Origin of the sequence: Candidatus Venteria ishoeyi (genome assembly GCF_030378065.1) — a bacterium.
GTDB lineage: Bacteria > Pseudomonadota > Gammaproteobacteria > Beggiatoales > Beggiatoaceae > Venteria > Venteria ishoeyi.
Map to the genome: position 1 here is coordinate 1 of NZ_JAUCGJ010000003.1, position 57,671 is coordinate 57,671.

General features: G+C 44.6%; 46 protein-coding genes, 1 tRNA gene and 1 pseudogene (1 of these 48 running past the window's edge). 17 read left to right on the forward strand and 31 right to left on the reverse strand.

Annotation, left to right across the window (positions count from 1 at the left end):
• Nucleotides 1-195 precede the first annotated feature (195 nt).
• The 7 genes from QUF61_RS01335 to QUF61_RS01365 all read right to left on the reverse strand — a co-directional run bounded on the left by QUF61_RS01335 (nucleotide 196) and on the right by QUF61_RS01365 (nucleotide 8,917).
• Nucleotides 196-882, reverse strand: coding sequence for a YARHG domain-containing protein (locus QUF61_RS01335; RefSeq protein ID WP_289680086.1), 687 nt, complete (start codon nucleotides 880-882; stop codon nucleotides 196-198).
• A 190-nt stretch (nucleotides 883-1,072) separates the two neighbouring features.
• The gene (ccoG, locus tag QUF61_RS01340; protein ID WP_289680087.1) at nucleotides 1,073-2,485 is read right to left on the reverse strand and encodes a cytochrome c oxidase accessory protein CcoG; all 1,413 of its coding nucleotides are present in this window, start codon (nucleotides 2,483-2,485) and stop codon (nucleotides 1,073-1,075) included.
• Between the two features lie 401 nt (nucleotides 2,486-2,886).
• A complete protein-coding gene (ccoP, locus tag QUF61_RS01345; protein WP_289680089.1) occupies nucleotides 2,887-3,801 on the reverse strand; it encodes a cytochrome-c oxidase, cbb3-type subunit III in 915 nt (304 codons plus the stop codon).
• Nucleotides 3,794-3,982, reverse strand: coding sequence for a cbb3-type cytochrome oxidase subunit 3 (locus QUF61_RS01350; protein ID WP_289680091.1), 189 nt, complete (start codon nucleotides 3,980-3,982; stop codon nucleotides 3,794-3,796). The genes ccoP and QUF61_RS01350 overlap by 8 nt, the downstream gene beginning before the upstream one ends.
• 2 nt (nucleotides 3,983-3,984) lie before the next feature.
• A complete protein-coding gene (ccoO, locus tag QUF61_RS01355; protein ID WP_289680092.1) occupies nucleotides 3,985-4,602 on the reverse strand; it encodes a cytochrome-c oxidase, cbb3-type subunit II in 618 nt (205 codons plus the stop codon).
• Nucleotides 4,603-4,636: 34 nt separating this feature from the next.
• Nucleotides 4,637-6,058, reverse strand: a complete 1,422-nt coding sequence (gene ccoN / locus QUF61_RS01360) for a cytochrome-c oxidase, cbb3-type subunit I (RefSeq protein ID WP_289680093.1) — start codon at nucleotides 6,056-6,058, stop codon at nucleotides 4,637-4,639.
• Nucleotides 6,059-6,424: 366 nt separating this feature from the next.
• A complete protein-coding gene (locus QUF61_RS01365; protein ID WP_289680095.1) occupies nucleotides 6,425-8,917 on the reverse strand; it encodes a glycogen/starch/alpha-glucan phosphorylase in 2,493 nt (830 codons plus the stop codon).
• A 172-nt stretch (nucleotides 8,918-9,089) separates the two neighbouring features.
• Between QUF61_RS01365 and QUF61_RS01370 the strand changes: the two genes are divergently transcribed.
• The 6 genes from QUF61_RS01370 to eno all read left to right on the forward strand — a co-directional run bounded on the left by QUF61_RS01370 (nucleotide 9,090) and on the right by eno (nucleotide 14,870).
• Nucleotides 9,090-10,721, forward strand: a complete 1,632-nt coding sequence (locus QUF61_RS01370; protein ID WP_289680096.1) for a CTP synthase — start codon at nucleotides 9,090-9,092, stop codon at nucleotides 10,719-10,721.
• Between the two features lie 182 nt (nucleotides 10,722-10,903).
• Nucleotides 10,904-11,290, forward strand: coding sequence for a hypothetical protein (locus QUF61_RS01375; RefSeq protein WP_289680098.1), 387 nt, complete (start codon nucleotides 10,904-10,906; stop codon nucleotides 11,288-11,290).
• 106 nt (nucleotides 11,291-11,396) lie between these two features.
• Nucleotides 11,397-11,729 (forward strand): type II toxin-antitoxin system Phd/YefM family antitoxin, encoded by a 333-nt coding sequence (locus tag QUF61_RS01380; protein WP_289680101.1) that lies wholly within the window; start codon nucleotides 11,397-11,399, stop codon nucleotides 11,727-11,729.
• A 52-nt stretch (nucleotides 11,730-11,781) separates the two neighbouring features.
• Nucleotides 11,782-12,591: a 3-deoxy-8-phosphooctulonate synthase gene (kdsA, locus tag QUF61_RS01385; RefSeq protein WP_289680103.1), complete on the forward strand. Its 810-nt coding sequence runs from the start codon at nucleotides 11,782-11,784 to the stop codon at nucleotides 12,589-12,591.
• Nucleotides 12,592-12,608: 17 nt separating this feature from the next.
• On the forward strand, nucleotides 12,609-13,514 hold the full coding sequence (locus QUF61_RS01390; protein ID WP_289680104.1) for an Rpn family recombination-promoting nuclease/putative transposase: 906 nt from the start codon (nucleotides 12,609-12,611) through the stop codon (nucleotides 13,512-13,514).
• A gap of 69 nt (nucleotides 13,515-13,583) precedes the next feature.
• Entirely contained in the window at nucleotides 13,584-14,870 is a 1,287-nt protein-coding gene (eno, locus tag QUF61_RS01395) for a phosphopyruvate hydratase (RefSeq protein WP_289680106.1), read from the forward strand.
• A gap of 104 nt (nucleotides 14,871-14,974) precedes the next feature.
• Here eno and QUF61_RS01400 read toward each other — a convergent pair whose 3' ends face one another.
• From QUF61_RS01400 to QUF61_RS01480, 18 genes and pseudogenes are all read right to left on the reverse strand, one after another.
• Entirely contained in the window at nucleotides 14,975-15,829 is an 855-nt protein-coding gene (locus QUF61_RS01400; RefSeq protein ID WP_289680108.1) for an FAD-binding oxidoreductase, read from the reverse strand.
• 336 nt (nucleotides 15,830-16,165) lie between these two features.
• The gene (locus QUF61_RS01405) at nucleotides 16,166-17,518 is read right to left on the reverse strand and encodes a UDP-glucose dehydrogenase family protein (protein WP_289680109.1); all 1,353 of its coding nucleotides are present in this window, start codon (nucleotides 17,516-17,518) and stop codon (nucleotides 16,166-16,168) included.
• A 128-nt stretch (nucleotides 17,519-17,646) separates the two neighbouring features.
• Nucleotides 17,647-18,138 (reverse strand): pilin, encoded by a 492-nt coding sequence (locus QUF61_RS01410; protein ID WP_289680110.1) that lies wholly within the window; start codon nucleotides 18,136-18,138, stop codon nucleotides 17,647-17,649.
• A 17-nt stretch (nucleotides 18,139-18,155) separates the two neighbouring features.
• Nucleotides 18,156-18,530 (reverse strand): pilin, encoded by a 375-nt coding sequence (locus QUF61_RS01415; protein WP_407080041.1) that lies wholly within the window; start codon nucleotides 18,528-18,530, stop codon nucleotides 18,156-18,158.
• Between the two features lie 35 nt (nucleotides 18,531-18,565).
• Nucleotides 18,566-18,686: pseudogene (locus QUF61_RS18160) on the reverse strand (pilin); the annotation flags it as partial.
• A 1-nt stretch (nucleotide 18,687) separates the two neighbouring features.
• Complete coding sequence (locus QUF61_RS01420) at nucleotides 18,688-19,746, reverse strand: type II secretion system F family protein (RefSeq protein ID WP_289680112.1); 1,059 nt, start codon at nucleotides 19,744-19,746, stop codon at nucleotides 18,688-18,690.
• 1 nt (nucleotide 19,747) lies between these two features.
• Entirely contained in the window at nucleotides 19,748-20,233 is a 486-nt protein-coding gene (locus QUF61_RS01425) for a type IV pilin protein (protein WP_289680113.1), read from the reverse strand.
• Between the two features lie 68 nt (nucleotides 20,234-20,301).
• Nucleotides 20,302-21,018 carry a type II secretion system protein gene (locus QUF61_RS01430; protein ID WP_289680114.1) on the reverse strand — a complete coding sequence of 239 codons (717 nt, stop codon included), beginning with the start codon at nucleotides 21,016-21,018 and terminating at the stop codon, nucleotides 20,302-20,304.
• Nucleotides 21,018-22,460, reverse strand: coding sequence for a hypothetical protein (locus QUF61_RS01435; RefSeq protein WP_289680115.1), 1,443 nt, complete (start codon nucleotides 22,458-22,460; stop codon nucleotides 21,018-21,020). The genes QUF61_RS01430 and QUF61_RS01435 overlap by 1 nt, the downstream gene beginning before the upstream one ends.
• Nucleotides 22,457-23,026, reverse strand: a complete 570-nt coding sequence (locus QUF61_RS01440) for an HPr kinase/phosphorylase (RefSeq protein WP_103920406.1) — start codon at nucleotides 23,024-23,026, stop codon at nucleotides 22,457-22,459. Before QUF61_RS01440 ends, QUF61_RS01435 begins: the two co-directional genes overlap by 4 nt.
• Before the next feature lie 9 nt (nucleotides 23,027-23,035).
• Nucleotides 23,036-25,828: a protein-disulfide reductase DsbD gene (gene dsbD, locus QUF61_RS01445; RefSeq protein ID WP_289680116.1), complete on the reverse strand. Its 2,793-nt coding sequence runs from the start codon at nucleotides 25,826-25,828 to the stop codon at nucleotides 23,036-23,038.
• 150 nt (nucleotides 25,829-25,978) lie between these two features.
• Entirely contained in the window at nucleotides 25,979-27,412 is a 1,434-nt protein-coding gene (locus QUF61_RS01450; RefSeq protein ID WP_103920408.1) for a sodium-dependent transporter, read from the reverse strand.
• A gap of 3 nt (nucleotides 27,413-27,415) precedes the next feature.
• Nucleotides 27,416-27,826, reverse strand: a complete 411-nt coding sequence (locus QUF61_RS01455) for an RNA-binding S4 domain-containing protein (protein WP_289680117.1) — start codon at nucleotides 27,824-27,826, stop codon at nucleotides 27,416-27,418.
• A 118-nt stretch (nucleotides 27,827-27,944) separates the two neighbouring features.
• The gene (locus tag QUF61_RS01460; RefSeq protein WP_103920410.1) at nucleotides 27,945-28,616 is read right to left on the reverse strand and encodes a DUF6901 family protein; all 672 of its coding nucleotides are present in this window, start codon (nucleotides 28,614-28,616) and stop codon (nucleotides 27,945-27,947) included.
• A 133-nt stretch (nucleotides 28,617-28,749) separates the two neighbouring features.
• Nucleotides 28,750-29,220: a hypothetical protein gene (locus QUF61_RS01465; protein ID WP_103920411.1), complete on the reverse strand. Its 471-nt coding sequence runs from the start codon at nucleotides 29,218-29,220 to the stop codon at nucleotides 28,750-28,752.
• 53 nt (nucleotides 29,221-29,273) lie between these two features.
• Nucleotides 29,274-30,614: a DUF58 domain-containing protein gene (locus tag QUF61_RS01470; RefSeq protein WP_103920412.1), complete on the reverse strand. Its 1,341-nt coding sequence runs from the start codon at nucleotides 30,612-30,614 to the stop codon at nucleotides 29,274-29,276.
• Between the two features lie 2 nt (nucleotides 30,615-30,616).
• Nucleotides 30,617-31,198 (reverse strand): response regulator transcription factor, encoded by a 582-nt coding sequence (locus tag QUF61_RS01475; protein ID WP_103920413.1) that lies wholly within the window; start codon nucleotides 31,196-31,198, stop codon nucleotides 30,617-30,619.
• Nucleotides 31,191-33,677 carry an ATP-binding protein gene (locus QUF61_RS01480; RefSeq protein WP_289680119.1) on the reverse strand — a complete coding sequence of 829 codons (2,487 nt, stop codon included), beginning with the start codon at nucleotides 33,675-33,677 and terminating at the stop codon, nucleotides 31,191-31,193. Before QUF61_RS01480 ends, QUF61_RS01475 begins: the two co-directional genes overlap by 8 nt.
• 561 nt (nucleotides 33,678-34,238) lie before the next feature.
• Between QUF61_RS01480 and QUF61_RS01485 the strand changes: the two genes are divergently transcribed.
• The 7 genes from QUF61_RS01485 (at nucleotide 34,239) to QUF61_RS01515 (ending at nucleotide 42,185) form a co-directional block, all read left to right on the forward strand.
• Nucleotides 34,239-34,943 (forward strand): TorF family putative porin, encoded by a 705-nt coding sequence (locus QUF61_RS01485; RefSeq protein WP_103920415.1) that lies wholly within the window; start codon nucleotides 34,239-34,241, stop codon nucleotides 34,941-34,943.
• Between the two features lie 25 nt (nucleotides 34,944-34,968).
• Nucleotides 34,969-35,307, forward strand: coding sequence for a P-II family nitrogen regulator (gene glnK / locus QUF61_RS01490; protein WP_103920416.1), 339 nt, complete (start codon nucleotides 34,969-34,971; stop codon nucleotides 35,305-35,307).
• 16 nt (nucleotides 35,308-35,323) lie between these two features.
• A complete protein-coding gene (locus tag QUF61_RS01495; RefSeq protein WP_289680123.1) occupies nucleotides 35,324-36,631 on the forward strand; it encodes an ammonium transporter in 1,308 nt (435 codons plus the stop codon).
• 267 nt (nucleotides 36,632-36,898) lie between these two features.
• Complete coding sequence (locus QUF61_RS01500) at nucleotides 36,899-37,669, forward strand: response regulator transcription factor (RefSeq protein WP_289680124.1); 771 nt, start codon at nucleotides 36,899-36,901, stop codon at nucleotides 37,667-37,669.
• A 12-nt stretch (nucleotides 37,670-37,681) separates the two neighbouring features.
• Nucleotides 37,682-38,977, forward strand: coding sequence for a phosphoribosylamine--glycine ligase (gene purD / locus QUF61_RS01505; RefSeq protein WP_289680126.1), 1,296 nt, complete (start codon nucleotides 37,682-37,684; stop codon nucleotides 38,975-38,977).
• 67 nt (nucleotides 38,978-39,044) lie between these two features.
• On the forward strand, nucleotides 39,045-40,460 hold the full coding sequence (gene hldE / locus QUF61_RS01510) for a bifunctional D-glycero-beta-D-manno-heptose-7-phosphate kinase/D-glycero-beta-D-manno-heptose 1-phosphate adenylyltransferase HldE (RefSeq protein ID WP_289680127.1): 1,416 nt from the start codon (nucleotides 39,045-39,047) through the stop codon (nucleotides 40,458-40,460).
• A 36-nt stretch (nucleotides 40,461-40,496) separates the two neighbouring features.
• Nucleotides 40,497-42,185 carry a glycosyltransferase family 39 protein gene (locus QUF61_RS01515; RefSeq protein ID WP_289680128.1) on the forward strand — a complete coding sequence of 563 codons (1,689 nt, stop codon included), beginning with the start codon at nucleotides 40,497-40,499 and terminating at the stop codon, nucleotides 42,183-42,185.
• A gap of 37 nt (nucleotides 42,186-42,222) precedes the next feature.
• Here the strand turns inward: QUF61_RS01515 and QUF61_RS01520 are convergent, their stop codons facing one another.
• The 3 genes from QUF61_RS01520 to QUF61_RS01530 all read right to left on the reverse strand — a co-directional run bounded on the left by QUF61_RS01520 (nucleotide 42,223) and on the right by QUF61_RS01530 (nucleotide 47,786).
• The gene (locus QUF61_RS01520; RefSeq protein WP_103920422.1) at nucleotides 42,223-43,071 is read right to left on the reverse strand and encodes a Stp1/IreP family PP2C-type Ser/Thr phosphatase; all 849 of its coding nucleotides are present in this window, start codon (nucleotides 43,069-43,071) and stop codon (nucleotides 42,223-42,225) included.
• Entirely contained in the window at nucleotides 43,068-45,662 is a 2,595-nt protein-coding gene (locus QUF61_RS01525; protein WP_103920423.1) for a CHASE2 domain-containing serine/threonine-protein kinase, read from the reverse strand. Before QUF61_RS01525 ends, QUF61_RS01520 begins: the two co-directional genes overlap by 4 nt.
• Nucleotides 45,663-45,809: 147 nt before the next feature.
• Entirely contained in the window at nucleotides 45,810-47,786 is a 1,977-nt protein-coding gene (locus QUF61_RS01530) for a CHASE2 domain-containing protein (RefSeq protein WP_289680129.1), read from the reverse strand.
• Between the two features lie 397 nt (nucleotides 47,787-48,183).
• Between QUF61_RS01530 and QUF61_RS01535 the strand changes: the two genes are divergently transcribed.
• The 3 genes from QUF61_RS01535 to htpG all read left to right on the forward strand — a co-directional run bounded on the left by QUF61_RS01535 (nucleotide 48,184) and on the right by htpG (nucleotide 54,719).
• The gene (locus tag QUF61_RS01535; RefSeq protein WP_289680130.1) at nucleotides 48,184-49,167 is read left to right on the forward strand and encodes an ABC transporter substrate-binding protein; all 984 of its coding nucleotides are present in this window, start codon (nucleotides 48,184-48,186) and stop codon (nucleotides 49,165-49,167) included.
• A gap of 2 nt (nucleotides 49,168-49,169) precedes the next feature.
• Nucleotides 49,170-52,622 (forward strand): ATP-binding protein, encoded by a 3,453-nt coding sequence (locus QUF61_RS01540; RefSeq protein ID WP_289680131.1) that lies wholly within the window; start codon nucleotides 49,170-49,172, stop codon nucleotides 52,620-52,622.
• Between the two features lie 198 nt (nucleotides 52,623-52,820).
• Nucleotides 52,821-54,719: a molecular chaperone HtpG gene (gene htpG, locus QUF61_RS01545; protein ID WP_289680132.1), complete on the forward strand. Its 1,899-nt coding sequence runs from the start codon at nucleotides 52,821-52,823 to the stop codon at nucleotides 54,717-54,719.
• A gap of 60 nt (nucleotides 54,720-54,779) precedes the next feature.
• On the opposite strand, the gene QUF61_RS01550 is transcribed toward htpG, so the two are convergent.
• Entirely contained in the window at nucleotides 54,780-55,523 is a 744-nt protein-coding gene (locus tag QUF61_RS01550) for an RNA methyltransferase (RefSeq protein WP_103920433.1), read from the reverse strand.
• Between the two features lie 70 nt (nucleotides 55,524-55,593).
• On the opposite strand from QUF61_RS01550, the gene QUF61_RS01555 reads away from it, so the two are divergent.
• Nucleotides 55,594-55,670 (forward strand) — tRNA-Pro (locus QUF61_RS01555).
• 189 nt (nucleotides 55,671-55,859) lie between these two features.
• Here the strand turns inward: QUF61_RS01555 and QUF61_RS01560 are convergent.
• Together QUF61_RS01560 and QUF61_RS01565 are read right to left on the reverse strand one after the other, a co-directional pair.
• Nucleotides 55,860-57,032 (reverse strand): glycosyltransferase, encoded by a 1,173-nt coding sequence (locus tag QUF61_RS01560; protein ID WP_289680134.1) that lies wholly within the window; start codon nucleotides 57,030-57,032, stop codon nucleotides 55,860-55,862.
• A gap of 23 nt (nucleotides 57,033-57,055) precedes the next feature.
• Nucleotides 57,056-57,671, reverse strand: partial view of an endonuclease/exonuclease/phosphatase family protein gene (locus tag QUF61_RS01565; protein ID WP_289680136.1) — the 3' portion only. The gene runs 278 nt beyond the window's last position; 616 of the gene's 894 nt are visible here — the last part of the coding sequence; its start codon lies beyond the right edge, outside the window — the gene reads right to left on this strand; its stop codon occupies nucleotides 57,056-57,058.

Here is a 57,671-nt window from a genome sequence, read left to right on the forward strand (position 1 = left end):
ACATGAATTTTAGTGCTTAATATTAAAAACATGCCATTTCAAGTTATAAATTTGAGCATTCAGTAGCTATTTTTGGCTACTTCATACGGTATAAAATACAATTTTACATCGAAAAAAATCAGCACCCTTTTCACTTCCTTCATTTCCCAGTAAACAGTGGATGGAATTAGTCCATCCTGATTGATTTCCTATATTTTAAGGCTTTCTACTTTCAAAACTTTTTATAAGTTTTATATTTTTCTTTTCTATCGTAGTTAAAAATGCAGATACATCTTTATGTTGAGGTCGATACCATCCTTGTTTTTTAAAGTACTTATCCATTTTCCCGTTAAGTTTAAATATGTAACCATACCTTGCAAAAATTTCATTTCTCATAATTTTTAATTCAAAGTATGTCATATCCTTTAATGTGTATTTACTTAATAGTGTTAATGAAGCATGAGGATATTTCCCTGGAAAATAGTCTACAAGACTTTCATGAAAAACACCTATTTCATAATCACCAATACCTCCATTTATTTTTATACCCTTTTTTCCTTGGTAAATTATAAATTTACCATTATACTTATTTGATAAAAATTTATTCCCTTTTACCTTTACATTTTCCAGATTTTGATATTTAAAAATTGGGAAACCATTATCACCCCACTCCTGAAAGGATATCTGCCCATGATACTGTCCATTGGCAAAAAATAATGCCATATCATATGAACCCTCAGAAAACCCCAGACTATACACACCCTGATATTCTGTGCTTGTCAGCCCTATCCAGGGTTTTACATCTGATTTAATGACTTCCTCATCAGCAATGTATCCTACTTCTTGGCTATAAGAAAAAATTGGAATAAGTAACAAGATTAAAATATTTAATATTGTTTTCATAAATATAAAAGTTTCCTTTTAAACTGAACTGTAACAAATAAATTAAATTTGGAAAAATTGCTAATTTTGCTATTCTCGAACAGCTTCCCAAATTAAATCACTTAAACTGGATATGTTTTGTCAAAAACCAGCGTGAGATTTTGGCTTCTTTCAGCGCGATAAGCGCTGAAAGAAGCCGAAATCGAACACATTATATATTCAATGGCCCCAGAAAACGTGCCTGTTCTTCCACTGTGATTTCAGGATGCTCCACTGACTGAATTTTGAAATAGACCTTACTGCTACGCTCCGTTAAGATATCTGGATCAGCTTGCAGACGCACGATAACCTCTGTGACAATACCTGATTTTACTTTCACTTCAGGTTCTGGCATTTCCAGTTTCAAACCTTCAATGCCTTGCGCGCTAAACTTATAGGTTTGTGCATTTTCAGTCATATTCATGACTTTTAAGACATACACATTTTCCACCCAGCCATCATTGGTTTCCCGGTACAGCATATTACGATCCCGAATCACATCCAGGCCCACTTTGTCACGCTGACTGATGGAATATCCCATGCCTATAAACAGGGTTAATAATAAGGTACCATAAATCAAAATACGTGGTCGGAAAATTTTAGTTTTTTTACCTTCCAGACTATGTTCAGTGGTGTAACTTACCAAATTTTTGGGGTATGCCATTTTTTCCATGACTTCATTACAGGCGTCAATACAGAGTGAGCAACTGATACACTGGTATTGGTTACCATCACGAATATCGATACCCACAGGGCAAACCTGTACGCACAAACCACAATCGACACAATCACCTAAATCCTGTGCCTTATAATCGGCTTTTTTATTACGCCGACCACGGTTTTCTCCCCGCTTTTCATCATAGGCTACAATCAGTGTATTTTTATCAAACATGGCGCTCTGGAAACGTGCATAAGGGCACATGTAGATACAAACCTGCTCACGCATCCAGCCGGCATTGCCATAGGTGGCAAAACCATAAAAGAATATCCAGAAGGTTTCCGTGGGGCTGGTTGACAAGGTGAAAACAGCATCGGTTAATTCCCGAACAGGCGTGAAATAGCCGACGAAAGTAAAACCGGTAAACAAGCCAAAAGTGACCCATAAGAATTGCTTAGTGGCTTTAATACGGAATTTACGTGGCGACATCGGGGCTTTGTCGAGCTTCATCTGCTGTTGGCGGGAGCCTTCAACCAAACGCTCCATCCAGATATAAACATCGGTCCAGATGGTTTGCGGGCAGGCAAAGCCACACCAGAGTCGTCCGGCCAGTGTGGTGAAGAAAAATAAGGCAAGTCCGGCAACAATGAGTAAAAAAGCCAGATAAATAGCATCCTGGGGCCAGAACGTCAGTCCAAAAATATAAAATTTACGTGCAGGCAAATCAAACAAGACAATTTGCCGCTCATCCCAGTTAATCCAGGGCAGAATATAATAAAGACCCAGCAATATAATACCGCTCAGTGCTTTGAGATTGGTAAACAAACCTTTAGATTGCCTAGGATAAAGCTTTTGGTGTTCAGCATACATACCCGTTTTTACGGATTCCACCGGAATTTTTATTTCTTTTTTGGATGGCTCAGGCATATAGATACTCCTTTTAAAAATAAAATAAGGTGATTGTTATCCAATAAAGTATCATTTAACTGAGCTTTATTTTCATCAGTCGCCTAAGATAAAAAACGGGTGGCTTGCCTTTGGGTCTTACTAAGTTTATTAATATATTCTTATATGAAATTTGCCATTCTACAATAAAAAATGGGCTAAACACAAGTGTTTAGCCCATTTTTTATATTTCATTTAAAACCAGTCAAGTGTTATGCAAGGATGATTATTTTACCTTCAAAACAATTATTTTAAGTAAAAAAACCACCCTGGCACAACAGTACATTTAGTGACTGATGTTATGCAATTCCAGTTGTTTTTAGCGAGACCTCATATTTTTTTGGTTCAGCTAAAAATCAGCCTGAAGCTTACATAATTTCAGTTTATTTGTTAGACAGACTATAAATATAAGCTGTCAGTAAATGTACCTTGGCTTCTCCCAGAAACTCACCATGTGCTGGCATTTTTCCGGAACGACCTTCAGTAATGGTTTTATGAACCGCTTTTTCAGAACCACCATAAAGCCAGATGTTGTCAGTCAAGTTAGCACCACCTAAAGCCTGGTTGCCTTTACCATCGGGTAAGTGACAAGCCATGCACACGGTGTCAAAAGTGGTTTTACCTTTGGCTGCATCACCGGCTTTTGCGTCACGACCGCTGAGGCTGAATACATAAGCCGCAACATCTTGCACATCAGCCTCGGTCATATCTGTTTTACCGCCCTTAGGTGGCATCATACCCATACGACCATTAGTGATACCTGCCTTAATCTGCTCTGGCGTACCGCCCCACAGCCAATCTTCATCACGCAGATTAGGATAGCCTGGGCCACCACCTGCATCAGAGCCATGACAAACAGTACAATAATTCAGATACAGACGCTCACCCATTTTTAGCGCATCAGCATCTTTGACTAATGCTGCAACCGGTACTTTCAGGTGCTTTTCATATAAAGGACCATATTGCGCGTCTGCGGCTTTGACTTCAGTGTCATATTGATTTGCCTGCGTCCAACCAAGAACCCCTTGAAAGGAACCCATGCCGGGATACAGAATCAGATAAACAATGCCAAATACCAGGGTGATATAAAACATATTCAACCACCATTTGGGCAGCGGATTATTATATTCCGCCAAGTCTTCATCCCAAACGTGTCCCATGGTGACAGTTTCACCATTTTCACCCTTAGGTCCGGAGTCTTTTCCCAACCAGATATTGAGGATAAACATCGCAATGATACCGCCTCCGGTACCCGCTATAATAAACCAGCTCCAAAATGGGCTGACAAAATCAAACATGATTATTCTCCTTTACAGAGGCTTTTGCCTTGAATTCATCTTCATCATCAAAAGGTAGATGCGCGGCTTCGTCAAATGCTTTTTTATTAGAGCCACTCCAGGCCCAAGCAATGATACCGAGAAACATCACCATTACTAATACAGTCCAAATGGACTGGAAGACTGCATAGAACTGCTCCATGACTACCTCCGGGCTTTACCGCCAGCAAGTCCTAAGTTTTGCAGGTATGCAACCAAGGCCTGTGCTTCGGTTTTGCCTTTGATGGCTTCAGGCGCTTTCGCGATTTCTTCATCCGTATAAGGTGCGCCAAGCATTCTCAGCACTTCCATTTTCTTTTGAATCAAATCGGTACTCAGCTCAGTCTCTGCAAGGAATGGATAGCCTGGCATAATAGATTCTGGCACCACATCACGCGGATTAATTAAATGCGCATAATGCCAGGCATCACTATAACGACCGCCTACACGGTGCAAATCAGGGCCTGTACGTTTAGAACCCCACTGGAATGGATGATCATAAACAAACTCACCGGCAACGGAGTAAGGACCATAACGCTCAGTTTCTGCGCGGAACGGACGAATCATCTGTGAATGACACAGATAACAGCCTTCACGTACATAAATATCACGGCCTTCCACCTGCAATGCCGTATAAGGTTTTAAACCTTCAACGGGTTCAGTGGTATGTTTCATAAAAAACAAGGGTACGATCTGAACCAAACCCCCAATACTGATTGTGATGATGATTAAAATTATCATCAAACCAATATTTTTTTCGATTTTCTCATGTCCTGCTGCCATTATTTGTTCTCCTTAATATTTCGGACTGGTTCAATTAATGAGCCAGGACAGGTTCGGGAATTTTAGCTTCCTGGGGTTCACTACCAGCAACTGTGCGCCAGACATTTAATGCCATAATGCACATACCCGCCAGGAACAACAGACCACCAAGCATACGAATCACATAGAATGGGTGCATGGCTTCTACAGATTCAATGAAGCTGTAAGTCAAGGTGCCGTCAGCATTCACTGCGCGCCACATCAGACCTTGCATAATACCGGATACCCACATAGAGGAGATATACAGCAACACGCCAATGGTTGCGAGCCAGAAATGAATCTCAATCAGTTTCATGCTGTACATTTCTTTATTAAACAGACGTGGAATCATGTAGTACAAACTACCCATGCTCACCATAGCAACCCAGCCTAATGCGCCAGAATGGACGTGACCTACGGTCCAGTCGGTATAGTGGGATAAAGCGTTAACGGTTTTAATTGCCATCATCGGGCCTTCAAAGGTAGACATGCCGTAGAAGGAAAGTGAAACAATCATGAAACGGATAACCGGGTCACTGCGCAGTTTTTCCCAAGCGCCGGACAAAGTCATAATACCGTTAATCATACCGCCCCAGGAAGGTGCCAGCAGAATCAGCGACATGACCATACCCAGAGACTGGGTCCAGTCAGGCAGTGCGGTATAATGCAGATGGTGAGGGCCAGCCCAGATATAGGTGAAGACTAAAGCCCAGAAATGCACAATAGACAGACGATAGGAATAAACCGGACGCCCAGCCTGTTTGGGTACAAAGTAGTACATCATACCCAGGAAACCTGCGGTGAGGAAGAAACCTACTGCATTGTGACCATACCACCACTGTACCATCGCATCCTGAACCCCGGCATAGACTGAATAGGATTTGGTCAGGGAAACCGGAATTTCCAGGTTATTGAAGATATGCAATACGGCGATAGTAATAATAAATGCACCATAAAACCAGTTGGCAACGTAAATATGTGGTGTTTTACGTTTCATGATAGTGCCGAAGAAGACAACGGCATAAACCACCCAGATCACAGTGATCAGAATATCAATCGGCCATTCCAGCTCTGCATATTCTTTACTGCTGGTAATCCCCAGAGGAAAACTGAGTGCTGCCAGTACAATAACCAGTTGCCAGCCCCAGAAGGTAAATGCAGCCAAGCCACCGCCAAACAAGCGAGTATGACAAGTGCGTTGTACAACATAATAGGAGGTTGCAAATAACACGCTACCGCCAAATGCAAAAATCACTGCATTGGTATGTAATGGGCGTAAACGGCCAAAGGAAAGGTAAGGGATATCGAAATTTAGAAAAGGCCAGGCCAGTTCTGCGGCGATATAGACCCCAACGGTCATACCGACAATGCCCCAGACAATCGCCATAATGGAGAATTGTCTGACGACTTTGTAATTGTAGGTGGCTTGATCTGCCATACTACCTCCTATTAAATTGGGAAATAACAAACGGGTCAAAAAAAGATTTCCAAATGGTAATACCCCACTTGGAAGCCGGGAGTTATACCTAATTTTGGCGAAAATCGCAACTTTAATGCTTTAAATCAAGGAGTTTTACTATTTTTACCAAAAACTCTGAAAAAGCCCATAAGTCATTGATTTTAGGTGGTGTACATCTGTATAAGCTATTGATTTTATTAGAGGCAAAAAAGTTCTTCAGCGTTTTCAGTATTTTTAATAAACCCTGAAGCAGAATAGTGCCAAATACCCATAAAAAACATAGGTATATCTATAATCATCAAATATCCCATAAATAAATATTTAGTATTAATATATTTTTTCAGGCTATTTCAACGGTTCAACTTTCCAGATTTCTTTTGCATACTCAGCAATAGTGCGATCTGAAGAAAATTTTCCCATATTAGCGACGTTGATAATGGCTTTACGGGTCCATTCTTCAGGTTGTTGATAAAGTGCGTCCACTCGCTCCTGACAGGCGATATAATCGGCATAATCCGCCAGTAATAAATAATAATCACCACCATCTAGCAGGCTGTGAACCAATGGACGAAAACGATCTGGCTGCTCGGGGGAAAAATGTCCTTCGGCAATCATATCCAAAGCCTGCTTTAACTCATAGTTTTTCTGGTAGTAATCTCTGGGGTTATAACCTTGCTGACATAGCTGATGCACACCTTCGGTGGTCAGACCAAAAATAAAAATATTATCTGCACCTACCTCATCATGAATTTCAATATTGGCACCATCCAATGTGCCAATCGTCAACGCACCATTCAGTGCTAGTTTCATATTTCCCGTACCAGAGGCCTCGGTACCCGCAGTGGATATTTGCTCGGATAAGTCAGCTGCCGGGATAATGCGCTGGGCATTGGAAACATCGTAATTGGGGATAAATACCACTTTCAGTTTATCGCCAACTTGTTGATCATGATTGATAATAGCCGCCACATCGTTAATCAGCTTAATAATTAACTTGGCCTGCGCGTAACCTGGTGCGGCCTTACCGCCAAAAATGACCACCCGCGGTATAATATTCTGTTTCACGCCTGTTGTACGAATACGGTTGTAGCGGGTAATAATATGCAGCACATTCAGCAATTGGCGTTTGTATTCATGAATCCGTTTAATCTGCACATCAAACAAGGCATCCTCGCGTAAGCTAATATTCAATTTTTTTTGTATAAAATCAATCAGGCGCTGTTTATTTTGTTGTTTAACCGCCTGAAAAGCCGTTCTGAAATCTGCGTTATCAGCCAGTGGTTCTAGCTGTTTTAATTGCTCCAGATGACGCAGCCAGTCTTTACCAATATGTTCATTGATTAAGTGGGTTAACGCCGGGTTTGCTTCATTGAGCCAGCGGCGTGGTGTAATACCATTGGTTTTATTGACTAATTTACCTGGATAAAAGCGTTCAAAATCGGCAAACAAGGTGGTTTTTAACAGCTCTGTATGCAAGGCTGCAACACCATTGACTTTATGACAGCCCACCACCGCTAAATGCGCCATACGCACCCGCCGTTCACCGTCTTCATCAATCAGTGACATGCGTTGTGCCAAGCCACTGTCACCGGGATATTGCCGTTGTATATCCTGCAACAAGCGCCAGTTGATTTCATAAATAATCTGTAAATGCCGGGGCAGTAAGGATTCAAACAGGCTGACAGGCCAGGTTTCCAAAGCTTCAGGTAATAAGGTGTGATTGGTATAAGCACAGGTACGGGTGGTTATACTCCAGGCTTCATCCCATTCAAATTGATGTAAATCCATTAATAAACGCATCAGTTCCGGTACCACTAATGCCGGATGGGTATCATTCAGTTGTATCGCTACTTTTTCAGGTAATTTGCTTAAATCATCATGCACGCTTAAATAACGCCGCAAAATATCCTTCACGGTAGCGGCAACAAAAAAATACTCCTGACGCAAACGCAGGGTGCGCCCAATATCCGTACTATCATCAGGGTATAAAACCTTGGATAAATTTTCTGAATTGGTTTTATCTTCAACGGCTTTCAGGTATTCGCCCTGGTTGAACGATTGCAGATTAAAATCACGGGAAGATTTTGCCGACCACAAACGCAAGGTATTAACCGACTCCCCGCCATAACCTGCCACTGGAGTATCATAAGCCATTGCCATGACTGGCTCGGTATCTATCCATTTATAACGCAAATGTTGTTGCGCATCATAATGTTTTTCAACCCGCCCGCCAAAATGTACCGTATAAAGAATTTCAGCACGCGGGAATTCCCAGGGGTTGGCATAACGCAGCCAGTTATCTGGTTGCTCAACTTGTTGACCCTTTTCAAGGCGCTGATAAAACATACCGTATTCATAACGGATCCCATAGCCATATCCCGGCAGATTCAAAGTCGCCATGGAATCCAAAAAACAGGCTGCTAAACGCCCCAGTCCGCCATTACCCAGCGCAGGATCAGATTCCATTTCCTCAATATCAGCCAGTAAGGTTTCCGGCAGGTTCAGCGCACCTAAAGCTTCACGACAAAGATCATACACATCCATGTTTAACATATTATTAACTAATGCACGCCCCATCAGAAATTCCATAGACAGGTAATAAATACGTCGACTGTCTTCCTGATACATCTGGCGTGTGGTTTTCATCCATTGTTTAGTGAGAAAATCACGTACGGTATAAGCAATAATATTAAACCAGTCACGCGGCGTTACCGTGTGTGGATCCTTGGCAATGGTATAAGAAAGATGGTGGATAATCCCTTCTTGCAGGGCAATGCGGGTTTGCGCCATGTTGGGCGCGGCTAAGCTGCTGGCAATGGATGATTGATGTTCGGTCATGGGAGGTCTCCTTGGATAATGGATAATACCTATCTTCGGGTAATAGACATGGATCGTCAATATCGGAAATTGAGAAACAAAGGTAAATCTGTTATTTTATAACGCTAATTTTCGCAAGATTATATTCTTTGTATCCACCCTCCTATTTGCCCTATTTTAAATAATCCATTTTATGAGTCAGTTTATTTTTATCACCGGTGGTGTTGTTTCTTCTTTAGGTAAAGGTATTGCTGCGGCATCCCTGGCCTCCATTCTTGAAGCACACGGCCTTAAAGTCACATTGATTAAGCTCGATCCCTATATCAATGTTGATCCCGGCACCATGAGTCCGTTTCAACACGGCGAGGTTTTTGTCACCGATGACGGTGCGGAAACGGATCTGGATTTAGGCCATTATGAGCGCTTTATCCGCGTGCGTATGAATCAGCTTAATAATTGCACCACCGGGCGCATTTATGCTGATGTCATTCGTAAGGAACGGCGCGGGGATTATCTGGGGGCGACGGTTCAGGTTATTCCGCATATTACCAATGCCATTAAAGATCATATTCAGCGCGCCGCAGAATCGGATAATTATGATGTGGTGTTGATTGAAATTGGCGGCACGGTTGGTGATATTGAGTCCTTACCCTTTCTGGAGGCCATACGCCAGATGGGATTTGAGCAGGGCCATCAAAATGCCTTGTTTATTCATCTGACCCTAGTGCCCTATTTGCAAGTCAGTGGTGAATTAAAAACCAAACCCACGCAGCACTCTGTCAAAGAGTTGCGCTCTATCGGCATTCAGCCTGATATTTTATTGTGCCGCTCAGAAGCACCGCTGCCAGACAGTGAACGCAGTAAAGTAGCGCTGTTTACCAATGTCGCTGAAGAAGCCGTGATTTCGGTTACTGATGCCGATACTATTTATCGTATCCCCCGTATGCTTAATGCAGAAGGCCTGGATCGCATTGTCTGTGAAAAACTGGGGCTTGCTACAGCACCCGCAGATTTAAGTGAATGGGATGCAGTGGTTGACGCGCTGGAAAATCCTGATAGCGAAGTGACTGTTGCCATGGTTGGCAAATACATGGAACTGACCGAAGCTTATAAGTCACTGACTGAATCGCTGATTCACGCAGGCATCCAGACCCGCACTAAAGTTAATATAGCCTATATTGACTCTGAAAATCTGGAAGCTGAAGATTTCAGTGGTCTGGAACAGGCCGATGCCATCCTGGTACCCGGTGGTTTTGGTGAACGTGGCATTGAAGGCAAAATTGCCACTGCCCAATATGCGCGAGAGCACAAAATTCCTTATCTTGGCATTTGCCTGGGAATGCAAGTGGCGGTGATTGATTTTGCCCGTCATCAAGCGGGATTGAAAAAAGCGCACAGTACCGAATTTGCACCGTATACCGATCACCCGGTTATCGCTTTAATTACAGAATGGCAAACCAGTGACGGGGGTGTTGAGCGGCGCAATCATAGTTCCGATCTTGGCGGTACCATGCGCCTGGGTGCGCAGGAATGTCATTTATTACCCGGTACACTCAGCCAGCGGGTTTATGGTCAGGATGTGATTACTGAACGTCACCGCCATCGTTATGAATTTAATAACCGCTACATCACACCCTTGCGCGATGCCGGTCTGGTATTTTCCGGCATGTCCGCAGATGGTAAGTTGGTTGAAGTGATAGAGCTACCTGATCACCCCTGGTTTGTCGCCTGTCAGTTTCACCCGGAATTTACTTCTACACCGCGTGATGGGCATCCGTTGTTTACCGGCTTTATCAAGGCAGCACGGGGATATCAGGAAGCATAGACATGGCTAAATGTCCAATATGTAATGCCCGAAAAGGCAAAAGAAAATGCAAACTTCACGATGATTTTATTTGCAGCCTTTGTTGCAATGAGGTAAGAACAGAAGCAGACTGCTCAGGATGCAGCTTTTATCAGAAACCCAAACGAAAATATCATGAAGTTCCCGCCTATACGCCTAAGGATATGCAAAATGATACATTGCTGGAATCCTATAGCCATACCATAGAAGGTGCATTATGCGCTTACGATGTGCAAGTAGGTAACACCCTGAAAGATGCCCAGGCAATCCATATTTTAGAATGCCTGCTGGATATTTATCATTTTGGCGACACGGTTTCAAACCCTGGCGATCCTGTTGTCGCCGATGGCGTACAATATGTTGATAAGGCTATCAAAGCCGATGCACCTGACATTGATATTAAAATCCTGGTGAAGATTTTAGCTGTACTACGGTTTGTCGCCCATAGAAGAGCCAAAAATGCCGACACAAGCAGAGAATATATGACGATTATTCATCAGTATACGGGGGTGAGGGTCGGTTCTGGTATGCGAGCCATTCCAAATATTTAGATAAACCATATCGTTTTTCATAAAACATGGTTATTACGGATAACATTATTTCTGGCGCAACTATGGATATGGGTGCTTATGAACGGCAATAAGCGATAGTATTTTTATGGATACCTCCCTTAAAGGGGGCTATCCATTCGATGAAAATAACCATGCAAATGATGCCGAGGTGAACATGACACAACCTGTACCCATTGCGGAAGCGCAACAGCATTTTACAGAAATACTCAATCGAGTATGGAAATACCAGGAAGAGATTATTATTGAGCAAGCAGGAAAACAAGTTGTCCGCTTATCTCCTATCAATGAAAAAAAACAGCAGGCATCAGGAAAACTGGATTTTCGCAAGGCCGCAGGACTAGGGGCAGAAATCTGGCAGGATATTGATGTAGAAAATTATGTAAAAAATGAGCGTATGGATCAGCATATTATTAGATGATTTATAAGCTGGATACAACTACTTGTAACTTATAGGATTCCCTACAAACCCCATGAAACTCTGTCATTTTGAAGTTGGCCCTAACCACCCCCTATTCCTCATTGCTGGCCCCTGCGTGATTGAATCCGAACAACTGGCTTTAGACACGGCAGGTTTTTTAAAGGAAATCACAGGTACATTAAACATCCCGTTTATTTATAAGTCTTCTTTTGACAAGGCTAATCGCTCATCACATCAAAGCTTTCGCGGCCCAGGGCTGGAAGCTGGGCTGCAAATACTGGAAAAGGTCAAACAACAGATTCAGGTACCGCTATTAACCGATGTGCATGAAGACACACCACTGGCTGAAGTTGCTTCTGTGGTGGATGTGTTGCAAACCCCGGCTTTTTTATGCCGCCAGACCAATTTTATCCAGAATGTCGCCAATCAGGGCTTGCCGGTGAATATCAAAAAAGGCCAGTTTCTGGCACCCTGGGATATGCGACATGTGACTGATAAAGCGCTGGCAACCGGTAATCAACAGATTATGGTGTGTGAGCGCGGGGTTTCTTTTGGCTATAATAATCTGGTCTCGGATATGCGTTCACTGATGGTGATGCGTGATACCGGCTGCCCGGTGGTGTTTGACGCTACCCACTCGGTGCAGTTACCTGGCGGTCAAGGCAGCAGCAGTGGTGGGCAACGTGAGTTTGTGCCAGCCTTAGCACGCGCAGCGGTGGCGGTAGGGATTGCCGGATTGTTCATGGAAACCCACCCCGATCCCGATAAAGCGCTCAGTGATGGCCCTAACGCCATGCCGCTGGCAGAAATGAAAGCCTTGCTGGAAATGCTGAAAACACTGGATACAGCAGTAAAACCTTGAGGTTTTAGAGTACTAAAATGGTAAGAAAACTGATAAGTTTTGATTGGGCAATTAAAAAAATACTCAGAAGTAAGGCGCACTTTGGTATTCTTGAAGGATTTTTGTCCGAACTGCTGTTTACTGATATTCGCATTCTGGAGATACTGGAAAGCGAAGGTAATCAGGAAACACAGGATAATAAATTCAACCGCGTGGATATTAAGGTCACGGATAGTAATGAACGCATCATTATTATCGAAGTACAATACTCGCGGGAATTGGATTATTTACAGCGGATTTTATACGCAAGTGCCAAAGTTATTGTCGAACACCTGTCAAAAAGTGCCGCTTATGCAGATGTCAGCAAGGTTATTTCAGTCAATATATTACATTTTGATCTGGGCAGAGGGGATGATTATATCTATCACGGTACCACGCGATTTATTGGCCTGCATAACCAAACCGAGCTGGAACTCAGCCAGGAACAGAAAAACCTCTATACAACGGAAACCATCGCTGACCTTTATCCTGAATACTATCTAATTGAGCTAAGGAACTTTAACGACATCGCCAGAGACACCCTGGATGAATGGATTTACTTTCTGAAAAATGAAGAAATAAAAACTGATTTTAGTGCCAAAGGTTTAGAAGAAGCCAAAGAAACGCTGGATGTACTCAAAATGAACCCGGAAGAACGCCTGGCTTATGAACGCCATCAGGAACAACTTCATTATGAAGCAAGTATGTATGAGTCAACTTATGTTTTAGGCAAAATGGAAGGTAGAGAGGAAGGCAGGGAGGAAGGTGTATATGAAAACAAACGCCAAACCGTTTTGCTTGCGCATCAACAAGGCATGGCGATTGATATGATTGCAAGCATTGTCCAATTATCCCAACATGAGATTAAAAACATTTTGCATGAAGAAGGGATTACCGGCTTATAAATGAACAACATCAAATTTTTCATTAAAACTCATGCCAAATTCAGATTGCATATTTAAGGAGCTAATAACATGGCAAAAATTGCCGATATTCAAGGACGCGAGATTCTTGACTCGCGGGGCAATCCCACAATTGAAGTAGACATCATTACCGATAGCGGTGAACGAGGGCGCGCTGCCGTGCCTTCCGGTGCTTCCACCGGCTCACGCGAAGCCTTAGAGCTGCGTGATGGCGATAACAGCCGCTATCTTGGCAAGGGCGTTAGTAAAGCAGTCAGCCATATTAACGACATTTATCGTCCGGCATTAATTGGCATGGCTGTGGATGATCAGGCGGCAATTGATCATAAAATGCTGGAAATGGATGGCACGGATAATAAAAGTCAATATGGTGCCAATGCCTTGCTGGGTATTTCTTTAGCCAGCGCGCACACTGCGGCTATTGCTGCAAAAATTCCGCTGTATCAGCATATTGCGCAACTTTCTGGCAGTAAGCTGCAAATGCCCGTGCCGATGATGAATATTATCAACGGTGGCGCGCACGCGGATAACAATGTGGATTTGCAGGAATTTATGATTATTCCCGCAGGTGCGCCCAGCCTGCGCGAAGCCGTGCGTTATGGCGCTGAAGTGTTTCATGCCTTAAAAGCTGTCTTAAAAGGCAAAGGCATGAATACTGCCGTTGGTGATGAAGGTGGTTTTGCGCCAAACCTGTCTTCCAACGAGGAAGCCATTGAGGTTATTTTAGACGCCATTGCTAAAGCTGGCTACGAAGTGGGTAAGGATATTTATTTAGGGATTGATGCTGCCAGCAGTGAGTTTTATGAAAATGGTCTGTATAACCTGGCCTCAGAAAATAAAAAACTCAATGCCGCAGAATTTACTGATTATCTCGCCAACTGGGTAAATAAATACCCGATTCTGTCGATTGAAGACGGTCTGGATGAAGGTGACTGGGAAGGCTGGAAACAGCACACACAAGTGTTAGGCGATAAGATTCAACTGGTGGGTGATGACTTATTTGTCACCAATACTAAAATCCTGAAACAGGGTATAGACCAGAATATCGCCAATTCTATCCTGATTAAAGTCAACCAGATTGGTACCTTAACCGAAACCCTGGAAGCCATACAAATGGCAAAAGAGGCGGGTTATTCTGCGGTCATTTCTCATCGTAGTGGAGAAACGGAAGATACCACTATTGCTGATCTCGCAGTCGGCACCGGTACTGGTCAAATCAAAACCGGATCTTTATCCCGTTCGGATCGCGTTGCCAAATACAATCAGTTGATTCGGATTGAGCAAAACTTGGGAGATGCTGCAATCTATCCAGGATTAAGCGCTTTTCCGGGCAAGTAATCTGAACTCGGTGTAAGCTTATTTTAGTGCCTACTTAAAATAAGCTTACACTTCACACTAAGTTATTATCAGTGCCTTAAGGGATTCGATGGAAATTGAAGGCATTAATCATAAAGCAGTTTTGATAGTCTCTTTTCATCTTTTAGTTTTTGCTTTAACGCTTCCCAGTTCTGTTCAGAACCTGCTGCCTGAGTCATAACCGTATCTAAAGAGGATGAAATTTTTGCAAGGCCTGCAATAAAGACATAAGTATCAGGTAAGTTGATTAAATCCCAAACTTCTTGCTGATTGTTTTTTAATGACTTTTCCAAACCTACTTCCTCACCTGACAAGGGTTTATCCGCTAATGCACTGTATGCATTAAAGGTGTCCTGGTGATAATAATTAGTCAAATCATTGTTTTTATCATTCATATACAACAAATCAAGTCCGGTTTTTACGCCGTAGAATAACCTTACTTTTCCATTCCATTCACCTTCTTGTTTATATATAGCTTCAATAAAGGAACGGAATGGCGCGATTCCAGTACCTGTTCCAATCATAAGAATATTGGCATTTTTATCAGTAGGTATATTAAATACACTACGGTAGGGACCCGTCACAGAAACGGTATCACCAACTTTAGCATCACAGAGATAATTTGATGCTTTTCCAGGGTACTGTTCACCGCTCACATCATCGATATAAAAACAGCGTCTCACTAATAATGTCAGCTCAACGCCTTGTTCAGATTCAGGATGATTGCCTTTGGCTATGGTATATCTGCGGATATGCTTGCCACTTCCAAACTCCCCCTTACCTGGCACAATAACATCAATACTTTGCCCTACACGATAACGAAAAGATGGCTCATCAATATATATGACCAGCTCTCTTACTTCATCTGTTGAGTCATCGGTAATTCGCGATGATGCTCTTACTACAGCTGATAGTGACTGCTCTATTTGTTTTTCACTCATTATGACTTCCTGATTTAATGGCCAATGTCAATTGCTAATGGATGATTTTACTTAAGTTAATCAATACTTATTATTTATAAAATAAATACTTATTAATCATATTATTAATAATATGCATAATACGTTAATAATTCAACATATAATACAGAATATGAAAAAAGGGTAGGGAGGAAGGGGGAATCAGACTTGGCTTAGGAACGCGTATGCAACAACTTAGACATCTGCACGATATTGTTGAACTTATTTTGTATACGTTCCTTAGCATACGCTGTGAAGCCGACAGAGTATCAGCACTCCCAGCAAATAAATGTATTTACCTTGTTGTTTAGGCTAAGTTTAAGATGCTCCTGATTCACGTTGAATAGAAGCGCCACGTCCTATGCCATAATAAATAAAGCCATCCTGTGCAAGCGCCTTGGGATCATAAATATTACGCCCATCAAAAATCAGTGCCTGCTTAAGCTGATTTTTGAGCACTGCAAAATCCGGGTTTTTAAATTCGGCCCACTCTGTTTGTACAATCAGCGCATCTACGCCATTGATAGCACTTTCTTTATTGTCGCATAACAATAAATCATCACGCTCACCATAAATGCGGCGGGTCTCGATCATTGCCGCCGGATCGTAAGCACGCACCTTCGCGCCCGCTGTCCACAAGGCTTCCAGTAGAATCCGGCTGGGTGCTTCGCGCATATCATCAGTTTCCGGCTTAAATGCCAGTCCCCATAAAGCAAAAACCTTATTTTTAAGATCGCCTTTAAAATAACGATTAATTTTTTGAAATAAAATACGTTTTTGTGCTTTATTCACTGCTTCAACGGCGTGTAGCATCCAGCCATCTTCTTCCTGATTTTGCGCAATACGCTCTAAAGCCTTCACATCCTTGGGAAAACAAGAACCGCCATAACCAGAGCCAGGATATAAAAAATGCTTGCCTATACGCGCATCCAGACTGATGCCGTGACGGACTTCTTCAATATCCACCCCCACCTTTTCAGCCATATTTGCCATTTCATTCATAAAGCTGATTTTAGTTGCCAGCATGGCATTAGCTGCGTATTTGGTAAATTCCGCAGAGCGCACTGCCATAATGAGTAAACGATTGTGCTCCTGATTAAACGGTGCGTAAAGCTCGGTCATTAAATCTGTAGCATGGGACATTTCAACACCCACTACAATCCGGTCAGGTTTCATGAAATCATCAATGGCCGAACCTTCTTTAAGAAATTCAGGGTTGGAAACCACATCAAAATCAATTTCTTTTCCCGCTTCCTCCAGTTTTTGGCTTAAAGCTGCACGTACTTTATCGGCAGTACCCACGGGCACTGTGGACTTATTAATAATAACCTTATAATCCTGCATATGCTCACCGATGCTTTTGGCAACGGCTAATACATATTGTAAATCTGCGCTGCCATCTTCATCAGGCGGGGTACCGACAGCAATAAACTGTAATAAACCATGCTCAACACCTGTGGCGATATCGGTGGTGAATAGCAGACGGCCTGTCTGGCTGTTGTTTTGTACCATTTCATCCAGGCCCGGCTCATAAATTGGAATTTGTCCCTGCTTAAGTTGATTGATTTTATGCTCATCAATATCAACACAAATAACCTCATGTCCCACTTCAGCCAGACATGCGCCGGTGACTAAACCCACATAACCGCTGCCAAAAACGGTGACTTTCATAGTGTTTCCTTGTTTGCTATAAAGTTTTTAACCTGCCAAAATCTGGCAGATTTTAAAAAAAAGAATCCGCAGAGCGGATAGTGTTTTTATTACCATGCAGAGCATGGTAACAAGGTGGAAAAAATGATTTATTTTTTCCAGGAGCGGCAAGCGGGTGAAAGCTGTTGCGGTTTCAGGCTGGTTTGATTTTGACCTGCTGCGCTCATCCCATCAACCACTTCGGCATAACCACAAACCCAGGAAATCGGATTTTCAGGATGACTGCTGACTGTCGCTGGGCGCAAGCTCAGTACCTTGCCTTTTGCCAGGGCGTTGATGCGATTACCCAGATGAATATGAATCGCACCATCTTCAACGCTGATCGCAGTGACAAAGTTACCCATAAAATGTTGGCTGTCTGCCAGGCCCAGCGTTTGGTTATTGGTGGGGAAATGCTTACGCATCTGGTAATATTCAGTCACAGCGGCTTTAATGGATGCCGATAAATTTAAGGCTTCACTGACCTGAGTGCGAATGACGCTATTTTGATAAGTCGGCACCGCCATGGTTGATAATATACCGATAATGGCAACCACTATCATCAGTTCAATCAGGGTAAACCCGCTGTTTTGCTGTTTCATTATTGTCTCCCCATTCCCTATCTGCAAGCACTGGGTTGATAAGTCTCTGCTAAGGTTGTTTTATTTTCACCTGCCAGCATTTTATCCTGCATCGCTGTTTTAGTTAATGTCGCATTACCACAAACCCAGGAAATCGCAAAGCTTTCAGTTTCTTGTGGTTGGCGTGAAATAACCGGGCGCAGACTCAGTACCAACTTATCCGCTTGTTGCCCCTCTTCCAGCCAGCTGGACATTAATTCATCTCGATAAACAATATGCACCGCGCCTTGCTCGACTTCAATACGCTGTACGTAATTACCTGCGATATGCTCAGCTTTGGCAAGTCCTGCCGCAAGGTTATTTGCAGGTAAGTATCCATGCCAGGCATAATATTCAGTAATGCTTTTGGTCACAGGTTTCGCCAGTATCAAACCTTCAACCGCTTTGCTGCGCTTAAGATAATTGGTATAAGCAGGAATTGCAATGGCTGCCAATACACCGATAATCGCAATCACCACCATCAGTTCGATTAAAGTAAAACCTTGTTTTTTTAGCTGTGGAAGTCTCATTTTACAACACCGTTCCGACATGAAAGATAGGCAAATACATGGCAATGACCAAGGTGCCAACGATCAACCAGAGTATCAATATCATAAACAGGTTAAAAATCTGAGAAGCAGGTTTTATCATCAAATTAAGTTTCTGCATATAAAAATCTGCCAGTGTTGATAATAATACCTGTTTTTGAGTTTTTTCCACTATCGTTAAAATGTGCTGTAATTTAGCGGGGAAATAACGTCCAACTTCAGAAATTGCCTGGGGTAAACTCGAACCCTGCTCGACCTGTTTATTTACCTGTGCCAGCAAATGCGCATAAAATGGATTATTACTGGCTTCCACAGCGGCTTTAGTCGATTGTGCCAGGGATTGCTGTTGTTCCTGCATAAACACCCAGGTGCGCAGTGCAGTGATGGTTTCCATGTATTGGGTCATACGCCCGAATCCTGGTGTTGCCAGCAGCGCCCAGTGAATATATCGTGAAAAGGCCCCCTGCCTTTTTACATCAAAGACATAATAAAAAATTAAAGCAATCAATATAAGCGCAATAATCGGCCCGTATTGCAGCAAAAACCCTGAGAAAGCAAGCACACCGGCTGTAAGTTGCGGCAAGGCTGCGCCAAAACTTTGAAACATCTCATCAAACACCGGTACGACAAAAATCATTAAAAAAAGACTAATGGCAAGCACGGCAATGAATAGCAACGCTGGATAAATCAGTGCATTACGCAGACGCGCTTTGAGATTAATCTCTGCAAAAGCGATAGACTCACGATAAGCCAGCAAGGTTTTCAGCGTGGGTATCAAATCTGCTGGTTTGCTCTGGCGTAATACATCCAACTGAAACGCTGGGAAAAAAGCAGGGTGTTGGGACAAGGCGTCAGTAAGTGTTTCGCCATTTTTGACCACCTGGCAAACACGGCTTACAAAACGTCGCATAGCACGGTTTTCCTGACCATTTTGCAACACTTCCAACATGTCATTGGTTTCCATTCCCGCTTCAGATAATAAAACCCATTCATGTAGAAACTCGTTAATATCCGTATCAATGAGCCTGTTTTTTTCAGACATCCTATTTACTCCTGGAACGGCAACTAAAAGGCACTAAATCCGGTGAAATCCGGGTTTGATTTTTACCTTGTACGCTAAAGGGTGCAGGGGGATGATGATTACCGCAAACCCACAACAACACGGGTATATCCGCATGAATAGCAGGGCGCATGGTCAAACGTGCATTTTCCAGTGTAGTGGTTTGAAAACTTGCAGTAACAGCGCCCTGTTCGTCCATTTCAATATTTTGCGTATATTGCCCCTGAGTTTTAAGCCCCATATCAATTAATGTGCTTTCCCGTTGCGGCAGCGTGCCATAAACCGCATAATGTTCTGTCACTGCCTGACGAAAAGTGCTCATTAAGCCCAGTGATTCCGCAACTTTGGCTTTGTTGAGATAAGTGGAAAATAGTGGAATAAATAACATGACTATAATTGCAATTATCACCACGGATAATAAGGTTTCCAGCATTAGATAGCCGTGTTGATTCAGTGTTTTTATGTGCATACTTTCCGTCCCCTTAGCAAAACACCATAAACAAATTAACTAAGTTTCTCAAGCTTAAATGCCAAAGTTCAGAATTGCAAAACACCGGCTTGCACCATTTGTGGTATAAAAATATTTTTGGGTAGCCAGACTAAAATATCATCAAAATCACTGCTCGGATTCGATTCATTATAGCGGGGAGAATCTTGCGCATAGGTTGCATCAGGTGAGGTGCCATTAGTACATTGTAAGCCACCACCATCATTATTACGTTGATCTGGTTTAGCATTTTTTCCACAGGAAAATATAATGGCTAATACTTGGGAGTCATCGTTAGCATCGGTCGTGATTAAATCCGGTGCACTCGTATTGACAAGCCCAATACGCAGTTTATCTGAAGTTGCAGTCGTTGGCGTAATGCTTGTCATCCAGGCATTGCTGGTATAGTTATTATCTGCTCGATAGCGCATTGGATTTTTCCAGGCGTCACGGCTGATAATACCCAATGTTGCCCAAGGTAAATAACCTTCAGTATTTGCCTGACAAACCGTAAGATCGCTTGGATCATATTCTTCCTGCCCATCATTATCCATATCCGGGCAAGGCAGGCGTTGATTAAGCATGGCAAAACCAATCAAAGCTGTTTTTGCCTGCTCTAAAATAGATTGTGTTGCTTGAACGCGCCGCACATCTTGCTGCATGGAAAGTGGTTTGAGTACCGTACCTAATAATGCCGACACGATAATAAGCACAATTGCCAGCTCAACCAGCGTAAAACCCTGTAATTTTAAACCTGGCTTGTTCATCAGCAGCCACCTTTAATACAGACCCAATCATCAGCAGCCGTTGCAGGCCGGTTATTGGGGAAATTAGCAACCTGGTTGCTTAACAACTTATTTACTGCATCTCTATAATCACCTTCCAGATAATTATCAAGATCATTTTTTTCAGTATCGTCACTGCGTACCTGGGTGTTTTGCCTGCGCCCTGCCACCAGTATCAGATAGTCTGTTACCACTGTGCCATCAAATGAAATATCTGCCTGAGTGCTTGCCAGTGCTGGATAGGGGCTTTTATCCTTATTGACGGCAATAAATACCTTATCGTGCCATTCGGGCCAGGAATACCAACCATAAGCGGTGTTAATATCGGTGTCATCCTGATCAAAACAATTATCGTTGGTAATGGGATCATCCGGCCATTCATCATTCATTTCCCAGAAATCACCATCAATATAGGGATCGGGATCGTCTTCTCCTCTTTGATAACTGTCTCTTTTCGTAAACTTAAGTGGCTCTTCAGCCTTAATGGCAATATGACCAAAACGCAAGCCACTGATATCTATATCTTCCGAAATATTATTATAGGATGCCATCCACGGATATAAATCTCCGGGATCGGGTACATCACCATAATTATCATGTTCCCGCGCATATTCATCCAGACAAGTGCTGATACGTTGCGCAATCCAGCGATTCATCTGAATATAAACGGGTGCAAAATCATCCGGTGTAATCCAGCGCAGTTGATCATTAAAAGTCACGATATTATGCGCATCTTTTAGTACGGGAGAACTGATAAATACCGAGCGTTTCTTTGTAGGTAAATTTCCCGTTGCTCTAACACCATTTTTTTTCCCCGTATCATTGTGTACATTATTAAGCGTTTCAAGGTATTGACTTGGCTCGCTACAATCAGGACTGCGCCCCTGGCTGTCCACTTGCGGCCCTGGGGCAAAAATAACGGCGATGGCATATTCCTGATCTGTATTATCCAGCGCATTGCCTGCACTGTCTTCAATCACAAATAAACCATCAGTATCTGCTGTCAACACACTTTTAGGATTATTTTTGTAACCACCGGAAACTGCGTACCAGAGCGGTGCGCCACTGACATCACTTAATTGGGGTAAGCCCAGGGTGCGCCAGGGGAAGCAACCAATAACGCTTTTACCCGCATTACTGCAAGGTGAAGTTGAACTGCCATTACCGCTGCTATCAGGACAGGGCAAATAACCAGGTGAGAACCCTGGATGGGTCTTGTCGTATAACAAGGCATAGCTGATTAAAGCAGTTTTTGCATCTTCCAGCGCGCTAATAGTGCTTTTGTGATAAATGGCCTGGGCTTGATCCTGGTTGAGCCTTAATGCAATAGAAGTCACTATGCTGAGTATGAGTATGGAAACAATTAACATCAAGACCAGACCACCTTGCTTATCAGGCATGTTAATAAAATGATGCCGTTTCATGTTGAATGTCCTTGTTGCATTAATAATGCTTGCTGCCAATTCATAAACTCTTCGGCAGCAGTGTACCCCTTTAATTTTAGTTGATAATTGCGCACTGCGCATTCCAGCAGCACGGCAAGGTTGCGTCCAGGAGCCAGTAACAAGGAAATTTCAGGTAATTCGATACCCAGAATCCGGGCTGCGGCCCAATTCCCATTTAAACGATCCTGTAGCGCTTTTTCTACCGTATCTTCCTGTTGCAAATGTACAATTAATTGCAGGTGGGTACTGGGTTTCACCGCATGTTGACCAAATAAACGGGCAATATTGACAATTCCCAGGCTGCGGATTTCCATGAAACAACCTGCGCCAAACAATGGCGAACCCCCTTGCAGGGTTTGTGTGGCTGTGCGTTGTAAATGTACCGAGTCATCTGCAATAAAAAAATGCCCACGACTGACTAATTCCAACGCCAATTCACTTTTTCCCGTGCCACTGTCACCGGTAATCAGAATGCCGCAGCCAAAAACTTCAACCAAAACGCCGTGTATGGTTGTTTCCAGGCAATTCCTGCGGCTTGTATTCATGGTGGTTAATTAAAAGGTGGCTTTAAGATGTGCCAGAAAGTCTTCTGGTGATTTAAAACCAACCAGTCGCGCATGGCTTTGCTCTTCACCTGCGGCATTATAAAAAATAATACCCGGTGGGCCGAATAAACCAAATTTCTTTAACAAGGCCTTATCCAGTTCATCATTCGGGGTAACATCTGCCTGTAATAACACCACATCGGCCAAAGCCTGTTGTACCTGACTATCAGAAAAAGTGACATGCTCCATTTCCAGACAAGAAACGCACCAGTCGGCATAAAAATCCAACATAACGGGTTTGTTTTGTTTTTTAGCTTCAGCCAGTGCTTTATCCAAACCTGCTATGCCTTTAATGTTCTGGAACTTTGCAGCCTGATTTGCTGACGTTCCAGCTATTTGCATGGCAGTACCACTGCTTAAGCCTTTTAGCGGTTGTAATAAACTACCCTTGCCTGTGGCAATGCCGATAATCAATAAGCTGCCATATAACAGCATGACTACGGCTAAACCTTTCCAGAGTTTTTGCCAACCACTGCAAGTTTCCGGCAGACTGTCCAGCGCCCGCATATAAATTGCGGAAATAATCAACAGTAAGGCATACAGCAACATGGTTATCTGATCATCTAAAATACGATCCAGCATCCACACCCCGGTTGCCAGCAGCATCACGCCAAACACATATTTAACCGTATCCATCCAGCCACCAGCACGGGGTAATAACTTACCTGCCGACATGCCGACTAACAACAGTGGCACACCCATGCCCATACTTAAGGTAAATAGTGCAATACCGCCCAATAGCGCATCACCGCTCTGACTGATGTAAATCAGCGCGCCAGCCAGTGGCGCGGCAACGCAGGGGCCGACAATCAAGGCGGATAAAAAGCCCATAATCGCAACGCCGATTAAAGTTCCACCCTGCTGCTGGTTACTCATTTCAGTTAATTTGGTTTGCAGCGAGGAAGGCAGTTGCAACTCATAAAAACCAAACATGGACAAGGATAAGGCAACAAATACCAGGGCAAAACTCCATAACACCCAAGGCGTTTGGAAAGCAATGCTCAAATTTGCACCCAGCAGACCGGCAATCACGCCCACAGCGGTATAGGTCAAAGCCATTGCCAGCACATAGGTCAGCGACATGATAAAGGCTTTACGTTGCGTTAAATCCTTGCCTTGACCCACGATAATACCTGACAGAATCGGTATCATGGGGAAAACGCAAGGGGTTAAGGACAACAACAAACCAGAGCCAAAAAATAGCAATAAGATCCACAACAAATTACCTTCTTTCAAGGTCTTGGCAATGCTGTCTTGCTCTGACAGGTTTTCTGCTGGTGTTGTTGTTGCCTGCTTTTGCAGATTAGTGGCTTTGCTTACCGGCATGGCTTCCAGCAAGGATAATTGTATGGTTTTTTTTGTCGGAGGATAACATAAACCGGCATCCGCGCAGCCCTGAAAACCCACTTCCAAATCCAAATGGCTTAAGCGGTTAATACCACTCACGGGTAATTTAATGCCCACCTGTTGATGATAAGTTTCTACCTTGCCAAAATACTCATCTTCTTTAATGTCTCCTGCGGGAATTTCCGGCTCACCCAAAGTACCGCCTGAAGTGAGCTGAAATTCAAATTTATGACGATAAAGATAATAACCCGGGACAATCTGCCAATAAGCATAAATATGATCGCCACGAAATTCTGCATCAAAAATAAAGGCTTTATCCGGGTCTAAAAATTCATCTTCATCAACATTGCTTAATGGAGCCTCCGTCATGGAAGCTGCCTGAGATTTGCCCATATTGCTCAGTATGCTGATAGCATCTTGCCCATCTGCATCAGGCGTGGCAGCTAATGGAGACGCGCTTTGTGCGTCTACTTTCAGAGCTTGTTTAACTTCTGTTAAATAAATAGTACGATTTTTTTTAATAACCGGGTAGCATAAACCCGCTTCTGCACAGCCTTGATAGCTGACTTGTAAAACCAGATGATCCAGTTTTTCTATATTTTGCAGGGGTAACAAGGCCTGCAATTTATCGTAATAAACCTCGGATTTACCAAAATAAGCATCGTCTTTGACCTTGGCTGGCGGTAATACAGCTTTGCCTAATATATTGTCAGCATTAAGTACTTCAAATTTTAATTTGTTACGGTACAGGTAGTAATCTTGCGCAATACTCCAGGATAGCTGAATTTGTTGGTCTTTAGTTTTATGCGCGGAAAACAAAAAAGCCATTTCCGGGTCTAAAAATGTCTCATCCTCATTTGAGGCGGATATGGGTGCTGCATTGTTTTCAATCTGTATCGGTGGTGCAGCTTGACTATTGGATTGGCTTTCTGAGGCTTTTTCGGTTGGAGCCGCAAGCGTGCTGGCAAATAATGGAGGCAAAGCCAGTGATAGTTTTTTTTCCTGGCGGGGGTAACAACTTTCAATATTCAGACAACCTTGTAATAAAATTGAAAAATCCAGTTGGTTGTCTGCACTTGCCAGGCGTTCAAGTGGCAGGTCTATGCTCACTTGCTGGCGGTAAACGGCATAATCACCAAAAAAATCATCATGTTCTATTTTTCCGGGTGGCAACTCAACCCGCCCAAACTCAATACCCGGTGTATTGGACTGAAAACGAAACTTATCACGAAAAAAGAAATAACCCTCCGCAAGCTTCCAATTTAGGCGAATATGCTGCGCACCAATGACCTTTGCCTGCATTTGAAAGCTTTGTTCCATTACTGGTAAGGGCGTTGCAGCCCAGACCGATTGCATCAACAGGGATAAAAAAAAGAACTGAAACCCGTATTTCATGAAGTGTTGTCTCTAGTGGTTTGCAAAATAAAATGGATTGCCGATGCAATATTGTTTTTAGCTGGTCTATTGTCACATTTGTTACATTGGGCGAAAGTTTTAAATATGTGTATGATTAAGACCGATATAAAGGGAAAAATATTTTCAGGTTTAACCGAATTTCAATAGACCCACGGCATTTAAGAACACCAGCAAAACGCCCAGCGGCGTGACATAACGAATTAGAAATAACCAGGTGTGATAACTAATATCAGCGGGTTCCCCGCCCATTTCTTCACAACGCGCACTATGTGACATAATCCAGGCTGCAAATATCGCAATAAATAAACCACCCAAGGGCAACATAATATTAGAGGTGATGTAATCAAACAGATCAAAAAAGTTTTTAGTGGCAAAGACATTATCCCCCAGAAAAGCCAAAGGATGAAAGTCACTCCAGTTATTAAAAGATAAAATGGATAAAATGCCCAGCAGCCAAATCAAAAAACCACAACCGATTGCCGCATGGCTGCGGGAGAGTTGCCAGCTTTCAACCAACCAGGCAACCACCGGTTCCAATAATGAAAATGCAGAAGTCCAGGCGGCAAATACCAGCAGAATAAAAAATAAGCTGCCAAAAATCACGCCGCCATCCATTTGCCCAAAAGCAATGGGCAGGGTGACAAAAACCAGACCGGGACCTGAGGAAGGATCCAAGCCATTGGCAAAAACAATGGGGAAAATCGCCAGACCCGCCAATAAAGCCACCAGACTGTCAGCAATGGCAATCGTTACCGTAGTGCTGGTGATCGGCGTGGTTTTAGGCAGATACGCGCCATACATCATAATTGCGCCCATGCCGATACTGAGTGAGAAAAAAGCCAGACCCATTGCGCTGAGCACGCCCTGCCAGCTCATTTCACAAGTCACGCCCTGTTCAGGGTTACAACCGGGGTAAAATAATGCCTGAAAATCGGTATCAAATAAAAAATGTACACCCTGCATAAAGTGTCCACTACTGACCGCAGCATAAATCACCAACGCTACCAGCAGGAAAAATAAAGTGGGCATTAATACGCTGACTGCTTTTTCCAGACCCTTTTCCACCCCCTGCGCAATCACAAATATCGTCATGCCCATAAACAGGCTGTGCCATAGCAACAACATCCAGGGGTTGGCTGTAAGCGTATTAAAAACCTGCCCGGCACCCTCAGGCGTAATGCCAGAGAAAGTGCCAGAGAGCATTTTTGGGATATAAGCCAACGCCCAGCCCGCGATGACACTATAAAAAGATAAAATCAAAAAACCGGCAATCACGCCAGACCAGCCTATGCCTTTCCAGATGGGATGTTGTTTGGCTTCAACCGCCAGAGTATGCATGGCGTTAATCGGGCTTTGCTGCCCCCGCCGCCCAATCATGATTTCTGCCATCATCACTGGAATGCCAATGCTAAAAACACAAGCTAGGTAAACCAGGACAAATGCACCGCCCCCATTTTCCCCGGCAATATAAGGAAATTTCCAGATATTGCCAAGACCGACAGCAGAACCGGTTGCTGCCAGAATAAACATCCAGCGGGATGACCATTGAGCGGCTGTTTGCATGAATTAATCTCCTTTTTTCCAGTCTTGTAATTTTCTACGATCTTTTTTTGTGGGACGGCCTGTTCCACGTTCCCGGCTCATGGATAAATTCGCCACCTGTCGCTGTTTGCTTTGTTGTTCACGTTGTTCGATGCTTTCCGGGGTTTCCTGATACAGTTGCTGGGCAATGGTGGCACTGCCACGTTTGGCTGCCAAAGCGGTAATTACAACCGTGCGTTCGGTAAAACCGGTGCGTATGGTTAAGGTTTGTCCAATTTGTGCGGCTTTAGAGGGTTTGATGCGTTGCCCGTCAAGATGAACCTTGCCACCGGTTATGGCATCGGTTGCCAGACTGCGGGTTTTGAAAAAGCGCGCGGCCCACAGCCATTTGTCCAAACGAACTTTTTCTTCACTATTGTTGTGTTGCTGAGCCATAAAATTTCTTTGTTAATCTGAATCCAGTATTTGGTAGACACTATCAATAACTTAGTGTGAGGTAGCGGCACTTTTCAGCGTCTTTAGCACTGCAAGAAACCTTCATCGAACTCACTGTTCAATCAAATAAATGCTCAATTTCACCTAAGTGACGTTCCAGCGATAAGGATAACATGGAAGAAATCGTAAATAAGGTGGCCAGTACATTAAGGTTGGAATCCCCCTCGCAACCTGCGCGTATACGTTCTAAGAAATGAAAATTCAAGGTTTGCATTTCCTGAAAATGTATTTTTAAGCCAGCAAACTCAAAATCAGGCTCCTGCCCGGTTTTTTTATGCTTAAAATATTGATTTAACAGATAAGAAGAGCTGATGCGGTAGACCGCTTCATCCATAGAGGCAAATGGCAGGTGAAAATAAGCCATGCCGCGCATGGTGGAAAGAATGGGGCAGGCGCTGCTGGCCATGACAAAACCAATCAAAGCACGCAAACCGGTTTGCGCATCCGTTTGTTTGGAATATTCTCGCTCCGGAGTTTTGACATGAATCGCGGTGGCTTTACACGACAAAATTTCGTTAAAGCCCATCACAATTTCCTGCGCATCAATAGCAGCAGGGCAATGAGAATATTCATCGGTATGCAACGGACAATTCGGACATTGATGAAATTTGAGTTTTGTCCAGTTCGGGTATTGTTCAAAATCCAGTTTTTTGTCCCGTGGACGATCAAAGTCCACATGATAATCCAAGCGTTTTCCATCATCCATTTCAAAGGTATATTCAATATACATATTGTCGTGCCTTGATTTTAAGCGTCTGCCATCCATTTAGGAAAATTGAATTCTTTTCAATATTGATGCCATGCAGCGTATATGACGCGGGTTCGTGAATCTTAGCGGTTTCACGATGGGAATGCAAAGCAGTTTAACGTAATGAAGAAATAGAAAAATCACTTTCATTCAAACGCACCACAACCCCTTCATAAGGATCGATACGTGCGCGGTGATTACCGGGTGAAACATAATTGGCGAACACCACCGCGCCCACACCTTTACGGGTCGTTTTAGGCAATTTGAAAAAAGGCACAACCTGCCCTGGTACCAGTTCCCATTCCCAGCTTTGCAAGGCGGCGGGGTAATCCATTTTGTACTGCTGACGTTTTTTAAACCACTCTTTGGCAGAAATTTTCAGCAAATCCAGAAACAGTGATTGGTTGTAAGCAATGACCAGATCCAGCGCAACCGGATGGTTTAAATTTGCCCGTTGTGAAACATCAATGGCAAATAAACGGGTTTTGACTTTGCTGATACCTGCGCGTGTACCATTGCTGCCGCAACTGGTCAAAAACATCAGTATCACTAAATAAAGCCATAAACGCATATTCTGTTTTTTCATCGGTTTTCCTGTTCCTTTGAAGCAACCTAGGAGCCTGTCCGAGAGTGCCGCTATTATGATCGCTGTAAATGGTTTAAATCTTCTTGGATTTGTCCACTATGCAAAACATAAATATCTGCGGGCAAGGCTTCTAAAATAGTATCTGGTGGACAAATAATTAAACCTAGTAAAGGGATGTTCAGTGCGTGTAAGCACTGAATTAAATTTTTACGTGCATCATCCCAACCTAATAAAATGCAAATACAACCACTTAAGATATTGGCATGTTCCGTGACTAAAGGTTTAAGTTCTTTGATAGTTTTACGTGATTCCGGTTGTACACAGGCCAGAATTTCCAACATTTTATCGAGATGCTGCAAACCGCGTCCACTGGTAAAACAATACGCCTGATCACCGACCAGCATCATATCCAGTAAGGTATCCTGCGTGGTCATATTCGATACAAAAGAAGCTGCCACAGAAACCGCGTCTTCAAATATATCACCACCACCTTCCGGGTGAAATGTATCCAATATCAAACCGTGGCGTACAAAAAACTCATCCTGATATTCTTTAACAATGGGTTTGCCTTGTCTGGCCCAGCTTTTCCAATGAATATTACGCAGAGGATCACCGGGACGGTATTCGCGCAGGGCAAAAAACTCCATGGCATCTCCAACTGACATAGCGAGGTTTACACCACCCGGTTGATATTTACGGGTACCGGGCAGCTGTACATCAGGTGCCTGATATAAACGCGGTAAAATTAACAAACGTTGTTTCTGCTCATTTTTATATAATGCGCGAAATAAATTCATGCTGTCGCTTTTGGCGATAATCAATGCTTGTAAATCAATAAATCCACGACGATGCGGATACAGGGTTAAGGGTATTTTGTGCCATTGTTTTGGCAGTAATGTTGGCAAAATCTGCCAATCACAGGAAAAACCGCGCTGCTGACGAATCCAGATCAGCCAGCGGGGGTAGCCTACGTAGCGATCAAAACGATTACGGTAGTGATCCCCTGGTTCTTTAAATTGTTGAAATTGGCTAAAGCGTAAATGCCGGGTTTGCGCTTCTTCACGCACAACCAGATTTAAGCAAGGTGCTTTGCTGTGTTGTTTGATGTGTAATTGATAATGCACCGGCTCACCTACCGTGCCAAAACGGGGTAATTGGCGATGCAGTTCAAAGCGACTGCGAAAAAATAAGCTGCTGAACATAGCCAATAGCAGCAAGGCGAGGGCGAAGGCAAAAATTTGATAAGCAAAGGTTTTGCGCGTGTCAATACCAAATACAGCACCCGCAATCGCAACGCCGAAAATCAACATGCCCAGCGGTGTAAAACGTTGCCGGAACCAGCGATCAACGCGGTATACCGTACGAAAATTATAAAATAACAGACGCCGTAACATAATCAGGACAAGGCAATACGCACCAACTCCGATAAGGATTTTACTTGTAATTTTTCCATCAGATTCGCGCGATGTCCTTCAACGGTACGAATGCTGATACCCAATTCATGCGCAATAACCTTATTGAGTTTACCATCAACCAGTAATTCAAAAACCTGACGCTCACGTTTGGTGAGTAAAGCCAGGCGTTCATTTTTCTGTTGACCACTACGGGTTTGCTGACTGAGCAACAGACATTCCTGTATGCGCAGGATTAATAATTCAGCATCAAAAGGCTTTTCAATAAAATCAATCGCACCTGCGCGCATGGCACGCACTGCCATGGGTACATCGGCATGACCGGTGATAATCAGTATCGGAATATCAATTTGCCGTTGTTGCAATTCCTGTTGCAATTCCAGGCCATCCATGCCGGGCAGACGCACATCCAGAATCAAACAACCAGCCTGCTCGGGTTCAATTGCCGATAAAAAGCTGTCTGCTTCTGGAAAAGTCTGGGTTTGCATCCCCACAGCACTCATTAATAGTGATAATGAATCACAAATAGCGGGATCATCATCGACAATATAAACTATTTTATTCATCGCTAAGCTCATTATCTACCGGTTTGACCGGTAAGCTGAAATAAAAAGTGGTACCACCTTGGGCATTGGGTTTTGCCCATAACTGACCTTCGTGCGCCTTGGCAATCGATAAACCAATCGACAAACCCAAACCCACACCATGTTTTTTGGTTGTAAAAAAGGAGGTAAAAGCCTGCTCAATCGCTTCTTTAGAAAGTCCAGGCCCGGTATCGGCAATTGTAATTAAAAGCTGATTATCATTGGTTAACTGCGTGCCAATAGTCAATAAACGCGAAGATTTAGGAATCGCATCCATCGCTTCAATCGCATTATGCGCCACATTAAGCAACACTTGTTCTAACAAAATTTTATCCGCCAGAATCAACGGTAATTTCTCAGCCAAACGCAAGGCAAGACGGACTTCATGCCACTGTGCTTCTACCGAGATCAGATTCACCGCTTCATCCACCAATACATTGATATGCAACTTGGCTTTGTGCAACTTGCTACCCTGGCTGAGGCTGCGCAGGTGACGAATAATCTCGCCCGCACGCTGTGCTTCGCTGTTAATCTTGTCCAGCACTTCATAAACTTGTACTTTTTCCTGTTTATCATCATTGCCTGGCAGCGGGATTTGTTTAACCAGGTGTTTGCAGGCAATACTGTAGGTCGCAATTGCCGTCAGTGGTTGATTTAGCTGATGTGCAATCTGGGTTGCCATCTCGCCCATCACACTGAGTCTTGAAGTATGCGCCAGTTTTTCCATATATTGCCGTTCCAGGGCTTCAATGCGTTTACGTTCGGTAATTTCGCCTTGTAAGCGGTAGTTGAGTGTTTGTAATTCTGCGGTGCGCTGGTGTACCAGTTGTTCTAAATGTTCACGATGTTCAAACAGCTCTGTTGTCGCTTGTTTATGTTCCGTAATATCGATTGCCACGCAAATCAAACCTGAAACAGCTTGCTTACCGTCATTACGCTTATCCTCATAAGTCGGCTCAACTATCCAATCATAAAAACGAGTTTGCTCATTGACAGATAAAGGAATTTCCTGACGTGCACTCAGATGGGTTGTCAACACACGCTGCTTGATTGAAGTCAGTTGCATGGCTGCTTTTGCCGGCAACAACTCGTCATCGGTTTTGCCAAATGCTTGCGCCAACACAGGTGGCGCATTATATAACCATTGGTAACGCAAGTCATAATCATGACAGAATACGGCAATCTTGGAATATTTCAAAGCCGCCCGAAACCGGGCTTCACTTTTTTGCAGCGCAGATTGACTTTCTTCCAGTGCCAGCATAGATTGCTTGAGTGCATGCGTACGCTCAGTCACCCGCTGTTCCAGGGTATAAAAAATTTCCTGCAACTGCCGTGTCATACGCCGGAAAGCACTGGATAACTGCTGTACTTCGCTGATGCGGCTGTCTGGAAAATACTGCCCCCATTGTACATGAGAAATACGTGAAGTCGTTTCACTCAGTACGGTAATCGGTTGAATAATAATGCGTGTCAGCATCCAACCCAGCAATAATAGCAGTAGTAATCCAGCAATGAGTAACCAACTGCTGAGTTCAAAATAATTATGTTTGTATTGAATAAAATCAGCTTCTTTTAAAACCACGACAATGAGCCACTGCAAACCCAGCGGTTCCTGAAACGGGGTAACCTGAATAAAAATACGTTCATCACCTAACATAAAATCTGTTTTATGGCAGAATTCAAGTTCTTTCAGATCACCGCCAAGGTTCCCAAAAAGATGTTTAGTCGCATGGCTTAATAAATGTTCATCACTGTCTAAGGCGGCAACGCGTTGCAGGTGAGAGATACTGGAACCCGGCATCAGTCCTGCTGAAGTACGGCTTTGCCGTATAAATGCGGTATTTTGTCTGGAAGAGGCCACCAGAAAACCTTCTTCATCAATTAAAAATGTCATGCCTGAACGATCCGCATCCAGTTCACTAAGCATCTCGTTAAGCTCAGATAAAGCCAGTTCTGCCCGCAATACCCCTTGGCGCTGTCGGTTGTTATCCATCACCACACGACTCAATGCCATTCTAATTTCAGAATGCTGGTTTGCAGGGGTTTCTGCCGCAGCATAAAACGGACTCCAGGCATTGTGTTCTTGTTGCATGGCAATTTGATACCAATTTTGCTGACGCACATCGGTTTGGGCTTCAATTTCTACAAATGCCTGACAGTCCAGCGAAAACATCTGTTTTGCAATATCGGGGCTGGCAATAACCCGCTTGGTACCATCAGCATGTTTACGCACCAGTATCTGTTGCCCTGTAACAAACCCAAAACCAATCGCATTTAAGGTGGGATATAGATCCATTTGCAGACAAAAGTAGTTGACCAGTTCTGCGGGATCGCGAGCATCCAGCCACTGATGTTCAAACGCATTCAGCGCATTTTGGTTAGCCAGCCAGGGGGTGTGGATGTATTGCTGTAAATAGTCTTTAATGCGGGTGGTGATTTCAGCGCGCAGCTCCATGGTCATGCGCTCAGTATTTTCCTTTTCATGACGCTCAGACAAATAATCACTGAGCCATATGCTAAACAGGATAAATAGCATAAACGGTACTGCAAGCGCAGTATGCAAGGAAATTGGGAAAAAACGCTGGAACACAGTTAATCCGAAAGTTAATTAGAAGTTACGCAAAAGTTTCTTTTTTGCACTTTGAGGCACAAAAAAACTGCTTTTGCTCCACACTGTTTTTTATCCAGCCCGTTTTTATCCAGCCCGGGTAAAGTACTAACTCAGGTTATTTCAGAGTGTAGCACGTTTATGTTTAGCCACACGAGATGACCATATATCAGGATATGGCGTCATGATTGAATTTAGTGCGTGCTATTACACCGTGCAAACGCACTATATTGGTGCGCAAAAATACGATATGGTTTATTATAAATAATTGCAAAAACATGTAATAAATTGATTTTATTAAAAATTGATTCATTGGCACAGTTATTGTCATTAGATTGAGCATCGCAGGAAAAGTACAGACGTTTTGCACAATATGTGTACTTATTTATTTTTTATGTTTAAGGAGAATTATCAATGTATTTGAAATCAGCCATGGCTTTAGCCTTAGTCAGCAGCTTATCCAGTGTACAAGCCGCAGAAAAAACCAACGGCATGGAAATCAGTGCCAATGTGAGCATGGCCAGTGATTATGTCTGGCGCGGTTTTAGTCAGACTTATAAAAAACCCGCTATCCAGGGGGGCTTGGATTTGGTACATGACAGCGGTTTATATGTGGGTACCTGGGCATCTAACGTGCGTTTTGTTCCTGATGGCGCAGTATCAGATGGCGCGCAGGTGGAATGGGATACTTATTTAGGTTACAGCACTGAATTCAAAAATGGCATGGGTCTGGATATGGGTTATAACCATTACTTTTACCCAGGTGCCAATAGTGAACGGAATTATGATTTTGGAGAATTCTATGTCAAAGGTAGTTACAGCTTTTTAACCCTGTCTTATAACTATTCACCAGAATTTTTTGGCAATAGCGGCAAAGCCCATTATGTTGGTCTTGGTGCAGAATATGGCTTGCCTTATGACATTACCTTGAGTGGTGCGGTGGGTCGGCAGAACTTAAAAGGTGACGGTGATTACACTGACTGGAGCATTGGACTGGGTAAATCATTTTTTGGTTTGGATTTCAGTCTGGCTTATGTGGATACCAATATCAAAGATGCCGATGATGCCGACGATCTGGCAGCCGCGCGCGCTGTTTTCAGTGTTGGTAAAACCTTTTAATACAGCGTACAAGGAATAAAACACAATGAAAATGGTCACAGCAATTGTCAAACCCTTTAAATTGGATGATGTGCGTGAAGCCTTATCTGAAATTGGTGTCCAGGGCGTTACCGTTACTGAAGTCAAAGGCTTCGGACGTCAGAAAGGTCATACCGAGTTATATCGCGGCGCTGAATATGTGGTAGATTTTCTGCCCAAGGTTAAGCTGGAAATTGCAATTTCCGCAGACATGCTGGATCAAGTGATTGATGTGATCAGCAAAGCAGCTAATACCGGAAAAATCGGTGATGGCAAAATTTTCATTAATGATTTGGATAGAGTCATTCGTATTCGTACTGGCGAATCGGATCAAGACGCGCTTTAACAAAAGGTGAGATACGATGAATATGAAAAATATGAAAAGACCGCTGCAAATCGCAACCGGTTTATTCACATTGCTGCCAGCAATGGCTTTTGCCGAAGATAAACTCAGTGCAGGGGATACCGCCTGGATGCTGGTTGCCACCGCTTTGGTCTTATTTATGACGCTGCCGGGACTGGCCTTGTTTTATGGCGGCATGGTACGCAGTAAAAACGTGTTATCGGTTTTGATGCAATGTTTTGCAATTACTGCCATGATGAGTATTTTATGGGTAGTTTATGGTTACAGCCTGGCATTTTCCGACGGTGGTGACATGAATGCCTGGATTGGAGGGCTGGATAAAATGTTTCTGGCTGGCATCACCCCGGATACAGTTAGCGGCACAATTCCTGAGTACCTGTTCCTGACTTTTCAGATGACCTTTTTCATTATCACCCCGGCCTTGATGGTGGGCGCATTTGCTGAACGCATGAAATTCTCCTCCATGATGGTTTTCATGGCGCTGTGGGGCACTATCGTTTATGCGCCAGTTTGTCATTGGGTCTGGGGCGGCGGCTGGATGAGTGCTGACGGCGTGCTGGATTTTGCCGGTGGTACGGTAGTACATATTAATGCCGGGGTTGCCGGTCTGGTTGCGGCGATAATGCTGGGTAAACGTAAAGGTTATCCGACTACGGCGATGCCGCCACATAACTTAGGTTTAACTGTGATTGGTGCTTCCATGCTGTGGGTCGGTTGGTTTGGCTTTAATGCCGGTAGTGAGTTAGCGGCTGATGGCATTGCTGCTTCCGCGATGCTGGTCACACAAATTGCAACCGCAGCAGCGGCTTTAGGTTGGTTATTTATTGAATGGCTCAATCATGGCAAACCCAGTGTTTTAGGTATTGTTTCCGGTGCGGTTGCAGGTCTGGTTGCGATTACCCCGGCATGTGGTTCCGTTGGCCCTATGGGTGCTATCGCCATTGGCTTCAGTGCGGGTATCATCAGCTTCTTTGCCGCAACCAAGCTGAAATACATGCTGGGTTATGATGACTCACTGGATGTATTCGGTGTTCATGCCGCAGCAGGTATTGTCGGTGCGATTCTGGTTGGCGTGTTTGCAGCACCAAGTTTAGGTGGTTTGGGTTTTGGCGGCGACAACACTACCATTGCGGCACAAGTTGGCATACAAACTGTCAGCGTGCTTGCCACCATCGCTTATACCGCAGTGATCAGTTATATCCTGCTGAAAATTATTGATCTAGTGATGGGTCTGCGGGTTAGTGAAGAAGACGAAGTGAAAGGTCTTGATATGGCACTACACGACGAACGTGGTTACATACTGTAAAATTCTCACGCCTTAACTCGGGCTAAATTATATTTTCCTGGCTATGCCATGCGTAGAAATTGCGGGTATCTTTCATAGATACCCGCTTTTTTTTTACTACTTTTTAATACAAAATTTTTTGACAGAAGTTGTCTGAGCGTAGACAATTTGTTACAAAAATCTAAGCAATCCGAGTTCGAGATGAGATTTTTTATCCAAAATACTTAAACCTGTAAATACTATCAATAACTTGGCATGAGGTAAAAACAGTTTTCAGCCGTATAGCAAATGAAAGAAGCTCGCACCAAATTCAAATTAAATAACAAGAAAATGGACAAGATGACACAGGAAAGCACTGTAAAAATATTAATTGTTGATGACACGGAAGATGGTAGCGCAATTCAGCATTATCTTCAGTTCGCAAGTTTTAACACTGACTGGGTACGCAATTGTCAAGAAATGGAAAATTATCTGAGAAAGTATCAGGTTGATCTGATTATTCTCGATGTGCATTTGCCTGACGGCAACGGCTTAAGCCTGGTTGAAAAATTACGTGCCTATCATCAAAAACCCATTATCCTCATATCTGCGGTATTCGTAGAAGAAATTGATCGCGTGGTTGGGCTGGAGTTAGGTGCTGATGATTATCTGATAAAACCACTCTCATTTTTAGAATTAAAAGCCAGAATCAATGCCATTTTTCGTCGCTATCAAAAACAAGTCGATATCCAGATTCAAGCTGAAATACAAGAAACTTTTCACTTTGGTGATTATGTTTTTAATGTGAGTCAGTATCGTCTGCATTACCAAAACAATGAGATTTCTTTGACAAATACAGAATACAAATTACTCACAGCATTCGTTACCCATGCCAATCAAACCTTAAACCGAGAATGGCTGACTAACTATTGTAAAATCAGTCTGGAAGACCATAAAACGGCACGCGCGATTGATGTTAATATCAGTCGCCTGCGCAGAAAAATTCAACTCAGTGATAAAATTCCCCCTTGTATCCGCAGTGTACGCAAACAAGGTTATCGTTTCATTCCCACTCCTTAAGTAAAAGTTCCTATGAATAAAAAAATCCTGATTATTGGCGGCGGTGGTCGCGAACATGCGCTGGCCTGGAAAGCCGCACAATCTGAATACGTCAACAAGGTTTACGTGGCACCCGGCAATGCCGGTACAGCACTGGAACCTAAACTGGAAAATATCGACATCAGTGCCGATGATTTAGCGGGTTTACTGAGATTTGCCCAGGCACAACACATTGATTTAACCATAGTTGGGCCGGAAGCCCCTTTAGTTGCCGGTTTTGTGGATCAATTTCTGGCAGCAGGCTTGCCTTGTTTTGGCCCAAGCCAAGGTGCAGCACAACTGGAAGGTTCTAAAACCTTCAGCAAAGACTTTCTGGCACGTCACAAAATCCCAACTGCGGCCTATGCCACATTTACCGAAATTGAACCCGCCTGTGCTTATATTCAACAGCAAGGCGCGCCGATTGTGGTCAAGGCGGATGGTCTGGCAGCCGGTAAAGGCGTGATTCTGGCGCAAAGCGAAGAAGAAGCCATGCAGGCAGTGAAAGACATGCTGGCTGGTAATGCTTTTGGTGATGCCGGACATCGCGTGGTGATTGAAGAACTTTTACAGGGTGAGGAAGCCAGTTTTATTTGCATGGTGGATGGCAGCCACATTCTGCCGATGGCAACTTCTCAGGATCATAAAGCCCGTGATGCTGGCGATCTGGGGCCTAATACCGGTGGTATGGGGGCTTACTCACCAGCACCCGTGGTGACAGCGGAAATGCACCAGCGCGTTATGCGTGAAGTGATTGAACCCACCGTTGCCGGTATGGCGGCGGAAGGCCATCCTTATACCGGGTTTTTATATGCAGGATTGATGATTACCGCAGATGGTACGCCTAAGGTGCTGGAATACAATTGTCGTTTTGGCGACCCGGAAACTCAGCCTATCATGTTACGTCTGCAATCTGATCTGGTGACTCTGTGTGAAGCCGCGCTGGCAGGCACACTGGATCAATGTAGCGCACAGTGGGACAGCCGGGTTTCCCTGGGCGTGGTATTAGCCGCAGGTGGTTATCCTGCCGATTATGCTAAAGGCCACCCTATCAAGTTACCGGAAACAGATGGAAAACATGCCAAAATTTTCCATGCCGGTACAGCGGAAAAAGACGGTGATGTTGTCACCAATGGTGGGCGGGTGTTGTGTGTTTGCGCATTAGGCAATACGGTCAGTGATGCGCAAAAGGCTGCCTATGACTGGGTTAAACAAGTGCATTGGCAGGATATGTTTTATCGCCCGGATATTGGCTATCGCGCTGTACAACGAGAAGCCGCTAATAATTAATTTCCCAGAAAAATAACGGATACCCCCTCCGAAGGGGTATCCATAAAGTATTTACCTGATAAGCACTATGTATTTACCTATTCCTGATTTCAAACGCGCCCGTGTTCTGGTGCTTGGTGATGTCATGCTGGATCGTTACTGGCACGGCAGCACTTCGCGCATATCCCCGGAAGCACCCGTACCCGTGGTGCGTGTGCAACAGCAACAAGAGCGTCCTGGCGGCGCGGCAAACGTCGCGCTGAATATTCGTGCATTGAATGCTAACGCGCAACTGATGGGCGTTACTGGCGATGATAGCATCGCCGATATGCTGGAACAGCAATTACGCGAACAAGGCGTTGACTGCTTTTTTCAACGTCACGCCGATGTCCCCACCATCACCAAACTGCGTATACTCAGCCGTCACCAACAACTGATTCGCGTGGATTTTGAAGAAGCTTTTGCCAGTCTGGACATCCCCGCCTTACAAACACAACTTGCTGACATTCTGCCTCAGGTTCAGGTTGTGGTGTTATCCGATTACGCCAAAGGCGCATTATCCGATCCCGGTGAATACATCGCTATGGCGCGTGCTGCCGGACGCCCGGTGCTGGTAGACCCCAAAGGCCAGGATTTCCGGCGTTATCGTGGCGCAACTTTGATTACACCAAATTTAACCGAATTTGAAGCCGTGGTTGGTACCTGCCCAGATGAAAACACCCTGGTGGAGCGCGGTGAACAACTACGCAAAGACCTGGAGCTGGCAGCCTTGCTCATCACCCGCAGCGAACACGGCATGACGCTATTGCAAAAAAATCATGCCCCGCTGCACCTGCCTGCGCAAGCACGGGAGGTTTATGACGTAACGGGCGCGGGTGATACCGTCATTGGCGTACTGGCTGCCAGCCTTGCCGCCGGAGAAGATCTTGCCAGTGCCACTGCACTGGCAAACCTCGCCGCCAGTCTGGTGGTAGCCAAACTGGGCGCGGAAACCATCACCCCGGCAGAACTGGAAACTGCACAGCATATGCCGCACGAACACGGGATATATGCTGCAGAAATGCTCAAGCCACTGGTATTACAGGCACAGGAACAAGGTCAGAAGGTGGTGATGACTAACGGTTGTTTTGATTTGCTTCACGCCGGTCATGTACAGTATTTATCTCAGGCTCGGCAACTGGGGGATAGGCTGATCGTTGCCGTAAATGATGATGATTCCGTGCGCCGCCTCAAAGGTGACAAGCGCCCGATTAATCCTCTGGCACAACGCATGGCGGTACTCAATGGCCTGGAATCTGTGGACTGGGTGGTACCCTTTGGTGAAGACACTCCTGAGCAATTGATTTGTGACTTATTGCCCGATGTTTTAGTCAAAGGGGGGGATTACCAGGTACATGAAATTGCGGGACATCAATGCGTACAGGCACAAGGTGGTGAAGTGCGGATACTGGATTTTCTGGCGGGTTGCTCCAGCAGCGCAATGATTCATAAAATGACCGATTAAACTGAGCCTGTACCAATGCCAATATCCATCAAGCGAATGAAAATTTTATCCAACAAAACAAATTTATGGGTTTTTCTGTTTTTCCTGTTAACTTGTTTCAGCCTGTATCAATACAGCCTGGGATTCTGGTGGGCCTGGGATGATACCCAGATTCTGAAACACGCCTTATCTTATCAACCCTGGCAATATTTTTTCTCCCCGGAAAGCTGGCAGATTTTATCCAGTGCCAACCTCACCCCCTGGGTTTCTTTCTCATTTGCTATAGACGCTTATTTATTCGGTCATACCCCTGCCGCTTTTTATGGACACCAATTACTGGCGCTGGCGTTGGTCGTTTACCTCAGTTATGCTTTATTACGCTTATACACTGGCTTATATCCCGCTTTATTTGGCAGTTTGTTGTTTTTATGCGCACCCGCCAGCGTTGCCATCAGCCAGCAATTAATGATTCGGCATTATCTGGAAGGTTTGTTATTTTTTATTGTGGCCTTGTATGCCTATATCATGTCCCTGCGTCACGCTAAACCAGTTCGTTATTATTGGTTAAGCTTAAGTGTCTGCGCTTTTGTACTGGCGATGACCGCAAAAGAAACCTATGTGCCACTGGTATTACTACTGCCCTTTCTGCCGGAAGCCACACTCAAGCAACGCTTAACACATTTTATCCCTTATCTGGTATTGCTGCTGGCTTATGCACTGTGGCGCTCTTTTATGCTGGAGTCCTGGATCGGTGGCTATCAGGATCAGGCGCAGTCCTTATTACATTTACAACTGCAATTACCGGTTTATCTCAGTAATATGTTATTTGGAACAAGCACTTATGCGCTGCTTGCGGCTTTACTCGTCTTATCCGCTGTGTTGTACAGCCTCTGGTTTTTCCGCCACACACGTTATTTAATTTTGGCAAGCAGCGTGTTAATTGCCGGGCCACTGCTGCCGGTTATTTTATTATTAGCCAGCCAATCCCCGTTAAATCAACGCTTATTAATACTCCCCACCTGGGCGGTTTGTATGGCAAGCGCGCTGATTATTAATCAGTTGTACCAGCGCTATCGCCCCCTCAAGCTGCGGATTTTACTGTTTTTGGCTGTTTTATTTATGAGTTTTATCTGGGTGCGTCAGGCTATGAGCGTGCATACCATATTAAACCAGCAACGTCAGGCGTTTGAAGTCAAAGGCCGTTTTATCGCCCATGCCAAAGCCAATCAGGTGCTGGTTGATGCGGGGGATTGGTATGCACATGGTGCTTTATGGCTACGTCAGCAAAGCAGCGCGACAGCACCACGTTTATTATTTGACTGGATAGAAATGGATCAAGCTGCATTGCCAGATAACGAACCAGCTAGCGAGTTTTTTCAATACCAAACGGCTTGCGCCTGCATTAAAAACATCACCCCACAACTTGAACCACAATTACAGCAGTGGCGCTCACAACGGAAAAGCACAGCGCCTTTATCAGTACAGCTCTCTTACCAGGGCCATCATCTGCAATGGCAGTTTGGCCCTTATACCACGGGCAGCTATCAGATTATTGATCCGGTTTTATTCGGGGCTTCACCCCTGCCTGCCAAAGGCCAGGTACGCACCCGTTATCCTGAGCCACAGTTTCGCTTTTATTTGCGTTACCAATCCCTGGAAGGCTGGATACGCTATTCACCTTTATTAACACTGGACTTTACCACAACGCCTATTACCCTTGACTGGGTGAACGAATCTGCAAAGTAGAGGAATTTGCAGGCAATGACTGAAAACCGTTTCCACCTCAACCTAAGTGCTTGATATGGAAAAATGCAAGCAGATGTTGCCACCAGCTTTGGCGTGGCAACTGGGAAGATGAAGGTGGAATCTGTACCAGAATAACGGAAATATTATCTTCGCCACCGCTGTTATTAGCCGCTTCCAACAATTGTTTTGCTGCCTGATCTAAATCTGTTTGCGCACAAAGTATCTGCTGGATTTTAATATCCTCCAGCATATCATTCAGGCCATCGGAACACAGCAGATAACGATCACCGGCCTGGGTCTGGGCTTCAGTAAGCTCAACCTCAACATCCATATTCACGCCTAAGGCACGCGTGACCAGGTTGCGGTTAGGTGAATGGCGCGCTTCTTCCTGGGTATAAAGACCGTTATCAATTAATTCCTGTAAAACGGAATGATCATTGGTCAGGCATTCCAGCTTTTGTCCACGCAACCGGTACAAGCGGGAGTCACCCACATGCGCGATACTTAAGGCTTGTGCGTAAAATAATGCTGCGACAATCGTGGTTCCCATGCCGCGATATTCAGTACGGCTTTGCGCCGTTTGAAAAATCGCAAGATTGGCTTTTAATACCGCTTGCTGCAATAATAAACTGGCATGTTGATAACCCAGGCTCTCATCCACTGCCACCAGATTTACCTGGGCCTGCTCCGCTTGCAGGGCCTGCATGGTTTCCGTAACGGCTACCTCACTGGCAATTTCACCCGCCTGATAACCGCCCATGCCATCAGCCAGCACAGCAATTGCACAGTCAGGCCCCACATCCGCAACAATACGATCTTCATTATGCTCGCGCAACTGTCCCGTATCTGTGTGGCAAACAATTTGTATGGTATTGGTTTTACTCATAATGAGGTGTCTGATCCGTTCTTTAATTCGGGCTGGTTTTTTACATAAGCTTGTAAAATCCACTGATCCCGGCACTGACGTAACGCTTCAGCCAGACTTGCGCCATCGGGATACCTGTTTTTATAGTTTTTTTCCAATAAAATATCAATCACTTCTTGTAAACAAACGGGCAAATCTTTACGCACGGATAAAATATCCCGATGTGGCTCACTGGCAATCTGAAACATCAAACTGGCCATAGAGTCTGCCTCAAAAGGTAAAGCCCCCGTCAATAATTGATAGAGGCTAACACCTAAAGAAAACAAATCTGAGCGACCATCAACAGTTTTACCCGCTAATTGCTCTGGCGACATGTATGAAGGTGTGCCTAATATGATACCAGTACGGGTTTTCTGACTGTCAGTGATTCGGGCAATGCCAAAATCAGTCAGTTTGAACTGTCCATTAGCGGCATTGTACAGGATATTATCGGGCTTAATGTCGCGATGTACTACTTTTCGCTCATGCGCATAAAACAGTGCTTCAGCGGTTTTAATCGCAATATCAAACAGGTTATCCAATGGCAAAATGTTATTCGGGCGCGTGTAGGCAGCCAAACTGCCGCCCTTAAAGTATTCCATTGCGATATAAGCCAGATCGCCTTCTTCACCAGCATCATACACGGCAATGATCGATTCATGCGTCAAACGCCCAGCTGCGGATGCACCACGAAAGAAACGGGCAATGGCATCTTGCAGGGCTTCGCCTTCAAATTCTGCTGCCAGGGCTAAGGTTTTGATGGCAACCATACGATCCATTTTACTGTCTCGTCCCAGATACACCACGCCCATTGCGCCTTTACCCAGCTTTTTCTCGATTTGGTAACGTCCCAACATGGGCTTGCGTAATTCGCTGTTCGCTTCCAGCCATTGACTGAGGCGATTGCTGGCATATTTACCCGGCAGGCGCGCGCGTTGTGCTGTTTGTAATTGTAACAAACGTTGTTCAACATCCCGATAATTCGGTGATTTTTCTATTAGGTATTGATAAGCCGCAAGTGCTTGCCGGGTCTGTGCCTTACGCTCAAAATCCAATGCCAGGTTATATAAAATACCGGCCATCTGTTTATCCACCGGACATAATAAAAATTTTTCAAAGGCTGCTTCCAGCCGTCCCTGCCCTTGCCAAGCCAGCCCTAGCAAACGATTGGCTTCTATCGCCTCATTCCCCAGATGTACCTGATGACGTAAGGTAAAACTGATATATTTCAGGATTAATACCAGCCATACACTCAATAGTAACAACATTGCCCACGACAAGGGAATCCACCAGGACATCCACAACAGCAAAACCCATTGCACCATCAATAACAGCAATAATCCCATGAAACTTGCCAGGGTCAACCAGGCCGGGTTGCGTGGTGATAATACAAACCAGCAAAATAATAAGGTCAGCAGGCCAGCGATGGCTTGCGCTAATAGCATCCACCGTGGTTGACTGACCAGTTGTTGATTTAACAAACTGCTTAAGGTATTGGCAACTTGTAACAGCGGGGCAACACTGGCATTAGCCAGTGCCTGTTGCGGCAGTTGCAAGCTGCTGGCAGTTAAGCCCAGTAATACAATTTTGTCACGAAACCTGTCGGGATCAGCCTGGTTTTGTAGAATCTGCGCCAGAGAAATCACCGGGAAGGGGCGGTATAACCAGGGACGCGCCTGTAATTGCGCATCAGTCATAAAACGCTGCGTGCCGATGCGCACGCCTTGCCCTAAAGCAACTGAAATCGGTGCGTCTAAAGCCTTGGCTGCCAGTGCTAAACTCAGCGAAGGATAATAGTGCTGTTGATACTGGAACACCAGTGGCGAGAGATAAGGACTACTTTTTGGATCAAAATCTCCGGGAGCCAGACCACCCACACCAGCAATTGCGCGCTGCAAAGCTGACAATGGGGGAATCACCATTGCTGCCCTGCGAGGCGGTGCTTCTGGCAATTGAAAATCCTGATTAACTTGTTGCAGGCGATGGGCAATAATACTGGTCGGGAGGGGCTGGGTTTGCAAAATTGGGTTTGCAGTTTCTGTGGTCAGTTGTTGATCCAACCAAAACGGCATGGCTTGAATAAATTTGCCATTGTTTTGAATTGCGCGGGCTAAAATCTGCTCAGGGTTCAAAACCTGTTTAAGCTGTCCCAGTTGTATACCCAGTTGATTAATTTCTGAGATGATTTGTGGATCATCATCAAATGCGCGGTTGAGTAACTCACTGGCTTCGTAAAAATCCAACACGGTTTGTATAACCGGATATATGGATTCATATTCTAACTGATGCCAGAACAAGGTATTACCCAATAAACGCGGTTGCTGCTGATTCAACCATTGTACGGCGCGCGCGTAGTGCGTATAAGATAAGGGCCAACCACTGAGTGCTTGCAGGCTTTGATCATCAATGGCAACTAACAGAATATCCGGGTGCGGCGGTGTTGCCAACCAGGACATTTGCGTTTCATACAGCCAGTCCTCCAGCGGTTCTAACCAGCCTATGCGCGCAAACAATAAAATGCCCAGTGCCAGGATAACACTGATTAACCAGTCTTTACGGTGTTGAAAGCGCATGGATAAGGGCCGTTACCTGTAATTATGGCGCTGGCAGCGGTATTTCACGCTGTTGTAAAATTGACAGTGCAGTCAATGAAATATGCGCGTTAAAACGCCAGACTATTTGAAAAAATCGTGACGTATCTATTACCGGTTTAAGCATCTTCAATTCTCTTCTGCTTCATCGGGAAAGCTATCTAGTGGTAAAAACTCCGGCCCGGTGTCGCGATAACCATAAATCAGGTGAATCGCCACCAGATCCTCTTTACCTTTAAGGTGTACCGTACCCACGCTTTCGCTGTCAAAATCATTATCCAGACAATTTAAGGTGGGATTACCGACCAGGATTCGGCAAGGATTATCCGCATCCAGGGATTTGTCGAAACTTTCCAGACGGGAGGCGGTATTGACCGTATCCCCCAGCACCGTATATTCCTGACGTTCTATGCCGCCCAGTGTACCTGCCACCAGCGGTCCCGTAAAGATGCCAACACGCATTCTAATTTGTGGTAAATGTGCATGTTGCCAATGTTCACGTAATTGCTCAATTTTTTTGCGCATCGCCAAGGCGCATTCCACAGCATTACGCGCATCCCTGGCAATGGCTTCATCACTGGTACTCGGCACGGGTACACCAAAAATTGCCATCACTGCATCACCAATAAATTTATTCACCTGACCACCATGCGCTTCAACGATTTTGACCATCTCTCCCATATATTCATTCAGCCAATCCATCAAGGCTTGGGGTTCCATGCCTTCAGACACGCTGGTAAAATTCTGTAAATCAGTAAACAATACGGTTGCCGTCAGCCGGTGAGAAAGCAGACGGCCTTCCGATAAATATTCATCCCGACTTCGCCAGATGGCTTCAGCGACATCTTTGGACACATGTTTGCTGAAAATATTCATCAGCACTGTGCGCTCGCTGCGATTCAAATAAGAAAAATAACCGGTAATCAATATAATGCTCAGCACCCAGGCAAAAATAGGTGCAGCCATGGGCAGCCACAAACCCTGTATAAAGCTCAGATAGACAATACTAATAATTAAACTGATACCGACCAGGGCAGAAATAAATAAATGGCTGAAAGAATGGGTATAAAAGCATAATAAACCGGCCAGCAAACACCATAAAACAATCCACAATCGCTCCTCAGTTTCATTCCAGCTTTGCAGCCAATGTGACTTGCCTTCTGCCCAATGTAATAACTGACTCACCGCATAACCATGCACCGCAGCTCCTGCCATGCGCTGCTCGCCTTCCAGCCAGCGGCCTATCGGGGTTGCCAGAAAGTCTGGCGTGGCTTCGGCGCGGGTACCGATAATAATAATTTTGTCATGGATTAAATCTGCATCAAAATTGCCATTTAATAAAGCTGACAGGTTGATGCCTTTGAGTTCACCGGGTGCGCCGGGATAGCTCATCATAAATTGCATACCCCCTTCATCGTTGGTGACATAACCACCGAAGTCTTTACTTAATACCTCAGGAAAACGCGCCATAATTTTGCCAAAGTGCCCGGTTTCATCGACTGTGCCTAAAGCGATATTAGAGGTTTCACCTTCTTTATTTTGCAAATAAACCCCTTCATAGGCCATATAACGCCGCACCAGATGCAGACCAAAATACTCATACCAGTTATCCTCGCTGGTCATAAATAACAGTCCACGACGCACTAAATAGCCGGGATCGTAGGTAATATCATTAAATCCTACTTGCTCATGATCATCTTTTAAAAAGGGTGGAGGCAACACATACGCTTCTTTATCATCAGTAAACTTGGTAATCAGCACAATATTTTTATTGTCTTTGATGACTTGCTGAAAACGCTCATAACCCGCACCTTTTTCCTGAGGAACAGGAATATCCCGGTACAGATCCACACCGATTGCACGGGGTTGATATTTTTCCAGCGTTTCCAGGGTATCGGCGAGCAAAGCATCAGATAATGGCCACCCATAACGACGCTGATCGGCATCATTTATCCAGATCATCGAGATACGCTGCTCAACAGGTTGCTTAATCGCCTGTTTTGCCAGCATAAAATCATAAGCCATCAATTCTATGGGTTGTACCTGCCCACTAGCGCGAATGGCTAATACTAAAATAAAACTTAAACCGGCAAGTAATGAAACCATCAGCCAGCTCATCCTGCCAAAGCGCCGCAGCTGTTGACGAAGCCAGTAAAAATATTTAGTTTTTTGGGACATTTTGGGTTGCCTGTATAAAAAGATCCTACCTTTAGGAGTGAGGATGAAATAAGTGCAGGAACTGGGCGCAGGATTTTTATTTATTTTCAAGGCGTGAAAACAGGCGCATAGCAAGCTATGTAACTGTTTTCATAACGCAGAAAATGGAGAAAAAGACCAGCCAAGTTTCTGAAGTTATAAAATTCTCGCTCCTTACTATTCATTCTAGTTAATAGAAGAATACAAATTATTTTTTGTTTCAGTATTCAGTCGCGCAAAATTCATTCCATACACTAATCTTTAATATATAAACTAATAAAACCCAAGAATCCACAGGGGGTACAAAATGAAAAAATACCTGCTAATACTGTTATTATTATTTTTATCAGCGACAGCACTCTACTTTTTCCCCAGTTGGAATGGTGACACGGGAAAAACCCGATGGCTGATTGCGATTGTGCAACTCACAGAAGTGGATAGCAGCACTCAGCAAGGATTCAAAACCGCTATGAAAACACTGGGTTATCAGGAAAATCAAGATTTGACTTACCTTTCCAGCGGCTTTGCAGGTCGTGTCGAACGCTTAGATAAAATGATCCTGGAACACCTGAAACAAAAACCGGACTTATTTATGGTTTCCAGCACACCTGCAACTTTAGCGGTTAAACGTTTAACCGCAGACTTGAATATCCCGGTGGTATTTGCGCCAGTTAATGATCCGGTGGCGGCAGGTATTGTTGCCGATCTTAAACAACCTGACGGCATGATCACCGGCATTCGCTTGCCAACGGGGGATGATTTGCGTTTGCATTGGCTGACTCAGATTGTACCTGGCTGCAAGCGGGTGTTTGTGCCATACCATGCCAATGACAAAAGTGCTCAGACCAGCATTGCCCAGATTAAACGTGTCGCACCGCAACTGGGTCTGGAACTGATACTTGAGGATGTGCAACAGGCCAGTAATATTCCCGCAGTCATTGCGGCAATGCCTGTAAATATTGATGCAATATTTCTGCCACGGGACAGCCGGGTTGAAGCAGCAATTGCTAAATTTGTAAGCGCAGCCCGAAGCCGACAACTACCAATTTCCGCACCCAGCCTGATTCAAGTGCAGCAAGGCGCACTGTTCAGCTATGGCTTTGTGCATTATGATATTGGTCGTCAGGCTGCACGCCTGGTTGATCAGATTATTAAAGGGGTAGCACCCGGTGATTTACCCGTGGAAATGGCTGAAAATACACTCTCACTGAATTTGGCAACAGCCAGCGCATTAGGCATTATAATTCCGGATAAAATTCTGCTTCAGGCCGAACATATTGTTCGTGAATAAATATGACACGCATCCGTATTCGTCATCGCTTACTGATAGCTTTTATTGAACTTGCCACCATTCCGCTACTATTAGCCGGGGGCATTATGGGGTGGCTTACTTATCAGCAAAGTATTGATGAAGCCTATGCCCGCCAGCTTGAACTTACCCGGCGGGTAGCGGTACAAACCCAATCTTTTTTACAGCACTTTCAATTTATTCTGGAAAGCAGTGTACGTCTGAGCAATTTTGCAACGGCTGATAAAAACAGACGGGAAGCCATTCTGGCTACGATACTGGCAGAACGTGATAGCTTCCGCGAAATTGCTTACATGAGTGGTCACAAGCAATTTGAAATCCATCATTCTAATATTCGTCTGCTGCTTCCAGGGTACAACCATTCTCCAGTCATGAATGAGGCTTTTCAGGCCATCATCCTGAGCCAACAGGCATTTCAAAGTTATGTTTATTTTGATGAGCAAAACAACGAACCGCTGATGATGATAGCCATTCCTATTATTGAGCCTCGCAGTGGTAACATGAGCGGTATCATCGTTGCAGAAGTACGCCTTAAACCCATCTGGAATATGATTGCTGAATTGAATCTGGCACAGGGGGAAGATGTTTATTTGCTTGATGACATGAATAAAGTTATTGCGCACCGCAATCCCTCAATTGTTCTACGTGAAACCCAGCTTGCGGTAAATCCTCATCTGCAACGCCAATCCGGCCTGCATGGGCAGGATGCTTTTATGGCGATAACCACAGTTCAATTTGGACAACGCAGTTTTCAGGTAGTCGCTGAACGTGAGACACGTGTTGCTTTACATTCAGTGATAAATGATCTGATTATCAGCGTAGTGGTGGTGGTGTTTACCTTATTAGGGGCGTATATGCTGGGTATTCCTATCGCTCGCCATATCAGTCGGCCCATTGTTGCAGTCTCTGCCACGGCCCGTGAAATTCGGGATGGTAATCTCAAATGTCGGGCAGTAGTGGAAAACGATGATGAAATTGGGGATATGGCCCATGCCTTTAATGATATGGCTGAGCGCCTTCAGCAATCACTGGAACAACTACAAGAAGAAGTTAAACAACGTAAAAAAACACAATCTGATCTGGAGCAACTCAACCGTGCTTATTTTGCACTAAGCATGGGTAACCGTGCCGTTGCACGGGCTGATGATGAGCAGCTTTTGTTACAGGAAGCCTGTCGCATTGTGAAGGAAGATTGTGGCTATCGCCTGGTCTGGATTGGACTGGCTGAACAGGATGAAAACAAAACCGTCAGACCTGTGGCTGAAGCCGGTTACTCTGATCATTACCTGGACACGGTGAATATCACCTGGTCTGATTCCGTACGTGGACGTGGCCCGACTGGAACCGCAATCCGGGAAAGGCATGCGATGTTCACCCGGAATATCTTAAATAACCCCGACTATGCACCCTGGCGTGAACAGGCATTGCAACGTGGTTACGCCTCTTCTGCGGCTTTTCCAATACAAGCAGGAAATCAGATGTTGGGTGCCTTAAACGTCTATGCCACGGAAGCTAATGCTTTTGCTAAGGAAGAAAGTCAATTACTGATCGAGTTGGCAGAAAATATTGGTTTTGGTATTTTACGCTTGCGTACGCAACAGGAATTAGATCAACACCGCCAACATCTGAGCGAACTGGTCACCCAGCGGACCAGTGAACTACAGCACCAGCAAAGATTCCTCCAGGCTGTCCTGGAAAATATTGCAGACGGTATTGTCGCCTGTGATGAACGGGGTATGCTCTCATTATTTAACCGCGCAACCCGTGAAATTCACGGCATCACCCAGGAAAAACTACCCCCTGAACAATGGGCAAAGCACTATCACCTGCTGCAAGCCGATGCTAAAACCTTAATGCCTCAGGAAGACATCCCCTTGTTCCGCGCTTTTCAGGGTCATAAAGTGCATAATCAAGAAATGGTGATTGAACATGTCAATGGTGGCCAACGCATACTGGTTGCCTCGGGTCAAACCATACTTGATGAGCATCGCGTGAAAATTGGCGCTGTGGTTTCCATGCATGACATTACCGAACAAAAACTGGCTGAAACCGCTTTGCTAAAAGCCAAAGAAGCAGCAGAGGCGGCAAACCGGGCGAAAAGTATTTTTGTGGCAAATATGAGCCATGAACTGCGCACACCGCTAAATGCGATTTTAGGTTTCGCTCAACTGCTCCAGCATGATACCCAGTTGACAGATGAACACCAGCGTCAACTCGAAACCATTAATCACAGCGGACAGCATTTACTGTCATTGATTAACGATATTCTGGAAATCTCCCGTATTGAAACCGGAAGGGTGCATATTCAACAGGAAAGCTTTGACTTAAATAATACGATTCACAGCATTGAAGAAATGATTCAGGTTCGCACCAAAAGCAAAGGACTTTTTTTTAATGTGGAATTGGCTGATGACTTGCCACGCCACGTTTTGGGAGATGCGCCGCATCTCAAACAAGTACTCATCAATCTGCTGGGCAATGCACTAAAATATACTGAGCAAGGGGGTATTTATCTGCGAGTTTTTCCAGAAAAGCAAGCCATTGCTTTTGCAGTGCAAGACACCGGCCCGGGTATTGCGAAAGTGGATCAGCCTTATTTGTTTCAGGCTTTTTATCAAACTGAACATGGCATTGCTAAAGGCGATGGTACAGGATTGGGACTGGCTATCAGCCAGGAATTTATCCACCTCATGGGGGGGGAAATTAAGATCAACAGCGAATTGGGACAAGGTTGTTGCTTTCATTTTGCTATTCCCTTGCCCGTAACTGAAGCGCCCACAGCGGTACTTGAGCAAACCCGCCGTGTTATTGGCTTGTCACCCGAACAATCCGAGGTACGGGTATTAGTTGCAGAAGATCACCCGGATAACCGTGAACTGCTGGTCACATTATTAAGCCGCGTTGGTCTGCAAACTCAGAGTGTGGAAAATGGTGCACAGGCCATTGAAATTTTCCAGACCTGGCATCCACAGTTTATCTGGATGGATATGAACATGCCGGTTATGGATGGTTATGAAGCAACCCGCTGTATCCGGGCGCTGCCCGATGGTCAGGAGGTTATCATCGTAGCCCTGACAGCCAGTGCTTTTACTGAAGAGCGCACAGATATTCTGGCTGCTGGCTGTGATGAACTGGTGACTAAACCCGTCATGGAAGCACGCTTATTTCAAATGATATATAAATTACTGGATGTACAATTCTTATATGAAGACATACAAACTGCACCAGTGTCAGTTTCAAATAATGAAATGCATCTGGATAAGCTCCCTGAGACATTACGCACTGAACTGGAAACGGCGGCTTTGAATCTGGATGATGAAGCAGCGCGTGATGTGGTCAACCGTATCCATGCTAATTACCCGGAAATTGCTGACACACTGACGGCCTGGGTGGATGCTTATCATTTTGAAAAAATCATTGCTGCTTGCCAGCGGTAGAGCATCAAACAATAGTGAAAAAGAAAAGGATGAGAATGAAATATCTGGGTGACAGTTGAATCTCCAAAATACAACCTTATATCTTGCGCAATCTTTAAGCTGAGTTCGATGGCCACTTCTTGCACGCATACAGCGCCTATATCGAACCCAGCTTGCTTAAGCTAATTTTATAAATTCTGATAAGAATAGGAGACATGAATGACTGTAAGCACTCAAAAAGAAACTTTTGGTTTTCAGGCGGAAATTAAACAATTACTGGATTTAATGATTCACTCTTTGTACAGCAACAAAGAGATTTTCCTGCGTGAACTGATTTCCAACGCTTCTGACGCGGCAGATAAACTGCGCTTTGAGGCTTTGTCCGATGACGCGCTGTTTGAAGACAGCCCGGAACTGAAAATTTTTATTGATGTCAACAAAGATGCCCGTACCATCACTATTCGTGATAATGGCATCGGCATGGATCGCGAAGAAGTGATGGAAAATATCGGTACCATCGCCAAATCCGGCACCCGCCAGTTTTTCAAAAATCTTACCGGTGATCAAGCCAAAGACAGTCAACTGATTGGTCAATTTGGGGTGGGTTTTTACTCCTGCTTTATTATTGCCGACAAGGTTACTTTATGCACCCGTAAAGCGGGCATGGGCGCAGAACATGGCGTTTGCTGGGAATCCGGTGGTGATGGTCAATACAGCCTGGAAAATGTTGAACGCAGCCAGCGTGGTACGGAAATCACCCTGCATCTGAAAGAAGAGGAAGATGAGTTACTGGAAGATTGGAAGGTACAGAGTATTGTCAAAAAATACTCTGATCACATCATGATTCCCGTAACGATGAATAAAAGCGTTACCGATGAAGAAAGCAAAGAAACCACCATCGAAGAAGAAACCGTCAACAGCACCCAGGCACTGTGGACACGTTCTAAGGGTGACATCAAAGACGAAGAATATAACGAATTTTATAAACATATTGCGCATGATTTTGAAGACCCCATGCTGCACATGCACAACCGCGTAGAAGGCAACCTGGAATATACTTCCCTGCTGTTTATCCCGCAACGCGCACCTTTTGATCTCTGGGATCGACAAAATATTCATGGCATCAAACTTTATGTCCGCCGTGTATTTATCATGGATGATGCCGAGCATTTGTTGCCGCCTTATCTGCGTTTCATGCGCGGTGTGATTGATAGCGCAGACCTGCCGCTGAACGTTTCCCGTGAGATTTTACAAAACAACAAACAGATTGAAAAAATCCGTAACGGTGCTGTGAAAAAAGTGCTGGGTTCGCTGGAAAGTCTGCTGAAAAATGAGCCAGAAAAATATGCCACTTTCTGGGAACAGTTTGGCAAGGTATTAAAAGAAGGTATCTTGGATGATACCAGTAACCGTGAACGTATCGCTAAATTACTGCGCTTCTCAACCACCCATGATGAAGTAGAAGCTTCTGCCATTGGTTTGACCGATTATGTCGAGCGCATGAAAGAAGGCCAGGATAAAATTTTCTATATTACCGCAGAGAGTTTTGCCGCAGCCAAAAACAGCCCACACCTGGAAATTTTCCGTAAAAAAGGCATTGAAGTTATTCTGCTGCACGAACAGATTGACGAATGGCTGGTTACGCACCTCACCGAATTTGATGGCAAACAATTGCAGTCAATTACCAAAGGTGATTTAGATCTGGGCGATCTGGAAGATGAAGAAGAGAAAAAACAGGCGGAAAAAGTCAGTGAAGAACTCAAACCCTTTGCTGAACGTTTAAAAACCGCACTGGAAGCTCAGGTACAGGATGTTAAAATCACCCATCGCCTGACTTCTTCACCCGCCTGTCTGGTTGCTGATCAAAATGCAATGGATGCCAGCTTAGAGCGTATGCTGCAAGCCAGTGGTCAAAGTCTGCCTGCCAGCAAACCGGTTCTGGAAATCAACCCGGAACATGCTTTGATCAAGCATATTCAAGGTGAAAGTGATGAAGGCCAGTTTAATGAATGGGCCAACATCCTGTTTGAACAGTCTCAACTCAGCGAAGGCGGTCAATTAGATGATCCGGCGGCTTTTGTTGCACGGGTTAATAATATGTTCTTGAAAGCAGCATAATGCTTTGTTCCGGGAATGCCCAATAGGGCTTTCCCGGAATTCCTCTTAAACCGCAAACCATTATTTGGATTGTTTTTGTGCCGCCGTTAAAATACCCCGCAAAATATTAATCTCGGTATCACTGGGGGCTGCACGGTTAAACAAACGGTGCAAACGCCGCATCAGACGCCGCGGCTTTTCCGGATCCAGATAATCCACATCAATCAGTGTCTGTTCCAGGTGCTGATAAAAACCATCCATTAACTCACTGCTGGCAGGAATATGCTGCTCGCTTTGCGCTACTTGTCCGTTTTGCTCGGCTTCATTCGCCTCATTCTGCTGCATTTTCAGCCATAAACAGCGCATTTCATACGCCATCACTTGCACGGCTGATGCCACATTTAATGAAGAAAATGTTGGATTAGTTGGAATTTTTAACAATTGATGACAACGATCCAGTTCCTCGTTGTTCAGCCCGGAATGCTCGCGCCCGAATAATATGGCTGCTTCACCATTGACTGCTGAAATTTTCTGTGATGCATTTTCCGGGTCACACTCCGGCCAGGCAATACTGCGACTGCGCGCACTCGCCCCCAACACCAAGCGTGTATCCTGCAAAGCTTCATCCAATGTGTCACAAACTCTGGCTTCTGCCAACACCTTAACCGCACCTGAAGCCCTTGCAGTTGCGGTTGCGCTGGGAAATTTATGTGGTCGCACCAGTACCAGTTTTTCCAGCCCCATGTTCATCATCGCTCGCGCCGCCGCGCCGATATTGCCTGGATGACTGGTTTCAATGAGTACAATAGACACTTGCTTTAACATAATTTTCCTTCATGAAAAAAGATATGGCTTGCATGATACGTAGAATCCACGTACAATTCACGTTTTTTATCGGGGTGTAGCGCAGCCTGGTAGCGCACCTGAATGGGGTTCAGGTGGTCGGAAGTTCGAATCTTCTCACCCCGACCAAATTAATGTAAAAATCAACCGCTTACCATAGCGGTTTTTTTATGCCTGCTTTGCTCCAAAATAGAATCAAAACCCTTCTGCATTACGTTGCTTATTTTACCTCTAAATAGATAAGCCTGCACTCGCTTGTAGCTCTCTATTTTTATGTCGAACAAGATAAACATTTGTGGTTTTGGCAAAAAAGCAAAATCAGCCTAAAACATCCCGATATAGTGCTTGAATCTGCTCTGCAACGGGTTGAATAGCAAAACGTTGTTGCGCATCAATTGCTGCATTTTCACCTAATTGTTGACGCAGCGCAGGTTGTTGTGTCAGTTGCTGTAAGGCTGTTGCCAATGCATCGGCATCCCCCACCGGCACCAGTAAACCATTTTTACCATCTTGCACTACCCAGCCAACACCGGAACCGGGAATGTTGCTGGCAACACAGGGTTTGCCATAAGACATGGCTTCCATTAATACCACGCCAAAGGCTTCCGTGCGCTCCAGTGAGGGCAGACAAAAACAGTCACAAGTGGTAAATAATGCCTGTAATTGTGCATCTTCCAGATAACCGGGCAGGCTGACTTGTTTGGATAAACCCGCTTGTTGAATGTGTTGTTGCAGTGTCTCCCGCATTTCTCCCTTGCCCACCAGAATCAAATGCACATCGGGTAGTTGCTCCAGGGCTTGCAACAGCACTTCATGGCCTTTGTAATAGGTCATGCGACCAATACATAAAATACGCAGACGGCTGTCACCCCAGCTTTTTTCCGCCCATTGCTGGTCTTGTGGCGTGGGCATTTTCTGGTGTTTTTTTAAGTCCATGCCCAGGGATATTGTGTGCGTTTTTGGTTGCCAGGGCGCTAAGGCTGGACTGGCTTGCTGGTAAAGCGGTGAGGTGGCAATGATTGCTGCGCTGCGTTTCAGCAGTGCCTGTTCAAATGGTTGATAGAGACGATAAGCCAAAGCCAGTTGTTTGTGGATGTCGGAGGAAACCACATCAGAATGCCAGTGCAGCACCCAGGGGATTTTGCGCGCGCTGGGCGAGAGCAGCGCCCAGAACGCAGAGGTATTGGGTAGGTGAAAATGTAGTATATCGGGTTGTATACGTTTGAGCAGGCGTGAAAACCAAAGTGGGAAATGCGGCGCAACCGGGGCGTATAATAAGCGTCCATAGCTGGGACAGCGAAATAACCAGTCGGGATCAGCGGCTTGATGCAGAGGTAAAACAGGATTCCAACCCGGCAGGCGATGATCATGTACCAGCGCATAAACTTCGTCACCTTGCGCCTGTTGTTCCGGCAGCAAATCCGCCATGAAGTTTTCAATGCCACCGGCAAAGGGGGGATAATATTTTCCAATATGTAAAATGCGGGGCATGGTTGTATTTTTTTCCTGGGTCTCTACGTGGGTTGATGTAAACGCACTTGCGCAACCACTGCGCGGTGATCGGATACCACATCCGGCAATACCCGGTAATTCACAAACTCCAGTTCTTTGGACAGCAAAATCCAGTCTATGCGTTTATCACTCATCCAGAATGTGCCTTCTTTATTTTGCTCTGGCTGCCAGGTATGCAGGGCAAGTTTTTCTGCAAAATTTTTCAAAATTTGTTGCTCATGCCAGCCAGTATTAAAATCACCCATAATAATAACGGGATTTTGGCGCGCCTGTAATAACTGGCTTAAGGTTTCCAGTTGCTGACTGCGGGCGCGAGCACGTAAAAAATCCAGATGCAGTGACACCACATCAATTTTTTGCTGAGGATGTCCCGGAATATGCGTAGTGGCAATAACAAAGCCTTTCGGCGGTGTTGGCGGGGTGCTGGCAAAACGAATAGAACGGCCTTCCTGCAAGGGCAAGCGGGATAAAAGCGCGGTGCCATATTGCAGCCCCATGCCTTGCACATGCTTGCCTTGCACGCTGCTGTGCATATGACTTTTTTCTGCCAGATACTGCACATGATTAAATGCACCGCTCCAGAAGGATTCGGCATCGGCTTCCTGCAAAGCCACAATA

Coding starts and splice junctions, on each gene's coding strand:
- QUF61_RS01335 (WP_289680086.1), bottom strand. CDS start 882: ATGAAAACAATATTAAATATTTTAATCTTGTTACTTATTCCAATTTTT.
- ccoG (WP_289680087.1), bottom strand. CDS start 2,485: ATGCCTGAGCCATCCAAAAAAGAAATAAAAATTCCGGTGGAATCCGTA.
- ccoP (WP_289680089.1), bottom strand. CDS start 3,801: ATGTTTGATTTTGTCAGCCCATTTTGGAGCTGGTTTATTATAGCGGGT.
- QUF61_RS01350 (WP_289680091.1), bottom strand. CDS start 3,982: ATGGAGCAGTTCTATGCAGTCTTCCAGTCCATTTGGACTGTATTAGTA.
- ccoO (WP_289680092.1), bottom strand. CDS start 4,602: ATGGCAGCAGGACATGAGAAAATCGAAAAAAATATTGGTTTGATGATA.
- ccoN (WP_289680093.1), bottom strand. CDS start 6,058: ATGGCAGATCAAGCCACCTACAATTACAAAGTCGTCAGACAATTCTCC.
- QUF61_RS01365 (WP_289680095.1), bottom strand. CDS start 8,917: ATGACCGAACATCAATCATCCATTGCCAGCAGCTTAGCCGCGCCCAAC.
- QUF61_RS01370 (WP_289680096.1), top strand. CDS start 9,090: ATGAGTCAGTTTATTTTTATCACCGGTGGTGTTGTTTCTTCTTTAGGT.
- QUF61_RS01375 (WP_289680098.1), top strand. CDS start 10,904: ATGCAAAATGATACATTGCTGGAATCCTATAGCCATACCATAGAAGGT.
- QUF61_RS01380 (WP_289680101.1), top strand. CDS start 11,397: ATGGATACCTCCCTTAAAGGGGGCTATCCATTCGATGAAAATAACCAT.
- kdsA (WP_289680103.1), top strand. CDS start 11,782: ATGAAACTCTGTCATTTTGAAGTTGGCCCTAACCACCCCCTATTCCTC.
- QUF61_RS01390 (WP_289680104.1), top strand. CDS start 12,609: ATGGTAAGAAAACTGATAAGTTTTGATTGGGCAATTAAAAAAATACTC.
- eno (WP_289680106.1), top strand. CDS start 13,584: ATGGCAAAAATTGCCGATATTCAAGGACGCGAGATTCTTGACTCGCGG.
- QUF61_RS01400 (WP_289680108.1), bottom strand. CDS start 15,829: ATGAGTGAAAAACAAATAGAGCAGTCACTATCAGCTGTAGTAAGAGCA.
- QUF61_RS01405 (WP_289680109.1), bottom strand. CDS start 17,518: ATGAAAGTCACCGTTTTTGGCAGCGGTTATGTGGGTTTAGTCACCGGC.
- QUF61_RS01410 (WP_289680110.1), bottom strand. CDS start 18,138: ATGAAACAGCAAAACAGCGGGTTTACCCTGATTGAACTGATGATAGTG.
- QUF61_RS01420 (WP_289680112.1), bottom strand. CDS start 19,746: ATGTCTGAAAAAAACAGGCTCATTGATACGGATATTAACGAGTTTCTA.
- QUF61_RS01425 (WP_289680113.1), bottom strand. CDS start 20,233: ATGCACATAAAAACACTGAATCAACACGGCTATCTAATGCTGGAAACC.
- QUF61_RS01430 (WP_289680114.1), bottom strand. CDS start 21,018: ATGAACAAGCCAGGTTTAAAATTACAGGGTTTTACGCTGGTTGAGCTG.
- QUF61_RS01435 (WP_289680115.1), bottom strand. CDS start 22,460: ATGAAACGGCATCATTTTATTAACATGCCTGATAAGCAAGGTGGTCTG.
- QUF61_RS01440 (WP_103920406.1), bottom strand. CDS start 23,026: ATGAATACAAGCCGCAGGAATTGCCTGGAAACAACCATACACGGCGTT.
- dsbD (WP_289680116.1), bottom strand. CDS start 25,828: ATGAAATACGGGTTTCAGTTCTTTTTTTTATCCCTGTTGATGCAATCG.
- QUF61_RS01450 (WP_103920408.1), bottom strand. CDS start 27,412: ATGCAAACAGCCGCTCAATGGTCATCCCGCTGGATGTTTATTCTGGCA.
- QUF61_RS01455 (WP_289680117.1), bottom strand. CDS start 27,826: ATGGCTCAGCAACACAACAATAGTGAAGAAAAAGTTCGTTTGGACAAA.
- QUF61_RS01460 (WP_103920410.1), bottom strand. CDS start 28,616: ATGTATATTGAATATACCTTTGAAATGGATGATGGAAAACGCTTGGAT.
- QUF61_RS01465 (WP_103920411.1), bottom strand. CDS start 29,220: ATGAAAAAACAGAATATGCGTTTATGGCTTTATTTAGTGATACTGATG.
- QUF61_RS01470 (WP_103920412.1), bottom strand. CDS start 30,614: ATGTTACGGCGTCTGTTATTTTATAATTTTCGTACGGTATACCGCGTT.
- QUF61_RS01475 (WP_103920413.1), bottom strand. CDS start 31,198: ATGAATAAAATAGTTTATATTGTCGATGATGATCCCGCTATTTGTGAT.
- QUF61_RS01480 (WP_289680119.1), bottom strand. CDS start 33,677: ATGACCATGGAGCTGCGCGCTGAAATCACCACCCGCATTAAAGACTAT.
- QUF61_RS01485 (WP_103920415.1), top strand. CDS start 34,239: ATGTATTTGAAATCAGCCATGGCTTTAGCCTTAGTCAGCAGCTTATCC.
- glnK (WP_103920416.1), top strand. CDS start 34,969: ATGAAAATGGTCACAGCAATTGTCAAACCCTTTAAATTGGATGATGTG.
- QUF61_RS01495 (WP_289680123.1), top strand. CDS start 35,324: ATGAATATGAAAAATATGAAAAGACCGCTGCAAATCGCAACCGGTTTA.
- QUF61_RS01500 (WP_289680124.1), top strand. CDS start 36,899: ATGAAAGAAGCTCGCACCAAATTCAAATTAAATAACAAGAAAATGGAC.
- purD (WP_289680126.1), top strand. CDS start 37,682: ATGAATAAAAAAATCCTGATTATTGGCGGCGGTGGTCGCGAACATGCG.
- hldE (WP_289680127.1), top strand. CDS start 39,045: ATGTATTTACCTATTCCTGATTTCAAACGCGCCCGTGTTCTGGTGCTT.
- QUF61_RS01515 (WP_289680128.1), top strand. CDS start 40,497: ATGAAAATTTTATCCAACAAAACAAATTTATGGGTTTTTCTGTTTTTC.
- QUF61_RS01520 (WP_103920422.1), bottom strand. CDS start 43,071: ATGAGTAAAACCAATACCATACAAATTGTTTGCCACACAGATACGGGA.
- QUF61_RS01525 (WP_103920423.1), bottom strand. CDS start 45,662: ATGCGCTTTCAACACCGTAAAGACTGGTTAATCAGTGTTATCCTGGCA.
- QUF61_RS01530 (WP_289680129.1), bottom strand. CDS start 47,786: ATGGTTTCATTACTTGCCGGTTTAAGTTTTATTTTAGTATTAGCCATT.
- QUF61_RS01535 (WP_289680130.1), top strand. CDS start 48,184: ATGAAAAAATACCTGCTAATACTGTTATTATTATTTTTATCAGCGACA.
- QUF61_RS01540 (WP_289680131.1), top strand. CDS start 49,170: ATGACACGCATCCGTATTCGTCATCGCTTACTGATAGCTTTTATTGAA.
- htpG (WP_289680132.1), top strand. CDS start 52,821: ATGACTGTAAGCACTCAAAAAGAAACTTTTGGTTTTCAGGCGGAAATT.
- QUF61_RS01550 (WP_103920433.1), bottom strand. CDS start 55,523: ATGTTAAAGCAAGTGTCTATTGTACTCATTGAAACCAGTCATCCAGGC.
- QUF61_RS01560 (WP_289680134.1), bottom strand. CDS start 57,032: ATGCCCCGCATTTTACATATTGGAAAATATTATCCCCCCTTTGCCGGT.